49 protein-coding genes and 1 CRISPR repeat array (2 of these 50 cut by a window edge) are annotated in these 57,671 nt (G+C 73.1%); of the genes, 35 read left to right on the forward strand and 14 right to left on the reverse strand.

Translation table 11 applies throughout. The features are described 5' to 3' along the window. The 8 genes in view from IE95_RS0114040 to IE95_RS0114075 are tightly spaced (at most 46 nt apart) and all read left to right on the forward strand, a layout consistent with a single transcriptional unit that may run on beyond the window. On the forward strand, positions 1–2,188 hold the 3' portion of the coding sequence (locus IE95_RS0114040) for a nitrate reductase subunit alpha (RefSeq protein WP_030152250.1). The gene continues 1,580 nt to the left of window position 1, outside the view; only the last 2,188 of its 3,768 coding nucleotides appear in the window; its start codon lies off the left edge, out of view; the stop codon is at positions 2,186–2,188. Position 2,189: 1 nt separating this feature from the next. Then, entirely contained in the window at positions 2,190–3,716 is a 1,527-nt protein-coding gene (gene narH, locus IE95_RS0114045) for a nitrate reductase subunit beta (RefSeq protein WP_030152251.1), read from the forward strand. Positions 3,717–3,754: 38 nt separating this feature from the next. Then, the gene (gene narJ, locus IE95_RS0114050) at positions 3,755–4,480 is read left to right on the forward strand and encodes a nitrate reductase molybdenum cofactor assembly chaperone (protein ID WP_240666338.1); all 726 of its coding nucleotides are present in this window, start codon (positions 3,755–3,757) and stop codon (positions 4,478–4,480) included. A 3-nt stretch (positions 4,481–4,483) separates the two neighbouring features. Then, positions 4,484–5,191, forward strand: coding sequence for a respiratory nitrate reductase subunit gamma (gene narI / locus IE95_RS0114055; protein WP_030152253.1), 708 nt, complete (start codon positions 4,484–4,486; stop codon positions 5,189–5,191). Beyond that, positions 5,188–5,640 carry a molybdenum cofactor biosynthesis protein MoaE gene (locus tag IE95_RS0114060; protein WP_030152254.1) on the forward strand — a complete coding sequence of 151 codons (453 nt, stop codon included), beginning with the start codon at positions 5,188–5,190 and terminating at the stop codon, positions 5,638–5,640. Before narI ends, IE95_RS0114060 begins: the two co-directional genes overlap by 4 nt. After that, a complete protein-coding gene (moaA, locus tag IE95_RS0114065) occupies positions 5,637–6,788 on the forward strand; it encodes a GTP 3',8-cyclase MoaA (RefSeq protein WP_276319053.1) in 1,152 nt (383 codons plus the stop codon). The genes IE95_RS0114060 and moaA overlap by 4 nt, the downstream gene beginning before the upstream one ends. Before the next feature lie 46 nt (positions 6,789–6,834). Further along, complete coding sequence (locus IE95_RS0114070; RefSeq protein WP_030152256.1) at positions 6,835–7,089, forward strand: hypothetical protein; 255 nt, start codon at positions 6,835–6,837, stop codon at positions 7,087–7,089. Further along, positions 7,086–7,520, forward strand: a complete 435-nt coding sequence (locus tag IE95_RS0114075) for a hypothetical protein (protein WP_030152257.1) — start codon at positions 7,086–7,088, stop codon at positions 7,518–7,520. The genes IE95_RS0114070 and IE95_RS0114075 overlap by 4 nt, the downstream gene beginning before the upstream one ends. Before the next feature lie 180 nt (positions 7,521–7,700). Here IE95_RS0114075 and IE95_RS20480 read toward each other — a convergent pair whose 3' ends face one another. Then, positions 7,701–7,859, reverse strand: coding sequence for a hypothetical protein (locus tag IE95_RS20480; RefSeq protein WP_157283430.1), 159 nt, complete (start codon positions 7,857–7,859; stop codon positions 7,701–7,703). A gap of 130 nt (positions 7,860–7,989) precedes the next feature. Here IE95_RS20480 and IE95_RS0114085 point away from each other — a divergent pair, with 130 nt between their 5' ends. Next, complete coding sequence (locus IE95_RS0114085; protein WP_030152258.1) at positions 7,990–8,577, forward strand: hypothetical protein; 588 nt, start codon at positions 7,990–7,992, stop codon at positions 8,575–8,577. Positions 8,578–8,824: 247 nt separating this feature from the next. Further along, positions 8,825–13,863: a CRISPR direct-repeat array (repeat unit 28 nt; unit sequence GGATCACCCCCGCTCACGCGGGGAGCAC). A 747-nt stretch (positions 13,864–14,610) separates the two neighbouring features. Here IE95_RS0114085 and IE95_RS0114095 read toward each other — a convergent pair. Next, positions 14,611–16,230 (reverse strand): ABC-F family ATP-binding cassette domain-containing protein, encoded by a 1,620-nt coding sequence (locus IE95_RS0114095; RefSeq protein ID WP_030152259.1) that lies wholly within the window; start codon positions 16,228–16,230, stop codon positions 14,611–14,613. Between the two features lie 226 nt (positions 16,231–16,456). Here IE95_RS0114095 and IE95_RS0114105 point away from each other — a divergent pair, with 226 nt between their 5' ends. From IE95_RS0114105 to IE95_RS0114170, 14 genes are all read left to right on the forward strand, one after another. Further along, complete coding sequence (locus IE95_RS0114105; protein ID WP_030152261.1) at positions 16,457–18,742, forward strand: carbon starvation CstA family protein; 2,286 nt, start codon at positions 16,457–16,459, stop codon at positions 18,740–18,742. 10 nt (positions 18,743–18,752) lie between these two features. Continuing rightward, complete coding sequence (locus tag IE95_RS0114110) at positions 18,753–18,950, forward strand: YbdD/YjiX family protein (protein ID WP_420819389.1); 198 nt, start codon at positions 18,753–18,755, stop codon at positions 18,948–18,950. 203 nt (positions 18,951–19,153) lie between these two features. Then, positions 19,154–20,344, forward strand: a complete 1,191-nt coding sequence (locus IE95_RS0114115; protein ID WP_030152263.1) for a sensor histidine kinase — start codon at positions 19,154–19,156, stop codon at positions 20,342–20,344. A 17-nt stretch (positions 20,345–20,361) separates the two neighbouring features. Beyond that, the gene (locus tag IE95_RS0114120) at positions 20,362–21,231 is read left to right on the forward strand and encodes a LytR/AlgR family response regulator transcription factor (RefSeq protein WP_051703153.1); all 870 of its coding nucleotides are present in this window, start codon (positions 20,362–20,364) and stop codon (positions 21,229–21,231) included. Continuing rightward, positions 21,228–21,665, forward strand: coding sequence for a hypothetical protein (locus tag IE95_RS19720; RefSeq protein ID WP_051703131.1), 438 nt, complete (start codon positions 21,228–21,230; stop codon positions 21,663–21,665). The genes IE95_RS0114120 and IE95_RS19720 overlap by 4 nt, the downstream gene beginning before the upstream one ends. Further along, positions 21,662–23,131: a sodium/solute symporter gene (locus IE95_RS0114130; protein ID WP_030152266.1), complete on the forward strand. Its 1,470-nt coding sequence runs from the start codon at positions 21,662–21,664 to the stop codon at positions 23,129–23,131. The genes IE95_RS19720 and IE95_RS0114130 overlap by 4 nt, the downstream gene beginning before the upstream one ends. A 278-nt stretch (positions 23,132–23,409) precedes the next feature. Then, complete coding sequence (gene aspS, locus IE95_RS0114135; protein ID WP_051703132.1) at positions 23,410–24,723, forward strand: aspartate--tRNA(Asn) ligase; 1,314 nt, start codon at positions 23,410–23,412, stop codon at positions 24,721–24,723. A gap of 122 nt (positions 24,724–24,845) precedes the next feature. Then, a complete protein-coding gene (locus IE95_RS0114140) occupies positions 24,846–25,634 on the forward strand; it encodes an ABC transporter ATP-binding protein (protein WP_338068456.1) in 789 nt (262 codons plus the stop codon). Further along, a complete protein-coding gene (locus tag IE95_RS0114145; RefSeq protein WP_129429589.1) occupies positions 25,631–28,231 on the forward strand; it encodes an FtsX-like permease family protein in 2,601 nt (866 codons plus the stop codon). Before IE95_RS0114140 ends, IE95_RS0114145 begins: the two co-directional genes overlap by 4 nt. A 107-nt stretch (positions 28,232–28,338) precedes the next feature. Continuing rightward, entirely contained in the window at positions 28,339–29,208 is an 870-nt protein-coding gene (locus IE95_RS0114150; RefSeq protein ID WP_030152269.1) for a universal stress protein, read from the forward strand. A gap of 99 nt (positions 29,209–29,307) precedes the next feature. Then, positions 29,308–30,174, forward strand: a complete 867-nt coding sequence (locus IE95_RS0114155) for an ABC transporter ATP-binding protein (RefSeq protein WP_084690287.1) — start codon at positions 29,308–29,310, stop codon at positions 30,172–30,174. Between the two features lie 102 nt (positions 30,175–30,276). Then, positions 30,277–31,266 (forward strand): ABC transporter substrate-binding protein, encoded by a 990-nt coding sequence (locus IE95_RS0114160; RefSeq protein WP_030152271.1) that lies wholly within the window; start codon positions 30,277–30,279, stop codon positions 31,264–31,266. Continuing rightward, positions 31,263–33,425 carry an iron ABC transporter permease gene (locus IE95_RS0114165; protein ID WP_084690288.1) on the forward strand — a complete coding sequence of 721 codons (2,163 nt, stop codon included), beginning with the start codon at positions 31,263–31,265 and terminating at the stop codon, positions 33,423–33,425. The genes IE95_RS0114160 and IE95_RS0114165 overlap by 4 nt, the downstream gene beginning before the upstream one ends. A gap of 76 nt (positions 33,426–33,501) precedes the next feature. After that, positions 33,502–34,500, forward strand: coding sequence for a siderophore-interacting protein (locus IE95_RS0114170; protein ID WP_030152273.1), 999 nt, complete (start codon positions 33,502–33,504; stop codon positions 34,498–34,500). Positions 34,501–34,513: 13 nt separating this feature from the next. On the opposite strand, the gene IE95_RS0114175 is transcribed toward IE95_RS0114170, so the two are convergent. The 3 genes from IE95_RS0114175 to IE95_RS20485 all read right to left on the reverse strand — a co-directional run bounded on the left by IE95_RS0114175 (position 34,514) and on the right by IE95_RS20485 (position 36,256). Then, positions 34,514–35,107, reverse strand: a complete 594-nt coding sequence (locus IE95_RS0114175) for a YbaK/EbsC family protein (RefSeq protein WP_030152274.1) — start codon at positions 35,105–35,107, stop codon at positions 34,514–34,516. Then, positions 35,104–35,649 carry a YbhB/YbcL family Raf kinase inhibitor-like protein gene (locus IE95_RS0114180; protein ID WP_030152275.1) on the reverse strand — a complete coding sequence of 182 codons (546 nt, stop codon included), beginning with the start codon at positions 35,647–35,649 and terminating at the stop codon, positions 35,104–35,106. Before IE95_RS0114180 ends, IE95_RS0114175 begins: the two co-directional genes overlap by 4 nt. Before the next feature lie 73 nt (positions 35,650–35,722). Continuing rightward, a complete protein-coding gene (locus tag IE95_RS20485) occupies positions 35,723–36,256 on the reverse strand; it encodes a HipA domain-containing protein (protein WP_129429590.1) in 534 nt (177 codons plus the stop codon). Between the two features lie 35 nt (positions 36,257–36,291). Here IE95_RS20485 and IE95_RS0114190 point away from each other — a divergent pair, with 35 nt between their 5' ends. The 3 genes from IE95_RS0114190 to IE95_RS0114200 are packed head-to-tail and all read left to right on the forward strand — an operon-like array spanning position 36,292 to position 42,414. Next, entirely contained in the window at positions 36,292–37,062 is a 771-nt protein-coding gene (locus tag IE95_RS0114190; protein WP_129429591.1) for a hypothetical protein, read from the forward strand. Next, positions 37,059–38,732, forward strand: a complete 1,674-nt coding sequence (locus IE95_RS0114195) for a Y-family DNA polymerase (RefSeq protein WP_030152277.1) — start codon at positions 37,059–37,061, stop codon at positions 38,730–38,732. The genes IE95_RS0114190 and IE95_RS0114195 overlap by 4 nt, the downstream gene beginning before the upstream one ends. Further along, positions 38,725–42,414, forward strand: a complete 3,690-nt coding sequence (locus tag IE95_RS0114200) for an error-prone DNA polymerase (protein ID WP_030152278.1) — start codon at positions 38,725–38,727, stop codon at positions 42,412–42,414. The genes IE95_RS0114195 and IE95_RS0114200 overlap by 8 nt, the downstream gene beginning before the upstream one ends. Positions 42,415–42,525: 111 nt before the next feature. Here IE95_RS0114200 and IE95_RS0114205 read toward each other — a convergent pair whose 3' ends face one another. From IE95_RS0114205 to IE95_RS0114215, 3 genes are all read right to left on the reverse strand, one after another. Beyond that, positions 42,526–42,996 (reverse strand): hypothetical protein, encoded by a 471-nt coding sequence (locus IE95_RS0114205; protein ID WP_051703134.1) that lies wholly within the window; start codon positions 42,994–42,996, stop codon positions 42,526–42,528. 88 nt (positions 42,997–43,084) lie between these two features. Continuing rightward, positions 43,085–43,549 carry a GNAT family N-acetyltransferase gene (locus tag IE95_RS0114210; protein ID WP_030152280.1) on the reverse strand — a complete coding sequence of 155 codons (465 nt, stop codon included), beginning with the start codon at positions 43,547–43,549 and terminating at the stop codon, positions 43,085–43,087. Positions 43,550–43,639: 90 nt separating this feature from the next. Beyond that, the gene (locus IE95_RS0114215; protein ID WP_051703135.1) at positions 43,640–43,864 is read right to left on the reverse strand and encodes a hypothetical protein; all 225 of its coding nucleotides are present in this window, start codon (positions 43,862–43,864) and stop codon (positions 43,640–43,642) included. Positions 43,865–45,183: 1,319 nt separating this feature from the next. On the opposite strand from IE95_RS0114215, the gene IE95_RS20490 reads away from it, so the two are divergent. Further along, positions 45,184–45,639, forward strand: a complete 456-nt coding sequence (locus IE95_RS20490; RefSeq protein WP_129429592.1) for a hypothetical protein — start codon at positions 45,184–45,186, stop codon at positions 45,637–45,639. A 16-nt stretch (positions 45,640–45,655) separates the two neighbouring features. Next, complete coding sequence (locus IE95_RS0114235) at positions 45,656–46,123, forward strand: hypothetical protein (RefSeq protein WP_129429593.1); 468 nt, start codon at positions 45,656–45,658, stop codon at positions 46,121–46,123. Positions 46,124–46,470: 347 nt separating this feature from the next. Here the strand turns inward: IE95_RS0114235 and IE95_RS0114240 are convergent, their stop codons facing one another. Beyond that, complete coding sequence (locus IE95_RS0114240) at positions 46,471–47,115, reverse strand: TetR/AcrR family transcriptional regulator (protein ID WP_051703136.1); 645 nt, start codon at positions 47,113–47,115, stop codon at positions 46,471–46,473. Between the two features lie 50 nt (positions 47,116–47,165). Here IE95_RS0114240 and IE95_RS0114245 point away from each other — a divergent pair, with 50 nt between their 5' ends. After that, entirely contained in the window at positions 47,166–47,561 is a 396-nt protein-coding gene (locus IE95_RS0114245) for a DUF952 domain-containing protein (protein ID WP_030152286.1), read from the forward strand. 17 nt (positions 47,562–47,578) lie between these two features. Here IE95_RS0114245 and leuS read toward each other — a convergent pair whose 3' ends face one another. The 5 genes from leuS to IE95_RS0114270 form a co-directional block, all read right to left on the reverse strand. Then, on the reverse strand, positions 47,579–50,143 hold the full coding sequence (leuS, locus tag IE95_RS0114250) for a leucine--tRNA ligase (protein ID WP_084690289.1): 2,565 nt from the start codon (positions 50,141–50,143) through the stop codon (positions 47,579–47,581). Positions 50,144–50,293: 150 nt separating this feature from the next. Then, positions 50,294–50,710 carry a hypothetical protein gene (locus IE95_RS0114255; RefSeq protein WP_030152288.1) on the reverse strand — a complete coding sequence of 139 codons (417 nt, stop codon included), beginning with the start codon at positions 50,708–50,710 and terminating at the stop codon, positions 50,294–50,296. 9 nt (positions 50,711–50,719) lie between these two features. After that, positions 50,720–51,634 carry a Gfo/Idh/MocA family oxidoreductase gene (locus tag IE95_RS0114260; RefSeq protein ID WP_030152289.1) on the reverse strand — a complete coding sequence of 305 codons (915 nt, stop codon included), beginning with the start codon at positions 51,632–51,634 and terminating at the stop codon, positions 50,720–50,722. A gap of 27 nt (positions 51,635–51,661) precedes the next feature. Then, on the reverse strand, positions 51,662–52,573 hold the full coding sequence (locus IE95_RS0114265) for a serine protein kinase RIO (protein ID WP_240666337.1): 912 nt from the start codon (positions 52,571–52,573) through the stop codon (positions 51,662–51,664). 251 nt (positions 52,574–52,824) lie between these two features. Continuing rightward, positions 52,825–53,634, reverse strand: a complete 810-nt coding sequence (locus IE95_RS0114270) for a metal-dependent hydrolase (protein WP_030152291.1) — start codon at positions 53,632–53,634, stop codon at positions 52,825–52,827. Positions 53,635–53,817: 183 nt separating this feature from the next. On the opposite strand from IE95_RS0114270, the gene IE95_RS0114275 reads away from it, so the two are divergent. From IE95_RS0114275 to IE95_RS0114300, 6 genes are all read left to right on the forward strand, one after another. After that, on the forward strand, positions 53,818–54,321 hold the full coding sequence (locus IE95_RS0114275) for a methylated-DNA--[protein]-cysteine S-methyltransferase (protein WP_240666335.1): 504 nt from the start codon (positions 53,818–53,820) through the stop codon (positions 54,319–54,321). 64 nt (positions 54,322–54,385) lie between these two features. Beyond that, complete coding sequence (locus IE95_RS0114280) at positions 54,386–54,931, forward strand: RNA polymerase sigma factor (RefSeq protein WP_051703137.1); 546 nt, start codon at positions 54,386–54,388, stop codon at positions 54,929–54,931. Continuing rightward, on the forward strand, positions 54,928–55,554 hold the full coding sequence (locus IE95_RS0114285) for a methylated-DNA--[protein]-cysteine S-methyltransferase (RefSeq protein ID WP_030152294.1): 627 nt from the start codon (positions 54,928–54,930) through the stop codon (positions 55,552–55,554). The genes IE95_RS0114280 and IE95_RS0114285 overlap by 4 nt, the downstream gene beginning before the upstream one ends. Further along, the gene (locus IE95_RS0114290) at positions 55,551–56,489 is read left to right on the forward strand and encodes a DNA-3-methyladenine glycosylase family protein (protein WP_084690291.1); all 939 of its coding nucleotides are present in this window, start codon (positions 55,551–55,553) and stop codon (positions 56,487–56,489) included. The genes IE95_RS0114285 and IE95_RS0114290 overlap by 4 nt, the downstream gene beginning before the upstream one ends. Before the next feature lie 58 nt (positions 56,490–56,547). Next, positions 56,548–56,772, forward strand: coding sequence for a YciI family protein (locus IE95_RS0114295; protein WP_051703138.1), 225 nt, complete (start codon positions 56,548–56,550; stop codon positions 56,770–56,772). Positions 56,773–56,864: 92 nt separating this feature from the next. Then, positions 56,865–57,671, forward strand: partial view of an LssY C-terminal domain-containing protein gene (locus IE95_RS0114300; protein WP_240666333.1) — the 5' portion only. It continues 678 nt past the right edge of the window; 807 of the gene's 1,485 nt are visible here — the first part of the coding sequence; the start codon lies at positions 56,865–56,867; its stop codon lies off the right edge, out of view.

The raw sequence follows: 57,671 nt of genomic DNA on the forward strand, positions 1-57,671 counted from the left end.
CGCCTGGCAGGAGGCACTGACGGGCGTCCCGGCCGAGCAGTGCACCCGGATCGCGCGCGAGTTCACGCGCAACGCCGAGGTGAGCAACGGCAGGTCGATGATCATCATGGGCGCGGGCACCAACCACTGGTACCACGCGGACACCATCTACCGGACGTTCATCGCGCTCCTGACCCTCACCGGGTGCCAGGGCGTCAACGGTGGCGGCTGGGCCCACTACGTCGGGCAGGAGAAGGCTCGTCCCGTGACGGGGCAGCAGCACATGGGCTTCGCGCTCGACTGGCAGCGTCCCACGCGCCACATGGCCGGCACGGCGTTCTGGTACACCGCGACCGACCAGTGGCGCTACGAGGGTTTCGGGGCCGACGAGCTCGCGTCGCCCACCGGTCCGGGCACGCTCAAGGACCGCAGCATGATGGACTGCCTGACCCAGGCGGCCCGCATGGGCTGGACGCCGTCGCACCCCGGGTTCGACCGCAACCCCCTCGACCTGTGCGACGAGGCCGAGGCCGCGGGCGTGCCGGTCGCCGACCACGTGGTCTCCGAGCTGCGCAGCGGCGCTCTGAAGTTCGCGGTCGAGGACCCCGACGACCCGCAGAACTTCCCGCGTGTCCTGACCGTCTGGCGCGCGAACCTCATCGGCAACTCGGCCAAGGGCAACGAGTACTTCATCAAGCACCTGCTGGGCGCCGACTCGTCGCTGCGCGCGCACGAGACACCGCCCGAGCGCCGCCCCGAGGAGGTCGTCTGGCGGGACGAGGCCCCCGAGGGCAAGCTCGACCTGCTGACCAACATCGACTTCCGCATGACCTCGACCTCGCTGTTCGCCGACGTGGTCCTGCCCGCGGCGACCTGGTACGAGAAGCAGGACATCTCGACCACGGACATGCACCCGTTCGTGCACGCCCTCAACGCAGCCATCGCGCCGCCGTGGCAGGCCCGGACCGACTACGACGCGTTCCTGGGCCTCGCGGACAAGGTCTCCGAGCTCGCCAAGATCCACCTGGGCACCCGCACCGACGTCATCGCGGCGCCCCTCACGCACGACACCCCTGACGAGATGGCCCAGCCCGGAGGCGTCGTCCTCGACTGGCGCAAGGGCGAGTGCGAGCCGATCCCCGGCGTGACCATGCCGCGTCTGGTGACGATCGAGCGCGACTACACGCAGATCGCCGAGAAGATGCGCGCTGTGGGCCCGCTGATCTCCAAGGTCGGCACCACGACCAAGGGCGTCACGGTCGTCCCCGAGCAGGCCGTCGAGTTCCTCAAGAAGGCCAACGGCGTGCGCAAGGACGGCGTCGCGAAGGGACGGCCGTCGCTCGAGACCGCTGCGCACTTCTGCGAGGCGATCCTCGCGCTGTCCGGCACGACCAACGGCGCGGTCTCGGTCGCGGGCTTCACGGCCCTCGAGAAGCGCGTCGGCAAGCCGCTCGCGGACCTGGCCGAGGAGAACCACGACCGTCAGGTCACGTTCGCCCAGACCCTGACCGGGCCGCAGAACGTCTTCACGAGCTACGAGTGGTCGGGCTCCGAGCAGGGCGGGCGGCGCTACTCACCGTTCGTGGTCAACGTCGAACGGCTCAAGCCGTGGCACACGCTCACGGGGCGCCAGCACTTCTTCGTCGACCACGACTGGATGACCGAGCTCGGCGAACAGCTCCCCGTCTACCGGCCGCCGCTCGACATGGCGCGCCACTTCGGACACCAGGGCTTCAGCGAGCCCGGCTCGACCGAGGTCACCGTGCGCTACCTGACGCCGCACTCCAAGTGGTCCATGCACTCCCAGTTCCAGGACAACCCGTACATGCTCGCGCTCTCGCGCGGGGGCCCCACGATCTGGATCTCCGAGGAGGACGCGCAGACCGCGGGCATCGCGGACAACGACTGGATCGAGGCCGTCAACCGCAACGGCGTGGTCGTGGCCCGGGCCGTGGTCTCGCACCGCATGCCCACGGGCACGGTCTACATGTACCACTCGAAGGACCGCAACATCGACGTACCCAAGGCCGAGGCGTCGGGCAAGCGAGGGGGCATCCACAACGCGCTGACCATGATCATGATGAAGCCCACGCACCTCCTGGGCGGGTACGGCCAGCTCACCTACGCCTTCAACTACTACGGGCCGACCGGCAACCAGCGCGACGAGTACACGGTCATCCGTCGCCGCAACCAGGAAGTGGAGTACTGAGATGCGGGTCATGTCGCAGGTAGCGATGGTCATGAACCTCGACAAGTGCATCGGGTGCCACACGTGCTCGGTCACGTGCAAGCAGACGTGGACCAACCGCGACGGCGTCGAGTACGTGTGGTTCAACAACGTCGAGACCAAGCCCGGGACGGGGTACCCGCGCGGGTACGAGGACCAGGACCGGTGGCACGGCGGGTGGGAGCTCGACCGCAAGGGACGGCTCCGGCTCCGCTCGGGCGGGCGGCTGCGGCGCCTCGCGTCGATCTTCGCGAACCCCGACCTCCCGGGGCTCGACGACTACTACGAGCCCGCGACGTACGACTTCGACCAGCTGATCTCCGCGCCGGCGAACTCGCCGCAGATCCCCGTGGCCCGGCCCAAGAGCGCGATCACGGGCAAGGACATGAAGATCACGTGGGGACCCAACTGGGACGACGACCTGGGCGGCTCGCCGCACATCGCATCGAAGGACCCCAACCTCGCGTCGATGGTCGACAAGGTCCGGCTCTCGTTCGAGCAGACGTTCATGTTCCACCTGCCCCGGATCTGCGAGCACTGCCTCAACCCGGCATGCGTCTCGGCCTGCCCGTCGTCGGCCATGTACAAGCGCGTCGAGGACGGGATCGTGCTCGTCGATCAGGACGCGTGCCGCGGGTGGCGCATGTGCGTCTCGGCATGCCCCTACAAGAAGGTCTACGTCAACCACCAGACCGGCAAGGCCGAGAAGTGCACGTTCTGCTTCCCGCGCATCGAGGCGGGCCAGCCGACCGTGTGCGCCGAGACGTGCGTCGGGCGGCTGCGGTACATCGGCCTCGTGCTCTACGACGCCGACGCGGTCGAGGCCGCGGCGTCCGTCCAGGACCCGAAGGACCTGCTCGACGCCCAGCGCGACGTCTTCCTCGACCCCACGGACCCCGAGGTCATCGCCGCGGCACGGGCCGCGGGCATCGCCGAGGACTGGATCGACGCCGCCCAGCGCTCGCCCATCTGGAAGCTCGTCCAGAAGTTCAAGGTCGCCCTCCCGCTGCACCCCGAGTACCGCACCATGCCCATGGTCTGGTACGTGCCGCCGCTCTCTCCCGTCCTGGACGTCACGACCGAGCTCGGCAAGGACGACGCCGACGCCGACGACGTGTTCCACACCATCGCGTCGCTGCGCATCCCGCTCGAGTACCTCGCGAGCCTGTTCTCGGCCGGGGACGTCGACGTCGTCGCGGGCGTCCTCATGAAGCTCGCCGCGATGCGCAGCCACATGCGCCGCCGCACGCTCGACGGAGAGGTCGACCAGGCCCTGCTCGACCAGGTCGGGTACACGGCCGAGGACGTCGAGGAGCTCTACCGGCTCCTGGCCATCGCCAAGATGGAGGACCGCTACGTCATCCCCGCAGCCCACAAGGAGGACGCGGCCGAGATGGCCTCGTGGGCCTCGGGCTGCTCGCTCGACAACCCGGGCGGGCCCGGCATGAGCGCGGCCTCCACGCGCGGCGGACCCGTCTCGGTGCCCCTGCAGGTCCGGAGGCCGTCATGACGACCCAGGCTCCGCCGTCGGGCCGCAGGAGCAGGGGAGTGAGCATTCCGCTCCTGCGGCGCTCGCGGCGCAAGGACCTCGTCGAGGTGCCCGCCCGGGCCGACGTCCTGGCCCTGGCCAGCATCCTGCTGTCCTACCCCGACGACGCCTGGTACGCCGACGCCCACGAGATGGGCGCGGCCGTCGCGGCCCTGCCGGACTCGGCCCCGGCCGCGCACCTGCGCGCGTTCTGGGACCAGCACGCGCGGATGGAGCCGCGCGCCGCGCGCGCCCACTACGTCGAGACGTTCGACCTGCGCCGCAAGTCGTCGCTGTTCCTCAGCTACTACCTGCACGGCGACACGCGCCAGCGCGGCATGGCGCTCCTCGCGCTCAAGCAGCGCTACCGCGCGTGCGGGTTCGCCCCCGACGACGGCGAGCTGCCCGACTACCTGCCCATGGTCCTCGAGTTCGCCTCGCGTGCCGGGACCGGGGCGGGCGAGGCCCCGCTGCGGACCCACCGCGGCGGGATCGAGCTCGTCCGCCGCTCGCTCGCCGACCGCGGCTCGCACTACCGCGAGATCCTCGAGGCGATCGGCGACCTGCTCGGTCCCGTGACGGACCGCCAGCGCGGCGAGGTCGACCAGCTCGCACTTGCCGGTCCGCCCACGGACGACGCGGGGCTCGAGATCGCGTCGATGCCCTACGGGGGAGCGAGCTGGACCGACACGCCCGGCGCGCCCTTCGGCCCCCCGGAATTCACCTGCGCCCCGGAAGGACGCTGACTCATGTGGGACACCCTCCTCTTCGTGGTGCTGCCGTACGTCTGCCTCGCGATCTTCGTCGTCGGGCACGTGTGGAGGTACCGCAACGACCAGTTCGGCTGGACGACCCGCACGAGCCAGGTGCTCGAGAAGCGGTGGCTCGCGTGGGGCTCGCCCCTGTTCCACTTCGGGGCGCTGTTCGCGATCCTCGGCCACGCCGCGGGGCTCCTGATCCCGACGTCGTGGACCCGGGCCCTCGGGATCTCCGACCACACGTACCACGTGGTCGCGGTCGCGGCCGGGACCGTCGCGGGGGTCGTGCTGTGCGCGGGCCTCGCGATCCTGCTGCTGCGCAGGTTCTACGTCTCGGACCGCATCCGCGTCGTCACGACCCCCATGGACCGGGTCCTGTACCTCCTGCTCACCGTCGAGATCGCGGTCGGCATGTGGCAGACCGTCGCGATCAACGTGTTCGGCTCGGGCTACGAGTACCGCGGCACGGTCTCGGTGTGGTTCCGCCAGCTCTTCATGCTCCAGCCCGACCCGTCGCTCATCACCTCGGCACCTGCGGTCTACGGCTGGCACGCCGTCCTCGCGTGCCTCCTCCTCGCGATCTGGCCCTTCACACGGCTCGTGCACGTGTGGTCCGTGCCCGTCGCGTACCTCGCCCGGCCGTACGTGGTCTACCGGCAGCGCTCCGCCGCGCCGGGGCGGGGCAAGGTGCGGGCATGAGCGCGGACCGAGCCGACGTCGCCCTGGGTGCCCGCGTCGTCCTCACGGGTGTGGGGGAGTCCGTCCTCGACGTCGCCGCGCACGAGCGCGCGGTGGCCTGCGCGCACGCCGGTGCCGTCGTGACCTTCGCGGGCGTGGTGCGCGACCACGACGGCGGCCGGTCCGTCGCCGCGCTCACGTACGAGGCGCACCCCGACGCGGACCGCATCCTGGGCGAGATCGCGGCGCGCGTCGCAGCCCGCTCGGGCGCGGTCCGGGTCGCGGTGTCCCACCGCGTGGGCGACCTCACGATCGGCGACGTCGCGCTCGTCGCGGCCGTGTCCTCGGCCCACCGCGCCCAGGCCTTCGCGGCGTGCGGCGACCTGGTCGAGGAGGTCAAGGCGGAACTGCCCGTGTGGAAGCGCCAGGTCTTCGCCGACGGCACGCACGAGTGGGTCGGGGCGCTGTGAGCATCGCGCCCACGGTCGAGCGCACGGTCGGGGACCTCCTGCCCGACGGCGCCCCACCCGCCGAGCACGTCGCGCCCGGACGCGCGGACCCAGGGCGCGCGACGCCGTCGGGAGCTCTCCCGCCAAGGCGCGCGACGCCGTCGGACGCGGACCGGCGAGACGCTCCCGGGCTCGTCGACCGGTTCGGGCGGCGCCACCGCGACCTGCGGATCTCCCTGACCGACCGCTGCTCCCTGCGGTGCACCTACTGCATGCCCGCCGAGGGGATGCCGTGGCTGGCCTCCGACGAGCTCCTCACGGTCACCGAGATGACCCGTGTCGCGGCCGTCGCGGTCCGGCACGGGATCCAGGAGATCCGCCTCACGGGCGGCGAACCGCTCCTGCGCCCCGACATCGTCGAGATCGTGACAGGCCTGGCCGCGCTCCCCGGCGCCCCCGAGGTGTCGATGACCACCAACGGACTGCGGCTGCCGGCGCTCGCCGCCCCGCTGCGCGACGCCGGGCTGAGCCGGCTCAACACGTCGCTCGACACCCTGCGGCGCGACCGGTACGCGCAGCTGACACGCCGCGACCGCCTGGACCAGGCGCTCGCCGGGCTCGCCGCCGCCGACCGGGCGGGCTTCACGAGGACCAAGCTCAACGCCGTCCTCGTGCGGGGCGTCAACGACGACGAGACGGTCGACCTGCTGCGGTTCGCGCTCGAGCGCGGCTACGAGCTGCGGTTCATCGAGCAGATGCCGCTCGACGCGGGCCGCACCTGGACCCGTGAGGGCATGGTCACGGCCGACGAGGTGCTCGCCTCGCTCAGCAGGTCCTTCGACCTCGCCCCCGTGCCCACGCGCGGCGCGGCGCCCGCCGAACGGTGGACGGTCGACGGCACCGACGCCGTCGTCGGGATCGTGGCCTCCGTGACACGACCCTTCTGCGGGGCCTGCGACCGGATCCGCCTCACGTCCGACGGCCAGCTCCGCAGCTGCCTGTTCGCGCACGACGAGACCGACCTGCGGACGCTCCTGCGCGCAGGAGCCGACGACGAGCAGATCGCGGCAGCACTCGGCCTCGCAGTCCGCACCAAGGCCGCCGGGCACACCATCGGCAGCGCCGACTTCGAACAACCCGCCCGCGGCATGTCCGCGATCGGCGGATGACCCCCACCCGCAACCGCACCGAACCCGCACCACAAGGAGCGACGACATGCCCGCCATCACCCTGCGCTACTACGCCGCGGCCCGCGCCGCGGCGAACGGCCTCGACGAGGAGGTGATCGAGACCGAGAGCCCCGCCGCCGCGCTCCGCGTCAGCGCACGCCGGCACGGCGAGCCGATGCAGCGCGTGCAGGTCGTCTCCTCGTACCTCCAGGACGGCCGCGCGCTGCGCCCCGAGGCAGCAGCCACCCCCGTCACCGGACCCGTGACGATCGACGTCCTCCCACCCTTCGCCGGCGGATGAACGACAAGACGAGATCCCACGTCAGCGAGACCTACCCACCCCTCGACGCGCACGAGTCGACCCTCGTCCCGTCCGCGCGCCACCGGGCCGGTCTGCACGGGCCCCTGACCGGCGGGTGGCTCCTCACCGCGAGCGTGAGCCAGCTCAGCGCCGTCATCGCCGTCCTGTGGTGCGGCCTGCAGGCCCACCCGGACATGACGCCGCCCGGGACCGTGCTGCTCCTCGCAGCCATGCTCGCAGCCCACTGGCTGGTCTCGATCACCGTGTTCGCGCTCGGACGAGCACGATTCCGGGTCCTCGAACGGCGGTACCTCGCCTGGCTCGACGGGCTCACCACCGAGCAGCGCGCACAGCACTGCCGCCACGCCCAGCGCAGGCTCCTGGAGCACGAGCAGACACCCCGGCACTGGGTCGTGCCCGCCGACTGGTGACGGTGCTGCTGGTCCGGCGAGGACGAGGAGCGGGACCGAGGCCAGGAGAGCTCGGCGACGAGCCGGGCCGTGAGCGGCGCCGCGACCCCGTGGCGATCGACGGCCCGCACGACCGCGCCGCCGATCGCGTCGACCTCCGCGACCAGCGCCTCGAGCTCGCCCCGGTGGACCGTGCGCACCTCACCGATCGTCACGCGGTACCGCGTCGTGAACAGGGCCAGCGGCGCCAGGAAGGACGATCTCCACGAACGGGCTGCCGTGGTCGAGGGCTTCCGTCAGGCCGGTCGCCTTGACCGCGACGAGCAGCACGTCGACCGGCTCGGTGAGGCGCGCCGTCACCCGGACGGCAGGGGACGGCCGGCAGGTGCGCCGGTGGAACGAACAGGACAGGTGCCTCGTTGGTGACTCATGACAGCCCGTGAGCACGGCACCGGCATACCCGGCCGGTGGACGTCCGGGACGAACGAGCGTGCGCACGACGCACAGCAGGGACGACGCGATGCCGGTGCAGCAGACCGAGACCACCCGCCCATGGACGTTCGACGCACGCGCCGGCGCGGCATACGGGCTCATGACGGCTGCCTGGTACACCGTGCCCGACCTCGTCGAACGGCGCGGGACCCGGGCGCTCCTCAAGACGGCCTGCGGGGTCGCCGGCGCTGCGGTGCTGCTCCGGACCGGCGAGGGCCGTCAGGCGATCGACGGCGTCCGCAAGGTCCGCGACGCCCTGCGTGACACCGAGGGCTCCGAGGTCGCCGCAGGCACGACGACGCCCTGGGAGCAGACGTCCGACGAAGACGTCCCGGACAACACGCCGTACACCCTCACGCCGGTCGAGATCACCCCGGGCGGAAAGGTCGCGATCGCCGTCGGAACGGCTGTCGTCCTCGGGGCGACGACCGCGTTCGCCGTCGTCGGGGAGAAGGGCGCGTACCGCTGGGGCGAGCGCATGCGTGCCCGCGGGGTGCGCGCCCCGCACCTGCGCGTGGGACTCGTCCTGGGCGCCGCCGCAGCGGCCCTCGGAGGCCTGGTCCCGGCGTCCACCGAGGACGCCTGAAATCCAGGTGCGCTCGTGGGGCGGTGGCGGCCTGGGGGCGGCCGCGGGTGGCTAAGCGGTGAGAACTCGGGTCACCTGCGCTCATGAGGGGAGCGGAGAAGCGGTGCGCGACGACACCATCGGGCCCGGCTCCCCACGCCCATGCGGGGAGCACCGACCCCAGACCGCCACCACCGAACGGCCAGAGGGATCGCCCCGCTCACGCGGGGAGCGCCGGACTACCCCACCGCCGTCGACAAGGTCCGCCGGATCACCCCCGCTCACGCGGGGAGCACATGTCGGCCTGCAGGTGGTCCGTCTCGGGGTGGGGATCACCCCCGCTCACGCGGGGAGCACAGTTTGACCGTGTTGCAGCGCTTGACACCTACCGGATCACCCCCGCTCACGCGGGGAGCACAGTTTGACTGTGTTGCAGCGCTTGACACCTACCGGATCACCCCCGCTCACGCGGGGAGCACGGGTACGCCCGCGAGGTCGTGGAGGCGTCGCACGGATCACCCCCGTTCACGCGGGGAGCACCAGCCCCCTGAGGTCACGCTGCCGGGGTTGTGGGGATCACCCCCGCTCACGCGGGGAGCACATTCTTCCGGTCGTTATCGGCCTGGTCGGGCTGGGATCACCCCCGCTCACGCGGGGCGCACAAGTTCACGCCCAGTGGGAAGGCAGTCCTGAACGGATCACCCCCGCTCACGCGGGGAGCACCGCTGTTCCTTGCGGATCGCGGTCTTGAGGTCCGGATCACCCCCGCTCACGCGGGGAGCACGAGCTCACCCCGCCGGATGAGACCCGCGTGACGGGATCACCCCCCGCTCACGCGGGGAGCACGGCGATACCGTCAGCGCCGCGGTGCTCGCGTGCGGATCACCCCCGCTCACGCGGGGAGCACTCGCGCTGGGCGGCGATGCGCCCGACCGGCTCGGGATCACCCCCGCTCACGCGGGGAGCACGCCGCGCAGTTCGCGCAGCTGGGCGTCCTGGTCCGGATCACCCCCGCTCACGCGGGGAGCACTCCAGATCTTCTGAGGAGCCCAGAGCATGCGAGGGATCACCCCCGCTCACGCGGGGAGCACTCCGGGTCCAGAACCGCGCCGAGCTCTCCCGCGGGATCACCCCCGCTCACGCGGGGAGCACGAGTACGGGACGGTCGCCGTGCCGACCCGGTTCGGATCACCCCCGCTCACGCGGGGAGCACGGAACAGCATCGGTGGCGGAATCGCTAAGGGGATCACCCCCGCTCACGCGGGGAGCACACAGTCTTCGGCGGCGCAGGTCGCGCCGACGAGGGGATCACCCCCGCTCACGCGGGGAGCACGGTATCTTCCCGACGTTGACCGGGTGGCGCCTGGGATCACCCCCGCTCACGCGGGGAGCACGGCCGCGGCCGTCGAGGAGGTCATGCCCCGTGACGGATCACCCCCGCTCACGCGGGGAGCACATGCGGTTCGCGTCCGACGAGTTCCGCGACTACGGATCACCCCCGCTCACGCGGGGAGCACGTCGGCGAGGAACGACTCGGGCAGGTCGCGGCACGGATCACCCCCGCTCACGCGGGGAGCACGGACACCGGGGCGGTCAGCGCTTCGAGCCGGGCGGATCACCCCCGCTCACGCGGGGAGCACGGACACCGGGGCGGTCAGCGCTTCGAGCCGGGCGGATCACCCCCGCTCACGCGGGGAGCACCCAGGGGTCCAAGGGATTCACGTCCGCGGCGGGGGATCACCCCCGCTCACGCGGGGAGCACGGACAGGGGCTGCGCCAGGTGCCAGACCCGGCGGGATCACCCCCGCTCACGCGGGGAGCACCTTCGACGGCTCGACGGCTGACCCCTACCCGGCGGATCACCCCCGCTCACGCGGGGAGCACACCTCGTCCGCAGCGGCCCATGCCGCGTCGTACGGATCACCCCCGCTCACGCGGGGAGCACAGGAGTGGGAAGGGCGCATTCCTCGTGAAGAGGGGATCACCCCCGCTCACGCGGGGAGCACCCGACTCGTTCCGAACGTGACAAGGTGGCGCCCCGGATCACCCCCGCTCACGCGGGGAACACTCCCGCGCCATCGCCGAGGTGCAGGCCGCCGTCGGGATCACCCCCGCTCACGCGGGGAGCACTTAAGGAGGTTGTAGACCCGGTAACGCTGATGGGGATCACCCCCGCTCACGCGGGGAGCACCCCGCATCCCTGGTCTCGGTCACCCCCGACGAGGGATCACCCCCGCTCACGCGGGGAGCACGCACACGGCGGGCAAGGCACCAAACGCGTGGGTCGGATCACCCCCGCTCACGCGGGGAGCACGACTGGCGCAAAGGCGTACAGCTTGTAGCCGCGGGATCACCCCCGCTCACGCGGGGAGCACGCGGAGCGCTTGTGGTGGCCGTTGCTCTTCCAGGGATCACCCCCGCTCACGCGGGGAGCACGACGCTCCCGCCACTGCTCCCGCCGACGCGCCGGGATCACCCCCGCTCACGCGGGGAGCACATGTAGGACGAGGGGTCCATGGAGACCCGGACGGGATCACCCCCGCTCACGCGGGGAGCACCTCATACAGGCCAACGGCGCGGTCGTGGACTACGGATCACCCCCGCTCACGCGGGGAGCACATGCACGTGGACAACAGTTGGACGAACGTCCAGGGATCACCCCCGCTCACGCGGGGAGCACCTACGCCCTGGTGCCCGAGCCCCAGCGCGAGTGGGGATCACCCCCGCTCACGCGGGGAGCACTGTGAGGTCTCGCGGGCGACGTCGTAGCCGACCGGATCACCCCCGCTCACGCGGGGAGCACGACGGCGTGAGCGACGCCCTTCTGCCCGATGGGGGATCACCCCCGCTCACGCGGGGAGCACGCAGCGCCGGCGGGTTCCGCATCATCCCCTCGGGGATCACCCCCGCTCACGCGGGGAGCACGCCAGGAATCGGAGGCCGGCGCTGTGCACGTTGGGATCACCCCCGCTCACGCGGGGAGCACTCGCCGAGCGTGCGGGCGTCGTCGCCGGTGGTCGGATCACCCCCGCTCACGCGGGGAGCACGTCGGCACCGAAGACGTCGTCGGCAGTGAGGGCGGGATCACCCCCGCTCACGCGGGGAGCACATCGTCGAGACCTCGCGCGGCCTCGAGGCGACGGGATCACCCCCGCTCACGCGGGGAGCACTCGGAGGCCGAGCGTCCGTCGGCGATCCACGTCGGATCACCCCCGCTCACGCGGGGAGCACGACGACGTCCCGGCATGGCTCTACAGCACGAGCTGGATCACCCCCGCTCACGCGGGGAGCACCCCGCGCTCAGGCGCAGCTGCTCCGGGACGACCGGATCACCCCCGCTCACGCGGGGAGCACGTCGAGCTCATCATCGGCACCGCCGGCGACGACGGATCACCCCCGCTCACGCGGGGAGCACGTGTCGGTCTCGTCCGCGGCGTCGAAGCCGCGCGGATCACCCCCGCTCACGCGGGGAGCACCCGCTCGTGGTGTCGATCCACAGCGTGGAGACCGGATCACCCCCGCTCACGCGGGGAGCACTTGTGGTCGATGAACACCTGCTTGACGCCGGACGGATCACCCCCGCTCACGCGGGGAGCACGAGTAGGAGTCGATGCCGAGCGACATGGCTTCCGGATCACCCCCGCTCACGCGGGGAGCACAGGCCCGAGAGCGCGCCGGCGGCCTGCGAGCCTGGATCACCCCCGCTCACGCGGGGAGTACGCGAGGGGAGAGACCTGCGCGCCGGCCGGGAGCGGATCACCCCCGCTCACGCGGGGAGCACGCGTGCCCGAACGGTCCCGGCCACGACGAGCGGGGATCACCCCCGCTCACGCGGGGAGCACGTCGGCACGAGCAGGTTAGACCCGAGGTAGGGGGGATCACCCCCGCTCACGCGGGGAGCACTGGCTCAACCTCACGGTTGCTGACGGTTTCCCGGGATCACCCCCGCTCACGCGGGGAGCACCACCAGAACGCGCCGGGCTGCGAATCCGGCCGAGGATCACCCCCGCTCACGCGGGGAGCACGTCGTGGCCACGGTCGCCGCGCTGTGCTCGGCCGGATCACCCCCGCTCACGCGGGGAGCACCGCCCCTACGGCAACTCCCTTGAAATCAAGCCAGGATCACCCCCGCTCACGCGGGGAGCACCCCAACCCACACCAGGCCCCCCGTGACAGCCGGGGATCACCCCCGCTCACGCGGGGAGCACATCCGGGTGCTGCGTCGCGCTCGTGACCGGGTGGGATCACCCCCGCTCACGCGGGGAGCACACGTACCAGGCCCGCACGGGCCACCGGTCCTCCGGATCACCCCCGCTCACGCGGGGAGCACCGATGGTCAGATGCGGGTGCCGGCGGGGATCTCGGATCACCCCCGCTCACGCGGGGAGCACGTGTTCGCACGGCGTCGAGGGGGCAGGGACAGCGGATCACCCCCGCTCACGCGGGGAGCACACGCCCCGGCAGGCAGGGGGAGCAGCCGGGGCGGGATCACCCCCGCTCACGCGGGGAGCACGCAGGCGGTGGCCTTGGTGTCGCGGTGGCCACCGGGATCACCCCCGCTCACGCGGGGAGCACCGCGTTCGGTCTGCGCCCGTCCACGACCCGTCGGGATCACCCCCGCTCACGCGGGGAGCACGAGGTCGTCGCCACCGGGACGTGCGTCCTGAAGGGATCACCCCCGCTCACGCGGGGAGCACTCTGTCGACCTCGGGAGTCGAGTCCCGGGCGACGGATCACCCCCGCTCACGCGGGGAGCACCCCGGCCCCGACGAGCGCCCCGCGCTCACCCACGGATCACCCCCGCTCACGCGGGGAGCACTGTGGCCGAACAGTCGAATTCCTCGGTCTGAGGGGATCACCCCCGCTCACGCGGGGAGCACCTGCTCGGTGCTGGGTGTGTACTCAGCCACGGGGGATCACCCCCGCTCACGCGGGGAGCACCAGGACCTGGCTCTCGCCGCTACGCGCTGGGTCGGATCACCCCCGCTCACGCGGGGAGCACGCCTTGCCGGTGTCCTTGGCCTGGGTCTTGACGGGATCACCCCCGCTCACGCGGGGAGCACGCGCTCGAGGCATCCGAGGCCGACCCGTGGGAGGGATCACCCCCGCTCACGCGGGGAGCACTTCGAGGAGCCGTTGGACTTTCGGGTCTTGACCGGATCACCCCCGCTCACGCGGGGAGCACGAGTGCTTGTAATGCGCGGGCGACTTCAGCATGGGATCACCCCCGCTCACGCGGGGAGCACGTACTCGTAGTCGATCTCCTCGACCAGGTGCAGGGATCACCCCCGCTCACGCGGGGAGCACTCTTCTTGACCTGCGACTTTACCGCCGTTGTCAGCGTATTGCCTTCACTTCTCCGGCGGCGACCATGCACGGGCCTCCGCTCACATTTCCTGAACTGACGAACGAGGCGCCCTCGTTGATGTATGGCACATGCGTCGCGGGTCTCCCGCTCGGCGGCAGTCCCGCACGAGCATCGTCGTCCAGGTCTTCAAAGGGAGAAGAGCGCCTTGAGCCGGGGGAGTCGGCGGCGGTTCTCGTCCTCGTCGTCGAAGTCCCCGCTCTCACCAGCCGATAGTGTCGAGGCGCCGACCGGCGTCGGGCTGCTGTCGCTGTCCGGTTCCGCGGCTGATGGGCCTCCCGCGCCTCGTGGTAGTCCTGGTCGTGGAGCCCCGTGAACTGGGTCCAGGCGTCGCCCACGAGCGAGTCGAGCGACTTGTACCCGAACCAACCCTCGTCGCCCGTCATGTTCACCACCACGGGAACCGCCCTCGATCAGGTAGCTGGCGCCCCCGCTGGCCACGCGTAGGCCGCCGCGCTCACCTCGTCGGCCACAGCCGCGAACGCGAGGATCTCGTCTGGCGACAACCGTTCGACGAGCACGGCGGTCACCGTGTCAGGGAGGGGGCATCCTGCGCGCTGCGGTCGTCCGCCCCTGCTCCAGAGAGGGCCCCGGCGTCGTCGATGAACTGCCAGAAGGTGTTCGTGGTCCATGTCCGCGAACGTAGGGATCGTCACTGACCTGGGTTGGGCGCTGCGGCCGGGGGGAGGTCAGAGCGCGCCGCTCGCGGCCGTCTCGACGACGCCGCCCGCGCCGTCGAACGTCAGCAGACGGTCGGCGACCTTGTCGATGAAGTAGCGGTCGTGGCTCACGACCACCACGGCACCCGGGAAGTGCGCGAGCGCGCGCTCCATGACCTGCGCGCTCGTGAGGTCGAGGTGGTTCGTCGGCTCGTCGAGCACGATCACCGAGGCGCCCGACAGCAGGCACTGCGCGATCGCGACGCGGGCACGCTGCCCGCCCGACAACGTCCCGATCTTCTGCTTGAGCTCCATCTCGGAGAACTGCAGCATCGTCAAGAAGCGGTTGACGTTCTTCTTGGTCGCCGAGTACGCGAGGGTCCCAGGGGCAGCGCTGACCGCGTGCGCGACCGTGTCGTCCAGGTCGAGGTCGGCCACGACCTGGTTGTACGAGACGAACGTCGAGTTCTTCTTCCAGGTGATCTGCCCGGCGTCGGGCGGCGTGACCTCCGTGAGCACGTCGAGGAGCGTCGACTTGCCCGACCCGTTCGCGCCGACGACGGCCACGCGGTCACCCCGGTGCAGAGAGAACGTGAGGTCGCTGAACAGCGGGACGCCGCCGAAGCCCTTGGTGAGCCCCTCGACCTCGACCAGTCGATCGCTGACGTGCAGGTCCGCGTAGATCGTCGTGATGATCTGGTCGACCGGTCGCGGCGCCTGACGCTTCTTGATGTCGGCGAGCTTGCGCTTGAGCCCGCGGCTCTTGTCCTTCGCGGCCTGCTTGCGGGCGTCGCTGGCCTCGACCTCGTACGCGAGCAGCTCCTCCTCGTGCGCGAACTGGCGCTCGATCGTCTTGAGGCGCGACTGCTTGGCGTGCACGTAGTCGGAGTACCCGCCCTCGTACTCGTGCAGGCGGCGGTTCTCGATCTCCACGATCCGGTTGACCGCGCCGTCGAGGAACTGACGGTCGTGCGAGACCACGAGCACCGCGCCCGGGTAGGACTGGAGCCAGTTCTCGACCCAGCGCACGCCGTCGAGGTCGAGGAAGTTCGTGGGCTCGTCGAGCAGCAGCACGTCGGGGCGCTGCACCAGGATCCGTGCGAGCGCCGCACGGTTGCGCCAGCCGCCCGAGAGCTGGTCGACCGGGAGGGTGCGGCGAGCGGCGTCGAACCCGAGGCGTGTGAGGACCGTGTCGATCGTGTTCTCGTACGACCACCCGTCGAGCGCGTCCATGCGCTCGAACAGGTCGGCCTGCTCGGTGAGAAGCCTGGTCATCTCGTCATCGCCGTCGACAGCACCGCCGTCGTCCATGAGGTCCGGCTCGGCGAGGCGCTCGCCGATCGCGTCGAGGCGCGCCTGCGTCGAGTGGACGTCGGCGAACAGCTCGCTGAGCTCCTCGGCCGCGCTGCGGTGCCCCGCGAGCTCGGAGAACTGCGAGAAGTACCCGATGCTCACGCCGAGGTTGACGTCGACGGTCCCGGCCGTGGGCTCCTTGCGCCCCAGGACGAGCTCGAGGAACGTCGTCTTGCCCGTGCCGTTGCGGCCCACGAGCCCGACGCGCTCGCCCTCGCGGAGCTTGAGGAAGACGTCGCGCAGCACGACCTTGTCGTCGAACTGCATGCTCACGGCGTTCAGGCGGATCAGGCTCACAGGGGTCCTCTCGGGCTCCATGCCGGACGTCGGCACGACGGGAGAACACTACGCGGAGCACCCGTCCGGACCGTCGCCGACCGCCGTTCGACGACCGTTCGTCGCACGTCGCCTACCGCTCGTCGCACACCTCGACCGTCCGTCGACGTGACCTGGATCACGGCCCGTCGCCGTCCCTAGCCTTTCCCGGTCGGACGCAACGACGCGACCTTGGGAGAGAGCACTGATGACGACAGACATCCGATCGACGGCGGAGACCGCCTCGGACGACGGGCTCTCGCCCGATCCGACGCTCCCGCCCACCGCGGTCCCGGAGGCCGCCCTCGCACCACGCTGGACCTGGCAGAAGATCGCGCTCTGGACGGGCATCGCGCTGCTCGGCGGCGTCGCATGGGTCATGCTCGCGCTGGTGCGCGGCGAGACCGTCAACGCGATCTGGTTCGTGTTCGCCGCGGTCTGCAGCTACCTCATCGGGTACCGCTTCTACTCCAAGGTCATCGAGCGGTACATCACGCGCCCCGACGACCGCCGCGCGACCCCCGCCGAGGTGCGCTCGGACGGCAAGGACTACGTCCCGACCGACCGCCGCGTGCTGTTCGGGCACCACTTCGCCGCGATCGCCGGCGCCGGCCCGCTCGTCGGACCGGTCCTGGCCGCGCAGATGGGCTACCTGCCCGGCACGGTCTGGATCATCGTCGGCGTCATCTTCGCGGGCGCCGTGCAGGACTACGTCGTCCTGTTCTTCTCGATGCGTCGCGGCGGCCGCACGATCGGCCAGATGGCCCGCCAGGAGCTCGGCCGCATCGGCGGCACGGCCGCGATCGTCGCGTCCCTGCTCATCATGCTGATCATCGTCGCGATCCTCGCGCTCGTCGTCGTGAACTCCCTGGGCGAGAGCCCCTGGGGCGTCTTCAGCGTCGCGATGACCGTCCCGATCGCCGTCTTCATGGGCGTGTACCTGCGCTACCTGCGCCCCGGGCGCATCACCGAGGTCTCGATCATCGGCTTCGTGCTGCTCATGGCCGCGATCGTCGGGGGCGGCTGGGTCGCGAACACCCCGTGGGGCGCAGACCTGTTCCACCTCGACCGCACGACCATCGCGATCGGCATCATCATCTACGGCTTCGTCGCGGCCGTCCTGCCCGTGTGGCTGCTCCTGGCCCCGCGCGACTACCTGTCGACGTTCATGAAGGTCGGCGTGATCGTGATGCTCGCCGGCGCGATCGTGATCGTGCGCCCCGAGATCTCGGTGCCCGCGGTCAGCGAGTTCGCGAGCGGCGAGACCGGGCCAGTGTTCTCCGGCTCGCTCTTCCCGTTCCTGTTCGTCACGATCGCGTGCGGCGCGCTGTCCGGCTTCCACGCCCTCATCGCGTCGGGCACCACACCCAAGCTGCTCGAGAAGGAGCGCCAGACGCGTTTCATCGGGTACGGCGGCATGCTCATGGAGTCGTTCGTCGCGATCATGGCGCTCGTCGCCGCGATCTCGCTCGACCGCGGCATCTACTTCGCGATGAACGCCTCGGCCGCCGCGACCGGCGGGACCATCGAGGGGGCGGTCGCGTTCGTCAACTCGCTCGGCCTGGCCGGCGTGAACCTCACGCCCGACATGCTGTCCTCGACCGCAGCGGCTGTCGGCGAGGAGTCGATCGTCTCGCGCACCGGCGGGGCGCCCACCCTCGCGCTGGGCCTCGCGCACATCATGCAGCAGCTCTTCGGCGGCGCTGCGATGATGGGCTTCTGGTACCACTTCGCGATCATGTTCGAGGCGCTGTTCATCCTCACGGCCGTCGACGCCGGGACCCGCGTCGCGCGCTTCATGCTCCAGGACTCGCTCGGCAACGTCGCGCCCAAGTTCCGGGACGTCACCTGGCGGCCCGGGGTGTGGTTCTGCACCCTGGTCATGGTCGCCGGGTGGGGGAGCATCCTCTATCTCGGCGTCACCGACCCCCTCGGCGGGATCAACACGTTCTTCCCGCTGTTCGGCATCGCCAACCAGCTCCTCGCGGCCATCGCGCTCGCGGTCGTGCTCGCGATCGTCGCCAAGCGTGGACGCTCCTTCTTCCGCTGGCTGTGGATCGTGGCGCTGCCGCTGGCCTTCACGGCGGTCGTGACCATCACGGCGTCGTTCGAGAAGATCTTCTCGCCCGTCCCCGCCGTCGGCTACTGGGCCAACCACAACGCGTTCAAGGCTGCTCTGGCCGCTGGGGAGACCTCGTTCGGTACCGCGACGTCGGTCGAGGCCATGGAGGCGGTCGTGCGCAACACGTTCGTCCAGGGCACGCTGTCGATCAGCTTCGTGGTCCTCGCGATCGTCGTGATGGTCGCGGCCCTCGTGACGACCGTGAAGGCGTTGCGTGCGGGGGGCGGCGAGAACCACGAGGACGAGCCCGTCGCCTCGCGCCGGTTCGCCCCGGCCGGGCTCCTGACGACCGCAGCCGAGAAGGAGATCGAGGCCGAGTGGGCCCAGCTCCCGCCCGAGAAGCAGCCTGTGTCCTCGGGCGCGGGGCACTGACGTGGGGCCCGTGCGCGACGCGCTCGCCCGTGCGGCGAGGGGTGCGGCCTGGTACGTCCGCCAGCTCATGGGCGACGACGCCTACCGGGTGTACGTGGAGCACCGCCGCGGCGCGCACGGGCCCGACGTCCCCGTCCTGACCGAGCGCCAGTTCTGGCGCCAGCGCATGGACGAGCAGGACCGCAACCCGGGCGCCCGCTGCTGCTGACCCGCCCAGGGGGACGCCCCCGCCCGCCGAGGGTGACGCCCCCGCCCGCCGAGGGTGACGCCCCGGCGGGTCGACGGTGACACCGTCGGCGCCCGGCGGTGACACCGTCGGCGGCATCCCGTCACCCTCGGCACGCCGGGACGTCACCCTCGGCGGTCTGGTTCGTCACCCTCGGCGTCGTCTCTGCGGAATAGGATCGCGACATGTCCGGACCCGTGTTCACCGGGGCCGTCGTCGGCCTGGTCGTCGGCGTCCTGCTCACCGCCGCGCTGGTCCTCGCGTGGCGGCTGGCACGCGGCACCCGCGAGCTCGGCAGCGACTCCGAGCGGGCGACGTTCAGCACGCTCCACCTCGCCTCGCGCGCCGCCAAGCACCTGCGGGACGGCCTCGAGGGCGACGACGTCGGGCGCGCGGCCCGCCACCTGCGCACCCTGCTCGGCTGCGAGGCGCTCGCGGTCGTGACCACCGACGGCGTCGTCGCTCTCGACGGCCCGGCCGCCCTCCGGGCCGAGGCGCAGCGCGTCGGCGCCCGGACGATCGAGACCGGGAGGCGACAGGTCTACGCGGGCGCCGAGCCGTCGTCGGGCACCCCGGAGGCCGTGGGGGCACCCGTGCTCGCGGGCGGTGTCGTGGCCGGGGCCGTCGTCGCGTTCGCGACGCGGGTGCGCCCGCCGCTCGTGCGGGCCACGGGTGAGGTCGCGCAGTGGTGCTCGGCGCAGCTCGAGCTGGGCGAGCTCGAGGCCTCGCGCACCGCGCTCGCGCAGGCCGAGCTGCGCGCCCTGCGCGCCCAGATCAGCCCGCACTTCATCTACAACTCGCTCGGCGCGATCGCGTCCTTCATCAGCACCGACCCCGAGCGGGCGCGCGACCTCGTGCTCGACTTCGCGGACTTCACGCGCTACTCCTTCCGGGGCCGTGGCGACTTCACGACGCTCGCCGACGAGCTGGGCAGCATCCACTCGTACGTCGAGCTCGAACGCGCGCGGTTCGGCGACCGGCTGACCGTGACGCTCCAGATCGCGCCCGAGTCCCTGTCGACCGTCATCCCGTTCCTCAGCGTCCAGCCGCTCGTCGAGAACGCCGTCCGGCACGGCCTCGAGCCGCGCGAGCGAGGCGGGCGGATCGTCATCAGCGCGCGCGACGAGGGCACCCAGACCGAGATCACGGTCGAGGACGACGGCGTCGGCATGTCTCCCGAGACGCTGCGGACCCTGCTCGCGACGGGGTCGCGCGCGACGAACGTCGGGCTGCGCAACGTCGACACGCGCGTGCGCCAGCTCTACGGCGACCAGCACGCGCTCGAGATCGAGACGAACGTGGGCGCGGGTACCCTCGTGCGGATGCGCGTCCCGAAGTCCCAGCCCCAGCACGAGACCGAGGTGAGCAGGCCGTGACCGAGCACGTCCCCCGCATCGCACCGCCCGTCGGTCCCGCCGACGGGGCCGCGAAGGTCGTCGCCCCTCGTCCCGGTGTCGACGTCCTCGTGGCCGACGACGAGCGCCCGGCCCTCGACGAGCTGACCGCGCTCCTGCGCCGCGACCCGCACGTGCGCTCGGTCCACGGTGTCGCGTCGGGCGCCGAGGCCCTGCGCTGGCTGTCCGAGCACCCCGTCCACGTCGCGTTCCTCGACATCCACATGCCGGGGCTCACGGGGCTCGACCTCGCCCGCGCGCTGTCACGGTTCTCGGTCCGGCCCGCGGTGGTGTTCGTGACGGCCGACGAGGCCCGGGCCACCGAGGCGTTCGACGTCGAGGCCGTCGACTACGTGCTCAAGCCCGTGCGGCGCGAGCGGCTGGCCCGTGCGGTCGAGCGGGCCGTCGCGGTCCAGGCGGCCGCGTCCCGCGCGGCGGAGGGCGCGCCGTCCCGTGACATGGCCGGCACAGGAGGCGCTGTCGGTCACGACGCGGCGGGGTCCGGCCCGACGACGCAGGTCCCTCCGGCCGACGAGACCATCGCCGTCACGGTCGGCACGACGACGCGCGTCGTGCTGCGCTCGGCCGTGCGGTGGGTCCAGGCGCAGGGCGACTACTCACGCCTGGTCACGGACACCGACGGCTACCTGGTGCGCGAGCCCATCTCCGACCTCGAGGAACGCTGGGCCGCCGCGGGCTTCCTGCGCGTGCACCGCTCGTACCTCGTCGACCGGGCAGCCGTGACCGCGGCCCGCCTCGGCGGTGCGCACCCGGTCGTGGTCGTCGCCGGGCGCGAGGTCCCGGTGAGCCGGCGCATGGTCCCGGCCGTGCGCGACGCGCTCCTGGGCCGTCCCGGAGGGCGTTCGTGACCTCGCAGGAGCCGCCGCCGCGGGTCGTCGTCCGCTCGACCGACGTCCCGTCGCCCGCCCCGGCCGCCGCACGGGGCGCCGCGCCGGACGCGGGGGAGGAGGCGCCGTCGGGCGTGGTGCGTGAGGGACCCGGGGACGCGCCCGGGCCCGACGGCGGGAGCGAACCCGCGGCCGTCTACGCCCGCAGCCTCGCGCGGACCCAGCTGCGGCTCGCGCTCGCGTGCGTCGTGTCGTTCCTGGCCGTGGTCACGCTCCTCACGGTCACGATGAGCGCGGTGCCGACGCTGGGCGACGTGCACGTGCTCGGCGTGCCGCTGCCGTGGCTCCTGCACGCGTACGGCTTCTACCCCGTCATCGGGGCGTTCGCGCTCGTGTTCGCCCTGGCCGCCGCCCGCAACGAACGGCGTTTCCGCGCGCTGGTGGAGGACGAGTGACCTCGGCCCTGCCGCTCGTCGCGGTCGGCCTGCTGCTGCTCGCGACCGGGCTCATCGGCTTCTACGGGCTGCGGATCTCGCGGACCACGAGCGACTTCTTCGTCGCGTCCCGGACGGTGCAGCCCGTGTGGAACGCGTCGGCGATCAGCGGCGAGTACCTGTCGGCCGGGACGTTCCTGGGGCTGTCCGGGCTCGTGCTGCTCTCGGGGGCCGAGGCGTTCTGGTTCCCCGTCGGGTACGCCGCGGGCTACCTGCTCGTGCTGCTGTTCGTCGCCGGGCCCCTGCGACGCAGCGGGGCCTACACGATCCCCGACTTCGTCCAGGCACGGCTCGACTCGCTCGCCGCCCGGCGCGTCACGAGCGTCCTGGTGCTCGTCATCGGCTGGTTGTACGTCGTGCCACAGCTCCACGGCGCCGCGCTCGTCATGACGACCGTGGCCCCCGTGCCGCCGTGGGTCGGGTCGGTCGGGGTGGCCGCGGTCGTGAGCGCCGTGGTCGCCGCGGGCGGCATGCGCTCGGTGACGTTCGTCCAGGCGTTCCAGTTCTGGGTCAATCTCACGGCGCTCGCGGTGCCCGTGGTCTTCCTGCTGATCGTGCTCGGCGGGCAGGACCTGACGCTCGACCCGGCGCAGGTCTTCCCGCCCGAGGCCGGGCCGCGCTCGTACGACACCTACACGACGGCCTCGCTGCTGCTCGCGCTGCTGCTCGGCACGATCGGCCTGCCGCACGTCCTCGTGCGCTTCTACACGAGTCCCGACGGCGTCTCGGCCCGGTGGACGACCGTGGTCGTGATCGGCATGATCAGCGTCTTCTACATGGTCTCGAGCACCATGGGACTGATCGCCCGTGTGGTCGCCCCCGACCTCGCCGAGCCCGGCGTCGCGGACACGGTGGCGCTCGTGCTGCCGTCGCGGCTCGTGCCCGGCGTGGGCGGCGAGCTGCTGTCGGCGCTCGTGATCGCCGGGGCGTTCGCGGCGTTCCTCGGGACGTCCTCGGGGCTCGTGGTCTCGCTCGCGGGCGTCGTGAGCCAGGACCTGTTCGGCGGCACGGTCCGCTCGTTCCGCTGGTCCGCGGTCGCGTGCACGGTCGTGCCCCTCGCGTTCGCGCTCGTGACCATCCCGCAGGGGCTCGTGACGAGCGTCGGGACCGTGTTCGTGTTCGCCGCCTCGGCGCTGTCCCCGACGATCCTGCTGGGCGTGTGGTGGCGGCGCCTCACCGCGCGCGGGGCGGTCGCGGGCATGGTCGTCGGCAGCGCGCTGTGCGCCGCGGCGCTGCTCGTGACCTCGGTGCTCGGACCCGGCGACGGGCTCGCGCGCAGCCTCCTGGCCCAGCCCGCGGCCTGGACGATCCCGCTCGCGACCGCCACGACCGTCGTGGTGTCCCTGCGCGACCGGCGCGGGCCGCACCCCCGCACGGACCGTTTCCTGCGGCGGTTGCACGTGCCGGAGCGCGCTCCCGAGCGCTGAGTGCGTGATTGCGCTGGGACACGCCCGGCGAGTCGCTGCCGAACCCCGCACTCGGTGAACTGCCCCGGAAATCCCCGCGACGCCCGGTCGGTCGGTGGGTATCGTCGGAGCCGGTGGACGTGAGGCGTGACGACCCTCGGCCCGGACCTCGCGCCGGGCGCACGGTCCCCGCGCGTCCGGCGGACCGACGAGAGGCCGGGACCTCCCGGCGAAGGAGTGGTGGCACCGCGACCTAGCCCCCGCCCGCTCCTCCAGGGCCTTCGCCTGCTGGAGGAACCATGAGACCACCGACCCCGCCCACCGCCTCGACCTCGCCCCGGACCCTCGCGGCCGACCTGCCTGACCTCCCACCCGGCACGCCTGTCGCGCTCCGCGGCTGGGTGCACCGGCGTCGCGCCCTCGCGACCGTCACCTTCCTCGTGCTGCGCGACCGGTCGGGCCTGGCCCAGGTCGTCGTGCGTGCGGGCGACGGGCAGGTCGTGCCGCCCGAGGAGACCGTGGTCGAGGTCACGGGGGTCGTGACCTCGAACCCCCAGGCTCCCGGCGGGGTCGAGGTGACCTCGCCGACCGTCGTGCTCCTCACCGACCCGGCCGTGACCCCGCCCGTCGAGCTGTGGCGCCCGTCGCTCGGCGTGGGGCTGGCCACGATGCTCGACCACGCCGCGGTCGCCTGGCGGCACCCGGCCCAGCGCGCACGCTGGGAGGTGGCGGCCGCGTCCCTGCGCGGGTTCCGTGCGGCCCTCGACGCGCAGGGTTTCACCGAGGTGCAGTCGCCCAAGATCGTCGGGTCGGCGACCGAGTCAGGGGCCGACGTGTTCACGCTCGACTACTTCGGCCGGCCTGCCTTCCTGGCGCAGAGCCCGCAGTTCTTCAAGCAGCAGCTCGTCGGGGTCTTCGAGCGCGTGTACGAGGTGGGACCGGTGTTCCGGGCCGAGCCGCACGACACCGTGCGTCACCTCGCCGAGTACGTCTCGCTCGACGTCGAGCTCGGCTTCGTCCGCGACCACCGCGACGTGCTGACCGTCCTGCGCGACGTCCTGGCCGGCATGGTCGCCGCGGTCCACGAGCACGCCGGGTCCGCGGTCGCGGCGCACGGCTTCGCGGTGCCGCTCGTGCCCGACGAGATCCCCGTGATCCACTTCGCCGAGGCACTGGCCCTCGTCGGGGCTCCAGCGGACGAGCCCGACCTGGCCCCCGAGCACGAGCGAGCGCTGGGCCGGTGGGCGCTCGCCGAGCACGGCAGCGACCTCCTCGCGGTCGAGGGCTACCCGATGGCGAAGCGTCCCTTCTACACGCACCCGCAGCCGGGCGACGCTCGGTGGAGCAACAGCTTCGACCTGCTCTTCCGTGGCGTCGAGCTCGTCACGGGCGGTCAGCGCCTGCACCGGTACGCGGACTACCTCGCGGCGATCACGGCCCGTGGTGAGGACCCGGCCGCGTACGCGACGTACCTGGAGGCGTTCGAGCACGGGATGCCGCCGCACGGCGGGTTCGCGATCGGCCTCGAACGGTGGACCGCGCGCCTGACGGGCGCAGCGAACGTCCGTGAGGTCGCGCTCTTCCCGCGCGACCTGCACCGCCTCGCGCCCTAGCACCGGGGTGCCTGGCCGCCCGGCACGGGGGACAACCCCACCCCGCCAGGGGGACGTCCCGGATGGTCCGGTTCGTCCCCCGCTCGCTACGTTCGAGACTCACGCCACGACGGGGGTTTCGAGTGAGGACGACCACGACCAGGCGGACCGCCGGGGCATCCACCAAGGATGCCCCGGGGGGCTCGCCGTATTCCCTGCAGGTCGCAGGGGTCACCAAGACGTACACGGCGGGCAAGCGGTCGGTGCACGCCCTGCGGGGCGTGTCCCTGGCGCTGCCGAGGGGGAGCTTCACGGCCGTGATGGGCCCCTCGGGCTCGGGCAAGAGCACGTTGCTGCACTGTGCCGCGGGCCTCGACCGGCCGACGGGCGGCTCGGTCCACCTGGGCGGCGTCGACCTGTCCGCGCTGACCGAGGACGAGCTCACGGCCCTGCGCCGGGGGCGTATCGGGTTCGTGTTCCAGGCATACAACCTCATGGGGTCGTTGACGGTCGCGGAGAACGTCGCGCTGCCGCTGCGTCTCGCGGGCGAGCGGGCGGACCCCGCCTGGCTGCGCGAGATCGCGGCCTGGGTCGGGATCGAGGACCGTCTCGACCACCGACCGAGCGAGCTCTCAGGTGGTCAGCAGCAGCGCGTGGCGATCGCGCGGGCGCTCGTGGCACGCCCCGACGTGGTCGTCGCGGACGAGCCGACCGGAGCCCTCGACACGCGCACGAGCAAGCACGTGCTCGACCTGCTGCGCTTCCTGGTCGACACGCTCGGCCAGAGCGTCTTCATGGTCACGCACGACCCGGTCGCGGCCTCGTTCGCGGACCGCGTCGTGTTCCTGGCCGACGGGCAGGTCGCGGGCGAGCTCGTCCGCCCGACCCCCGAGCAGGTCGCCGACCGCATGACCCGTCTCGGGGAGTGGTGAGAGTGCTGGGCCTCGCGCTGAGCACGCTACGCGCGCGCCGCAAGAGCTTCGTCGGTCCGTTCGTCGCACTGTTCCTGAGCGCGATGCTCGTCGCGGCGTGCGGGCTGCTCATGGAGTCGGGCATCCGTCAGGGCATCGGCCCCGAGCGCTACGCGGGCGCCGACCTGGTCGTGACCGCGAGGCAGTCGCTCGCGGTCGACGTGGACGACGACGAGCCCTTCGGTGGCCGCGTCCGCCTGCCTGTGTCGGTGGTCGACGAGCTGGCCGCGATCCCCGGGGTCGAGCATGCGGTGGGCGACGTCGAGGTGCGGCTGGGCGCCGTCGGGCCGTCGGGCGACCTGGTCGGGGCGATCGACGGGCGCCCGCCGGTGGGTCACGGGTGGTCCTCGGCGACGCTCGGGCCGTTCGTCCTCGTGCAGGGCGACGGCCCGACGGCGCCTGGCCAGGTCGTGCTCGACGGCGCACTGGCCGCGCGGCTCGCCGTGGAGGTGGGCGACGACGTCACCCTGGTCGTGGGGTCGACGCCGGGGGAGTACCGGGTGACCGGGACCGTGTCCCCGCCCGCGGGGGCCGGGGCCCTGCGGCAGGGCGTGGCGTTCTTCACCGACGAGCAGGTCGCGGACCTCGCAGCGGGGAGCACGAGCGGCCGGCCCGGCGTGGCAGACGCCCGAGGCGAGATCGACGCCGTCGGGATCCTGGCCACGGACGGGACGGACGTCCGGGCCCTCGCTGCGGACGTGCGCGAGCGGACCGGCCTGACCGTGCGCACGGGCGACGCCCGCGGCTCGGTCGAGTTCGCCGACGCCTCGGGCTCGGCGACCACGCTGCTCGCGATCGCCGGCAGCTTCGGCGGGATCATGCTCATGGTCGTCGTGCTCGTCGTCGCGAGCGCCCTGGGGCTCGTGGTGCAGCAGCGGCGCCGCGAGCTCGCGCTGCTCCGCGCGGTCGGGGCGACCCCGCGCCAGGTCCGCCGGATGATCTCTGCCGAGATGCTCGTGCTGTCCACGGCCGCCGCGGTCCCGGGGGCGCTCCTGGGTATTCCCGCGGTGGGCGTGCTGCACGGCTTGTTCGTCCGGGCGGGGGTCGTCTCGGCGGACTACCCGGTCGCTGTGGGGCCGCTGCCGGTCGTGGTCGCCGTGGCGCTCACGGTGGGCGTCGCGTGGCTCGCCGGGAGGACGTCGGCCCGGCGGGCGATCACGGTGAAGCCCGTCGAGGCGCTGGGCGAGGCGGCGGTGGAGACCCCGCGGCTGGGCGTCACGCGCACGGTGATCGGCGTGGTGCTGGTCGTCGGCGGGGTGCTCCTGTCGATGCTGCCCGCGTTCGTCGCGGGCGAGGACGCGCTCGCGGGGGCTGCCCTCTCCGGCGTGGTCCTCGTGATCGCCGTCGCGCTCCTGGGCCCGCGGATCGTGCACGCGCTCGTGCTGCTGGTCGAGCCGTTCCTGCGGCGCAGCCCGCACGCGAGCACCTACCTCGCGGGCCGCAACACCCGAGCGAGCTCGCGGCGACTCGCGGGGGCGGTCGTGCCGCTCGTGCTCGCGATCACCCTGACGGTCGTGCAGGTCTCGCTCGGGGCCGCGCAGGTGGCCGAGACCGAGCGTCAGGTGGCCGACGGGTTGCGCGCGGACCTCGTGCTCGCGAGCAGCGGTACGGGTCTCTCGCCCGACCTCGCGGGGCAGGTCGCGGGCGTCCCGGGCGTCACCTCGGTGACCCCGATCGTGCGGAGCCAGGCCCTCGTGCGCTTCGCCGAGCCGGACGGCACGCTCACGGCCGAGGCCCTGAGCGTCCAGGGCGTCGACCCGGCGGACCTCGGTGCCGCGATCGACCTGGACGTGCGCGAGGGTTCGACCGACGACCTGCACGGCGAGTCGGTCGCCCTCAGCGTCACGGGAGCGAGCAAGGCGCGGGCCGGGCTCGGGGACACGGTCGAGCTCCATCTCGCGGACGGTACGCGGGTCGACGCCGCCGTCGTCGCGATCTACGGACGCGGCTTGGGCTTCGGTGACGCCCTGCTCCCGCGTGACGTGGTCCTTCCCGCGTCGGCGGACGGGGTGGACGGCTCGCTGCTCGTGGTCGCCGGGAAGGGGGCCGACGTCGTGGCGCTCGCGGAGGACCTCGACCGGACGATCGCGCCGTACCCGGGCGTCGTGCTCGCCGACCGGGCCTCCCTGGTCGCCGCGGAGAAGGCGGCGCTCGAGGCGAACACGTGGACCTCGATGATCCTGCTCGTGGTGCTGTTCGGGTACGTCGCGCTGAACGTGGCGAACGCCCTGGTCATGTCGACGGTCGACCGGCGGCGCGAGATCGCGCTGCTGCGCCTGGTCGGGACGCGGGACCGTCAGGTCCTGCGGATGATGCGGGTCGAGGCGGGCGTGGTGGTCGGCATCGCCGTGCTGGTCGCGACGGTGATCCTGCTGCCACCGCTGGCCGGCGTGAGCCTCGGGCTGAGCGAGGGACGGCGGGCGGTGCCGGCACTCTCCCCGGTCGCGTACCTCGCGACGGTCGCGGGCGCGGGCGCCGTCGGGTACCTCGCGATGCTGCTGCCGACCCGTGCCGCGCTGCGGACCCGACCGGTCGAGAGCATCGGGCTGCGGGAGTGACGTGGGTGCGTGGTGCGGCCGCGACACACCCGGCGCGTCGCCGCCGCACCACGCACCGGGGGCACCCCGCCCTCGCGCCGGGCCGCCGACGGGGTGACCATGGACGTATGTCCACCGTCGGACCGGTCGTCGTCGGCTATGACGGGTCGCCCTCCGCGACCTCGGCCGTGCGCTGGGGTGCGCGCGAGGCCCGACGGCGTGGCGCCCGCCTGGAGGTCGTCTTCGCCCGCGACGCGCACGACAGCCATCTGGACCCCTCGCTTCCCGGTGGTGGTGAGAACGCGCAGGCCGGAGCACGAGCGCTCGCCGAGCGTGGCCGGGTGCAGGCTCTCGAGGTCGAGCCCGACGTCGAGGTCGAGGCGACCGTGGAGCACACGACCCCGGCGGCGACCCTCGTCGGCACGTCGCTCGACGCGTCGATCGTGGTCGTCGGGTCGGGGGACCACGGGCGGGTGCGCGGGGAGCTCGGCGGGTCGGTGGCGCTCGCGGTCGCCGCGCACGCGCACTGCCCGGTCGTCGTGGTCCACGGGGACGTCGAGGCGCTGCGGGACGTGAACCTGCCCGTGGTCGTGGGGGTCGACGGCTCGACGCACGCGGCCGGGGCGCTCAGCCATGCGGCCGAGGTCGCTGTCTCGCGCGGTGCGTCGCTGCGGGTCGTGGTCGCGTGGTGGACGCGCGCGTCGGCGCACCTCGAGAGCTACATGGCCGCGGAGTTCCCGCGCGAGCGTGCCGAGAACGGGGCCGAGCGACTGCTCGCGGGTGCGCTCGCACAGGTGCACGAGGAGTTCCCGGACCTGGAGGTGGAGGGCTCGACCGTGGAGGCGCAGCCGGCTCCTGCGCTGGTCAGGGCTTCGGAGGGGGCCGAGCGGCTGGTCGTCGGGTCGCGTGGGCGGGGCGGGTTCGCGGCGCTCGTCCTGGGGTCGGTGAGCCACTCGCTCGTGCGCGAGGCGCACTGTCCTGTGACGATCGTGCGCTGAGCCTCTTCCTGGTTCTCGGCGTGATCCCGACCACATCTTGGGTCCTGCTGCGGTTCCGGGGCTTTCACCCGGTAGGAATGTTTGGTTAGGCTCACCTCTGTGAGCCACACCTTATCCGGCGACGACGACGCTCCCACCGCCCAGGACTCCTCCCGCCCGGCCCTCGCCGGGACCGGGCTGAGCCTCGGGTACGACGGGACCGCCGTCGTGCACGACGCCTCCTTGCGCCTGCTCCCCGGACAGGTCACCGCGCTCATCGGGCCCAACGGGAGCGGCAAGTCGACGCTCCTGCGCTCGCTCGCCCGGCTCCACAAGCCCGTCCAGGGGACCGTGAGCCTGCCGGACGTCCCCGACGCGCTCGCGCTGCACCCCAAGGACTTCGCACGCCGCGTCACGCTGCTCTCGCAGAGCCGGCCCACGCCGGGCGGCGTGAGCGTGCGCGACGTCGTCGGGTACGGGCGCCACCCGCACCGGGCGCGCTTCCGCTCCACGGACCCCGACGGCGCCCGCGCCGTCGCCTGGGCCATGGACGTCACCGGTGTCGCGGCGATGGCGGGCCGTGGCGTCGACGAGCTGTCCGGCGGCGAGCTCCAGCGAGTGTGGCTCGCGACCTGCCTCGCGCAGGACACGGGCGTGCTGCTGCTCGACGAGCCCACGACCTACCTGGACCTGCGCTACCAGGTCGAGATCCTCGACCTGATGCGCGACCTCGCCGACGACCACGGCGTGGCCGTGGGCGTCGTGCTGCACGACCTCAACCAGGCGGCCGCGGTCGCGGACCACGTGGTCCTGCTCCAGCGCGGCGTCGTCGGTGCCGCGGGCGAGGCCGCCGACGTCCTGACCGCCGACGCGCTCAGCGAGACCTACGGCATCCGCATCGAGGTCACGCACGACCCGCTGACGGGCACGGTGCAGACCGCGCCCGTCGGGCGGCACACGACCCGCAGGCTCGTCGCCGTCCCCTGACGACCCGAGCCTCCCCACCGTGCTGCCGCGCACCCCCGCGCGGCGGCCCACCGAGCCCCGCCCACCCGGCGCGGGCAGCACCCTCAAGGACACAGGACCCCCATGCGAAAGACCCTCCGGACCGGCCTGCCCGCCGTCCTGCTCGTGACAGCGCTCACCCTCACCGCGTGCGGCACCACGGAGGAGGCCGACGCCGGCGGTGCGTCGAAGGCTCCCGCCGCCGACGCGGGCCCCGTCACCTTCACCGACGAGCGCGGCGAGCAGACCCTCGACGCCCCGGCGACCGAGGTCGTCTCGCTCGAGTGGGGCCTGACCGAGAACCTGCTGGCGCTCGGCGTGGACGTCGTGGGCCAGGCCGACGTCGAGGGCTACAACACGTGGGACACCTCGGTCGCGCTAGACGCGTCGACGCCCGACGTCGGGATGCGCGGCGAGCCCAGCCTCGACGCCATCTCCGCGCTCGAGCCCCAGCTCATCGCCGTCACCACGGACACGCCCGACAACGTGATCGACCAGCTCGAGGACATCGCGCCCGTCGTGACACTGCGCGGCTCCGACGGCACCGACCCGATCGCCTACATGCGTCAGACCGTCGAGACCCTCGCGACGGCCACGGGTACCGAGGACAAGGGCGCCGAGCTGCTCGAGGGCTTCGACGCCAAGGTCGCCGAGGGCAAGAAGGCCCTCGAGGGGGCCGGCGTCGCGGGCGCCTCGTTCGTCATGGCCGACGGCTGGGTCAACAACGGCACCGTCTCGGTGCGCATGTACACGCCCGGCTCGTTCTTCGGCGCGATCGGCGCCGAGCTGGGCCTGGCGAACGCGTGGACCGGCGAGGGCGACCCCGACTACGGGCTCGCGCAGACCGACGTCGAGGGCCTGACCGCGCTGAGCGACGTCCAGTTCGTCTACGCCGCGAGCGACTCCGAGGCCGACCCGTTCGCCGAGGGCCTGGCAGGCAACGCGATCTGGGAGCAGCTCCCGTTCGTCGCGGCCGGTGACGTGCACCGCATCCCCGACGGCATCTGGATGTTCGGCGGGCCCGCGTCCGCGAACGCCTACGTCGACGCGCTCGTCGCGGCCCTGACCCAGTGAGCACGAGCGCCCCGGGGGGACTCTCGACGGCCCGGCACGAGGTCCCGGACGACGCCTCCGGACTCCTCGCCCCGCCGGTCGTGGCGGTCCCCCCGGGGCGCTCGCGCCTCCGGTTCCGTCTGACGGTCGCCTCGGCGTTCGTCGTCGGGATCCTCGCCGTCCTGGTGCTGGCCGCGGTCCACCTCACGCAGGGGACGGCCGACGTCGGGCTCGGCGACCTGCTGCGCCTCGCGACCGGCGGCGACGCCGACGCCGACCGGACCGCCGCGGCAGTCCTGGTCGCCTCTCGCGTGCCGCGCCTGCTCGCGGGCCTCCTCGTGGGGGTCTCGCTCGGCGCTGCGGGCGCCGCGCTGCAGTCCGTGGCGCGCAACCCGCTCGCCTCGCCCGACACGCTCGCGGTCAACGCGGGCGCCTACGTCGCGGTCGTGGGCGCGGCCGTGATCGGCGTGACCCTGCCGTTCTACCTCTCCGGGACGCTCGCGCTCGTCGGTGGGCTCGCGGCCTCGGGCCTCGTGCTCGTCCTGGCCCGCGGCGGCGCAGCCGGGCCGACCCGGCTCATCCTCGCAGGCTCGGCCATCACGCTCGCGCTGCACTCCCTGACGACCGTGCTGCTCGTGCTGTTCCAGCAGGAGACCATGGGGCTGTTCGCGTGGGGGAGCGGCTCGATCGTCCAGTCCGGCACGTCCCAGGTCGCACTCGCGGCCCCGCTCGTGGTCGTGGGCCTCGGTGGCCTGATCCTCGTCGCCCACCGCCTTGACCTCCTGGCGCTGGGCGACGACACCGCCACGGTCCTCGGGGTCGACGTGCGCGCGACGCGCGTCGTGACCATCCTGCTCGCGGTGCTGCTCTCGGCCACGGCCGTCACGGTCGCGGGCCCGGTCGGCTTCGTCGGCCTGTGCGCCCCCGTGGTCGTGCGCCTCGTGGCCCGCAAGGTCCCCGGGCTCAACCGGCACCGCGTGCTCATCCCGCTCGCGGGGATCGCGGGCGTGATCGTGGTGCTCGGCGCCGACGTCCTGCTGCGCCTCGTCCTGCCCGGCACGTACGGCGTGGCCGTCCCGACGGGCGTCGTCACGACCGTGTTCGGCGCCGTGGTGCTCGTGTGGCTCGCGCGCCGGCTCAAGGACTCCGGTCCCGCCGCCGGGACCCGCGCCGCGCACGTCCGGCCGCGCGGCTCCCGCCGTGCCCTGGTCGTGGTGACCGTCCTCGTCGCGCTCCTGGTCGCGGTCACGGTCGCCGCGCTCCTGCTGGGCGACCGGTTGCTGCTCACGGGCGACGTCCTCAACTGGGCCGCCGACCGGGCGGGCAAGCAGGTGAGCTTCGTGCTCGACCAGCGCGTCCCGCGCGTGCTCGCCGCGATCCTCGCGGGGGCCGCGCTGGGCCTGGCCGGGACGGTCGTGCAGGCCGTGTGCCGCAACCCGTTGGCCGAGCCCGGCCTGCTCGGTGTGACGGCGGGCGCGGGGCTGGGGGCCGTCGGGGTCGTGCTGCTGGTTCCTGGCGTCGGCATCATGGGCATGTCCCTCGCCGCCGTCGTCGGTGCGCTCGGCACGTTCGCGGTCGTGTACCGCCTCGCGTACCGGGGCGGTCTGAGCTCGGACCGGCTCGTGCTCATCGGCATCGGCATGAGCACGGGCGCCACGGCCCTGACGACGCTCGTGATCGTGGTCGTCGCTCCGTGGAACTTCAACGTCGCGCTCACCTGGCTGTCGGGGTCCACGTACGGGCGGACGTTCGACCACCTGGTCCCTGTCGTCCTGGCGCTGCTCGTGGTCGTGCCCGTCGCGGTGCTCCACCGGCGCGAGATGGACGTCCTGGCGCTCGACGAGGACACTCCGCGCGTCCTGGGCCTGCGCCTGGACCGCACGCGCCTGCTGCTCCTGGGGGCCAGCGCGTGCCTGACGGCCGCGGCGGTGTGCGCGGTCGGGGTCGTGGGCTTCGTGGGACTCGTCGCCCCGCACGCGGCCCGCGCCCTCGTCGGTTCGCGCAACGGCCGGGTGATCCCTGTCGCGATGCTGCTCGGTGCCGTCCTCGTGAGCGTCGCCGACACCGTGGGGCGGACGGTCATCGCGCCCGCCCAGATCCCCGCTGGCCTGACGACCGCGCTCATCGGTGCCCCCTACTTCGTGTGGCTCCTGTGGCGCAGCCGCGGCAGCGAGGCGTGATCCGTCGAAGTGATCCCGACCACACGTTCGGCTTCAGGGGTTCACCCGACCCCGATGTTTGGTTAGGCTCGCCTACGTGACTCAGACCAGTGTCGTGACCGCGCAGGAGATCTCCCCGTTCCGCATGTTCGACGTGCAGGTGCGACGGGTCGAGAAGCTCTCGCCGAGCTTCCTGCGCGTGACCTTCACGGGCCACGACCTCCACGAGTTCGCCGACAACGGCCTCGACCAGCGCATCAAGCTCGTCTTCCCCGCGCCCGACGGCGGCTACGAGCACCTCGTCCGCACGGGCGAGTGGTACTCCGCGTGGCGTGCACAGCCAGAGGAGCGCCGCAACCCGCTGCGCACCTACACCGTGCGGGCCGTGCGCCCCGAGGCCTCCGAGGTCGACATCGACCTCGTCCTGCACGGCGACGCGGGTCCTGCGTCCCGCTGGGCGCTCGCCGCACGCCCCGGCAGCGAGATCGTGCTGCTCGGCCCCAACGGCCTGTGGACGGGCGCGCACGGCGGCGTCGAGTTCTCCCGTCCCGTCCGCAGCCACGCGCTGCTCCTCGCGGGCGACGAGACCGCGGTCCCCGCGATCGCCTCGATCCTGGGCTCCCTGCCCGCCGGCGAGGTCGGCGAGGTCTTCCTCGAGGTCCCGTACGAGGACGACGTCCTGCCCGTCACGGCTCCCGCGGGCGTCAACGTCACGTGGCTCGCCCGCGAGGGCCGCGCGCACGGCGACCTGCTGGTCCCCGCGGTCCGCGAGGCCGCCGACCGCCTGCTCGAGCGCAACGTCTGCGGCGCGACGCACTCGCTCACGTGCGCGGCCCGCGGGCTCGTCCGGCGCCAGGGCGGGGTCGCCGAGGCGGCCGAGCTCGAGGACGTCGACATCGACACGGACATCCTCTGGGAGGTCCCCGTGGACGACGACGGCACGCCCCTCGTCGCGTGCGCCGAGCTCTACGCGTGGCTCGCGGGCGAGGCCTCGGTCATCAAGACCCTGCGCCGCCACCTCGTGTCCGAGCGTGGTGTCGACCGTCGCTCCGTCGCGTTCATGGGCTACTGGCGCGAGGGCCGCGCGGAGGGCTGACGGCCTCTCGCGCTCAACCCACCGGCACGCCCAGCCTCTCGACCAGCTCGACCCCGGGCAACCGCGCGAGCAGAGCGCCCGGCAGCAGCAGCTTGGACCGGCGCAGCCCGCTCCCGATGAGCGCAGGCTCCCCGTCGGTCGCCACGCGCGCGTCGAGCAGCACGCGCCACCCGTCCGGGAGCCCGACCGGGGTGATCCCGCCGTGCTCCATGCCGGACTCGGCCACCGCCCGGTCCGTGGGCAGGAACGAGGCCTTGCGCACGTCGAGCAGCGACCGCACGCGCGAGTTCACGTCGGCTCGGGTCGTGGCGCGCACGACCGCCGCCGCGATGCGTTCGTCGCCCCCGCGCCGTCCGGCGACCAGGACGCAGTTCGCCGAGGCGACCGGCGGCAGGTCGTGCGCCGCGTTGAGCGTCGCGGTGTCCGCGAGGTCGGGGTCGATCTCGACGACGGCGACCTGCTCGGCCACCTGCGGGTCGTGCGCGGCCCAGCGGGCGAGGGCCTGCGTGACGGGCGGTGCGAGTAGGTCGAGCCTGTCCGTGGCCGGGACCCAGGCGAGGTCGCCGAGGGTCGGGAGCGTCGCCGGCCCGTTCGTGCCCTGACTCATGCGGTGACCAGGACCTGGTAGGTCGGCGTGATGGTCGCGCGCGCGATCGTGTGGAACAGTGCGGCGATCGCGACGGCCGTCGGTGGCGTCGAGGGGGTCACGTCCAGCCTCTCGACGTCGAGCGCGTGCACCGCGAAGACGTACCGGTGCGGCCGGTCCCCGGGCGGAGGTGCGGCGCCCAGGTAGCCGGGGCCTCCGCCGTCGTGCCGGGTCTGGAACGCGCCCTGCGGGAGGTACCCGCCGCCGGGGGAGCCCGCGCCCTGCGCGAGGGTCACCGTGGCGACCGGGAGGTTGACCACGGTCCAGTGCCAGTACCCGGCCGGGGTCGGCGCGTCGGGGTCGAAGCAGTTGACCAGGAACGAGCGCGTGGCCGCGGGGAAGTGGTTCCAGGCGAGCTCGGGCGAGCGGTTGTCGCCCTCGGCCGCGTGGGTGCGCGCCATGGGTTCGCCCTGCACGACGTCGTCGCTCGTCACCGTGAAGAGCGGCACCGGGGGGAGCAGGGAGTAGGGGTCGGGGGCGATCGGACGGTCGGCGAGGTTCATCGGTCCATCGTGCCCGGTGGGTGGTTCGGGTGCCAGAGGGCGAAGCGGTGACCGGGTGGCGTCGGACGACCTGCTAGCAGCCGTCGAGTCCTGCCGACGACGCAGCCTGTGCGATGAGGGACACCCGGGCGGCTACGCGCTCCCGGATACCGTCGATCACCGGAGGTTCAGGAGCCTCGGCGCGTGCGACGGCGGTGGCCAGCTCGGCGACGGTCTGCCGGGCCCCGTCCTCCGAGATCCCCCACGAGACGACGGCTCTCACGAGGTGCGCCGCGCCGATGTGTCGGAGGTTCGTCCGGCCCGCCAAGGCATGGCCGCTGTGCTTGAGGGAAGGAGCGAGGAGGAAGACGGGAGCTGCGTCGTACAGAGGGGCCATGGAGACGGTTCCGTCCTCGTGCAGCAGTATCGAGTAGTTCCCAGATCGTTGAGATTCTGGGGTGTTCGCCCCAAGGGTGAAGGTCGACCCGAGGGTTCCGGGATATCTCAAGTTGAGGTTGAGGGTTGCCCTCCTGGGGCAAGTCTCGACCTTGACTTGAGGCTTGTGGGGGCCGGGCAGGGCGAGTTGACACCCCCTCGGGGAGCGCGTGTACTTGAAGTGTTCGAACACCTGTTCGAATGTCTTTCGAGCGTGCAGGAGGTGTCATGACCCTGGTCGACGACACCCTCCGGGAGGCTCTGGCCGCCTCCGCCTCCGCCTCCGCCCCCGCGCCCGCCGAGCCCACGCACGCCCAGCGGGCGCTCCTGGCCCGGTCGGTGCTGCGCCGCGCGGAGCTCTCGGCCCGGCGAGCACCGGGGAGCACGGGGGAGGAGAAGCTCCTCCCCGTCCCTGACGAGCTGGCCGACCTGCTCCCGTTCGGCGGGCTCCAGCGCGGCACCGCCGTGGTGGTCGACGGCTCGACCTCGCTCCTGCTCGCGCTGCTGTCCGAGGCCTCGCGCACGGGGGCCTGGACCGCGATGGTCGGCTTCCCGCGCCTCGGCGTCCTCGCCGCCGCCGAGGCCGGGATCGACCTCGCCCGTGTCGCCCTCGTCCCGTCCCCGGGCCCCGACGCCGCCGCAGCCGTCGCGGCCCTGCTCGACGGCATCGACGTCGTCGTGGTCGGGCCGCAGGCCGCGCTGACCGACGCCGACCGCCGACGCCTGACCTCCCGGGCCCGCGAGCGCGGGAACCTGCTCGTCGCGGCGCAGCCCTGGGCCGGGGCGCACGTGGTCCTCACGGTCCGCGAGGGCACGTGGTCGGGCACGGACCACGGCGCCGGGTACCTGCGCAGGCGCCGGCTCACGGTGCAGCGCAGCGGGCGGGCCGGCGCCTCGCGAGGCATCGAGCGCCAGGTCGAGCTGCCGCTGCGCGGGGGCGTCGTGAAGAACCCGCAGCAGGTCGAGAAGACCCCGCCCGACCTCCGGCTCGTCGGATGAGCGCCGAGACCACGGCCACCCGCACCGCGGTCCTGTGGGTGCCGGACTGGCCGGTCGTCGCCGCGATGGGCGCGGCCCAGGTCCCCACGCACGTGCCCGCGGCCACGCACGACGGTCGCCGCGTCCTCGCGGTCTCTGCCACCGCGCGGGCGCAGGGCGTGCGCCGGGGGATGCGACGCCGTCGGGCGCAGGAGTGCTGCCCCGAGCTCGCGCTGCTCGACGCCGACGACGCGCGCGACGCGCGCGAGTTCGAGCCCGTCGCGCTCGCCGCCGAGACCGTGGTCGCGGGCATCGAGGTCGCGCGCCCGGGCCTGCTGCTCCTGCCCTCGGGCGGCCCCGCGCGCTACCACGGCACCGAGGAGCGCCTTGCGCAGGTGCTCGTCGAACGGGTCGCGGCGGACACGGGCCACGAGAGCCAGGTCGGCGTCGCCGACGGCATCCTGGCCGCGGTGCTCGCGGCGCGGGGCTCGTCCGTCGTGCCCTCAGGGACCTCCCGGGCCTACCTGGCCCCGCGCCCGCTGGGCGAGCTCGCGCACGTCGTCGTGGGCGACGCCCAGCCCGTCGCGCAGCTCGTCGACCTCCTGGGCCGCCTCGGCGTGCGGACCTTCGCGGACCTCGCGGCGCTGCCCGCAGCGAGCGTCCTGTCCCGCTTCGGCGACCTGGGTGCCTGGGCGCAGCGCCTCGCCCACGGCGAGGACCTGCGTCCGCCCGCGAGGCGCCGCATCGAGGCCGACGTGGCCGTCGAGTGCGAGCTCGACCCGCCTGCCGAGCGTGTCGACGTCGCGACCTTCGCCGCCCGCCGCCTCGCCGAGGACCTGCACGCCCAGCTCGTCGAGCGGTCGTCGTCGTGCGGGCGGCTGCGCATCACGGCCCGCACCGAGGACGGGCGCGAGCTCGAACGGACCTGGCGCTGCGACGACGGCGCCATGGGCGGGCTCACCGCGGCCCGCATCACCGACCGCGTGCGCTGGCAGCTCGAGGGGTGGCTCACGGCGTCGCGTGTCGCGCTGGGGCAGCGGCAGCGGGGAGTGCGCCGGGACGACCACGCACAGACCAGCCGCGACGACCGGCCGGACCTCCCCGAGGACCGGCCCTCGCCGCTCGTGCGGCTCGCGCTCACCGCGGAGGAGGTCGTGGCCGCAGGCGCCGAGCAGCCGCGGCTGTGGGGCGCGTCGAGCGGCGAGGACGCCCGCGCCCAGCGCGCCCTGGGGCGAGTCCAGGGCCTCCTGGGCGGAGACGGTGTCCTGAGCGTCGTCACGCAGGGCGGGCGCGACGTCCACGACCAGGTCCACCTCGCGCCCTGGGGGGACGCGGCCCCCGCGCCGCGGCGCGCAGACCTGCCGTGGCCGGGGCGCCTGCCCGAGCCCGCGCCCGCCCTCGTCCTGGACGTCCCGGAGGACGTCACCGTCCTGGACGACGCCGGAGCGCCCGTCCGCGTCGACGCGCGCCTCGCGATGAGCGCACCGCCCGCGACCGTGCGGTGGCTCGCGCCGCGGGCCGGGGCGAGCAGGCGCGTGCTGGGCTGGGCCGGGCCGTGGCCGCTCGCCGAACGCTGGTGGAGCGAGACGCCGCGCCGTCGGGCATACCTCCAGGTGCTGCTCGACGACGGGCGCGGCGTGCTGCTCGCGAGCGCCCAGGGACGGTGGACCGTGGAGGCCGTCTATGACTAGGGCCGCACCGCCGGGCACCGGGGCGCGCCGGACGCCCCGCTACGCCGAGCTGCACGCGCACTCGGCCTTCAGCTTCCTCGACGGCGCGAGCCACCCCGAGGAGCTCGCGGCCGAGGCCGCGCACCTGGGGCTGTCCGCGCTCGCCGTGACGGACCACGACGGCCTGTACGGGGTCGTGCGCTTCGCGACCGCCGCGCGCGCGGTGTCCCTGCCGACCGTGTTCGGCGCCGAGCTGCACCTGCCCGTCGCGCCCGCCCCCGGCGCCGCCCCCGTCCTGGACGCGCCCACGGGCGTGCCCGACCCGCGCGCGTCCCACCTGCTCGTCCTGGCCCGCGGCCCGGACGGGTACCGCAACCTGTCGAGCGCGATCGCGACCGCGCACCTCGCGACGGGCACCAAGGGCGCGGCCGACTACCGGCTCGAACGGCTCGGCGAGCAGTCGGACGGTCAGTGGCTCGTCCTCACGGGCTGCCGCAAGGGGGCCGTGCGCTCCGCGCTGCTCACCGAGGGGCCGCGGGCCGCCCGGCGCGAGCTCGACCGGCTCGTGCAGGTCTTCGGCGTCGACAACGTGGCCGTGGAGATCACCGACGCGGGCGACCCCCGCGACAGCGACCTGTGCGACGCGCTCGCCGAGCTCGCCGCGGACGCGCACCTGCCGCTCGTCGCGACCGGCAACGTGCACTACGCGCGCCCCCGCGACGCCGCCCTCGCGGGGGCGCTCGCGGCCGTGCGCGCCCGGTCGTCGCTCGACGACATGGACGGTTGGCTGCCCGGCGCCCCCACCGCGCACCTGCGCTCGGCCGCCGAGATGCTCGACCGGCACCGCCGTCACCCGCAGGCCGTGGCGACCGCGGCGGAGCTGGGCGCCGAGTGCCAGTTCGACCTGCGCCTCGTGGCCCCCGAGCTGCCGCCGTACCCGGTGCCCGCGGGGCACGACGAGAGGTCGTGGCTGCGCGTGCTCGTGGAGCGCGGGGGCACCGACCGCTACGGTCCCCGAGGGGCCGAGCACGAGCCCGGGGCGTGGCGGCAGATCGACCACGAGCTCGCGATCATCGAGCAGCTCGGCTTCCCGGGGTACTTCCTCATCGTGTACGACCTCGTCGAGTTCTGCCGCGCCCGCGGCATCCTCGCGCAGGGGCGCGGCTCGGCCGCGAACTCGGCCGTCTGCTACGCGCTGGGCATCACGGCCGTGGACGCCGTCAAGCACGGCCTGCTGTTCGAGCGCTTCCTCGCGCCCGAGCGCGACGGCCCCCCGGACATCGACGTCGACATCGAGTCGGTGCGCCGCGAGGAGGTCATCCAGTACGTGTACGAGCGGTTCGGGCGCACGCACGCGGCACAGGTCGCCAACGTCATCTCCTACCGGCCGAAGTCCGCGGTGCGCGACGCCGCACGGGCCCTCGGGCACGACGTCGGGCAGCAGGACGCGTGGAGCAAGTCGATCGAGCGCTGGGGGTCGCTGCGCGGGCCCGACCCGTCGTCGCCCGCCGCGGACCGCGCGGCCCGCGACCGGGCGATCGCCGCGCGCGGGGCGCACGGGGCAGCCCCTGGGATCGCCAGCGCGCCCGCGGTCATGACCCGCACCGCGGCCAAGGACGCTCGCACGGCCGAGGTCTGGGGGACCGGCGAACCTCGGCAGCGCGCACCGCGCCGACGCCCCGGCCGCCCGCACGCGGGGCACGCCGACTGGACCCCGGACCTGGCGGGTCGTGTCGTCGACCCGCTGGCCGAGGACCAGGGCGACAGGCGCGGCAGGGGCCAGGGCGCTGACCCCACGCTGCGCTCCGACGACCCGCACGACGTCGTGCCCGCCCACCGGCCGCCGTCGGCCGCCGAGGAGGGGGAGATCCCGGGCCCGGTGCTGAGCCTCGCGGAGCGCCTCCTGAGGCTCCCGAGGCACCTCGGCATCCACTCGGGCGGCATGGTCATGTGCGACCGCCCCGTGATCGAGGTGTGCCCGGTCGAGTGGGCGCGCATGGAGGGGCGCACGGTCCTGCAGTGGGACAAGGAGGACTGCGCGGACGCGGGGCTCGTGAAGTTCGACCTGCTGGGCCTGGGGATGCTCACGGCGATCCGGGTCGCGTTCGAGCTGATCGCCGAGCACGAGGGCCTCGCCCTCGAGCTGCACGCGCTGCCCGACGACGACCCTGCGGTGTACGACCTGCTGTGCGCGGCGGACACGGTCGGGGTGTTCCAGGTCGAGTCGCGTGCCCAGATGGCGACGCTGCCGCGCCTGCGGCCGCGCACGTTCTACGACATCGTGATCGAGGTCGCGCTCATCCGTCCCGGTCCCATCCAGGGCGGCTCGGTCCACCCGTACATCAACCGCGCGCGCGGCCGGGAACCGGTCACGTTCCTGCACCCGCTGCTCGAGAAGTCGCTCGCGAAGACGCTGGGCGTGCCGCTCTTCCAGGAGCAGCTCATGCAGATGGCGATCGACGTCGCGGGCTTCAGCGCGGCCGAGGCGGACCAGCTGCGCCGCGCGATGGGGTCCAAGCGGTCGGTCGAGCGCATGGAGGCGCTGCACGGGCGGCTCCTGGACGGCATGGCGAGGAACGGGGTCGCCCCGGACGTCGCCGAGCAGATCTTCGACAAGCTCAAGGCGTTCGCGGACTTCGGGTTCCCCGAGTCGCACGCCTACTCGTTCGCGTACCTCGTGTACGCGAGCGCGTGGCTCAAGGTGCACCACCCGGCCGCGTTCTACGCGGGCCTGCTCGCGGCGCAGCCCATGGGCTTCTACTCGCCGCAGTCGCTCGTCGCGGACGCCCGTCGTCACGGGGTCACGGCGTTGCGCCCGGACATCAACGCGTCGGGCGTCAAGGCCGGGGTCGAGCGGCTGCCCCGCGTGCCGGCGAGCCGGGCGGTGAAGGAGGGGGCGCCGTCGGGCAGGGACGTGCGGCCGGGCGCCGCCGCGCACCGCCGCGGTCCCGTCACCCCGCGTGCCCCCGCCCGGCCCGACGGCGCCCCGCGCCCCGACCTGTCCCTCGCGGTGCGCATGGGGCTGGGCAGCGTGCGCGGGGTGGGCGACCCGGTCGCGGAGGCCGTCGTCGCGGCGCGCGCGGCCGGTCCGTTCACGGACCTGCGCGACCTGGTGCGGCGCGTCGACCTGACCACGGTCCAGCTCGAGGCGCTCGCGACCGGTGGCGCGCTCGAGTCCTTGGGCGTGGCCCGGCGCGAGGCGCTGTGGGCCGCAGGGGCGCTCGCCCAGGAAGGCCCGGGCACGCTGCCGGGGGTCTCGGTCGGGGTCGAGGCACCCACGCTCCCGGGCATGAGCGAGGTCGAGACCGCGGTCGCGGACGTGTGGGCCACGGGCGTCTCGACCGACTCGTACCCGACCCGGTACGTGCGCCCCGGGCTGCGACGGGCGGGGGTCATCACGGTCGCGGAGGCCACCCGGCACGAGGCCGGTCGGCGGGTCGCGGTCGGGGGAGTCGTGACCCACCGCCAGCGCCCCGGGACGGCGGGCGGCGTGACGTTCCTGTCGATCGAGGACGAGACGGGGCTGCTCAACGTCATCTGCACGCCCGGCCTGTGGCAACGGTTCCGGCGGGTCGCGCGGTCGTCGCCCGCGCTCGTGGTGCGGGGCCGTCTCGAACGCGCCGACGGCGCCACCAACCTGCTCGCGGAGCACCTCGCGCCGCTGTCGCTGCAGGTCGCGTCACGGTCGCGGGACTTCCAGTAGAGGCGCGGACTTTTCTCGGCACCTGGTGTGCGTCAGGCCCGTCGAGATGCGGCCAACCGGGGTCGTCTCGCCCGAGGAACCCCAGATAGCCGCATCTCGACCGGCCGCCGTCTACCCCCGCTTGGCCCCGATCTCCAGGGCCCGGCCGTGGACGCCGCCCAGGACGTCTGCCCCGGCGAACCCCTCCCAGGTCGAGGCGGACACCTCGAGCGAGACCGCGAGCCCGAGCACGTAGTCCACACCCCAGCTCTCGTCGACCACCTCGAAGCGCCACGGGCGCGGGCGAGGGCCCGGCCACGGCGGAAGCTTGGGGCGGCGCGGGGGAGTGGGGCACCAGTCGTCGATGTCGATGTCGAACCCGACGTGCAGGTGGTGCGCCGTGAACGCGAGCTGGACGAGCGCGGCGCCCGCGTGGAACCCGGTGCGCATCCCGTCCGGAGGTCCGGGCGGCAGCGGCTGCGGGTTGAGGAAGACCTCGGCCCCTCGGGAGCCGGTGAAGGGGCCGTACGGGTTGCCCAGCAGGTCGAAGATCGCTGGGTGCCGTCGGCCGATGAGTGTCAGCGCGCTGGTCGTGAGTGCCATGGTGCCCCCTCCTTCGGTGGGCGGGCGCGGATGCACCCGCTACCTGGAAGGAGACCGCCCGGACCGACGGTGATGCACCGCGTGGCGGTCAGGCGAGCGGCTTGCGCATGCTGAAGTTCGTCAGCGAGACCCCTCGGAGCACGGGCTGGCGTTCCTCGACCACGACGAACCCGTGCCTCTCGAAGAAGGGACGTGCGGTGAGGCTCGCGTACGTCGTGAGCTCGACGGCTCCGTGCTCGCGGGCCGTGCGTGTCACGTGGGCGAGCAGTGCCGAGGCGACGCCGCGTCGGGTCACCGCGGGATCGACGAACATCATGTCGACGTAGCCGCGCTCGTCGACATCGCTGAAGCCCAGGACCTCGTCGCCCTCGACCGCGACGACCGTGCCGGTCTGCAGGCGCTTGACCGCCCAGACGTCGAGCGGGATGTCGTCCGAACCCCAGGCGGCGATCTGCTCGGGCGAGTAGTCCTTGCTCGCCGTGACCCGCACCGCTCGGAGGAACACGCGGAGCGTGGCTTCCGCGTCGGACTCGTCGTAGGCACGCAGGGTCATGGCGTCGAGCCTAGTCGGGGGCGGACTGGGGCGTGGGCGAGGCGGGACCGGTCTGCTGGTGAGGGGAGTCCGGGCCGTGGCCCCGACGCGTCATCCGTCCTGCGGGTCCGCCGTGTCGTCAGGGGCGCGGTCCGCACCTGCCGACAGCGACCACACCATGCTCACGGTGAGTGCGGTGAGGACGGAGTAGATGATCAGCGCGATCCAGGCGGCGGCGGCCGGCTCGCCGCGGCTCGGCACCCAGACGTCGGCGTCGGGGCCGCGTGCGAGGAGCACGACGAGGGCGTAGACGGCTGCGCCGCCCGAGGCGAGCACGAAGGGGGCTCATGGCAGCCAGCCAGAGGAGTCGTCGGCGGGTCATGGGCATCCTGCATCTCGCTCGGTGGGGTGGTGCGGCGACCTCGCTCTGGGCGGGGCGGTCGCCGGTGGGGTGCCGGTCGACCCTATCGCCGACGGGCCCGTGCTGACCGCCTGCCCGCTGAGCTCGGGTAGCTACGCGCCGTAGTGAGGTTGCCCGACGGGTAGGTGGGAACGCCCTGTCGGATGACCTTCAGGATCTCGCCATGAGTAGCGCGGGCCTCGCCGAAGCCGGCGAGTGCCTTGAGGATCAGTGGGTAGTTGTCGTACTGCCGCACCGTCTGCTTCACGGCGAGGGCCAACTCGAAAGCCGCCTTGACCTGCGGTGCCCGCATCCGACCGTAGGCGTCCTTTGCCTGCTGCAGAGCCTCCGGGGTTGCGACGACACGCTCAGGCGCGGGGGCGGTGACCCCGAGTTCGCAGCAACTTCTCCGTGAACCGGTCCGCGTCCACGACCAGCCAGGCGTCCTTGCCCAGGCCCAGGACGTTGCCCTGGACGAGTCCTTTGCCGGCCCCGGGAGGACCGGCCAGGACGATCGCCTGGCCCTCCTGGCGGGCCCTGGGCGTCTCTACCCAGGCGCCGCCACAGGGCGCGTCGACGCGCGGTGGGCTTCTCGACCTTGCCGTCGATGAACCACGCCCACCAGCTGAACCCTCTGAGCGCGCGCCACCAGTCTCGACCACGCGGCGGATTGAGACGATGCGCCAGCCATCTGGCAGACCGGAGCGCAGGCGTCTCCATGCGGCGTCGAAGTCCTCGAGAGGAGCCAAGTCAGACGGCCTCGCGGCCGCGCACGCTCAAGGACGAGTCGGCGGCCGTCCGACGGTCATGACGCCCGACCGGGTACCGGCCGCGCACGTCGCCCTCGCCGACGGACAGTCGTGCGCCGTCGTTGCACGCGCTTCGGGAGTATCGCGCGACACGCTTTGCCGGCACCTAGCGATGCTCGAGTGACCCCAGCCCTCACCGCTCAACAAGGACGTACGCATGGGTAGAGAAGAGGACGCGCTCGAGGCGGTCAGGAGGACGCTGCTGCTGCACGAGAGCCTTCGCCCCGCGAGCGGCACGTTGCGGATCTCAGCCGTGGCCCGCGCATTTGGTAGGGCTGATGAGCACTACGAAGTCCCGCCGGTCGAGAGCCGTCACCGTGATCGCCGCCGTCGTCCGGGTCGCGGGCGCCGTCGCATTGCGCCTCGTCGAATTGGTCGCCAGGCATTGACAGGAGCAACACGCCCGGGCATGCTCGGGGTGGAATCGCGTATCACATCATCAACGCATGGGGGTTTCAATGAGGAAATTTGCGTCGACCGCGTTGCTCGCCATCGCCCTTGTTATGGGGGGGACGACGACATCAAGTGCAGTGAGTGGACCAACCACACAGGCTGAAGACCCCGTCGTCACACCGCTGCACGACGTCGTCTGCTCAATCTCAATCGACCCACCCTCGATGATCACCGGGTCGGCAGTCGGCGCGTACGGTCGAGTGCGCTGCAACGCCTCGCCGGACGTCGCGATCACCTCCATCCAGCTCCAGATCTACCGCAACGGTAAGTGGTCAAACTTCGGTACGGGAGTGGATCAGGCGACGACGCAGCCAAACTTCGGCTTCTCCGACACCGCGGGTGCGGCTGCGGGCTGCTTCTACTACCGTGCACAGATGGTCCGTGAGGCGTTCCACGGCACCTGGGACACCAGCTCAGCAACCTCTGGTGAGCAAAGGCTCTGCAGCTAAGAACATGGGGGCCCACGTGCAGGAGATCGACTGGGATGCGATCGACACCGAGCGTGCCCAAGAGGCGATTCGGAGACACCTAAGAGGCGATGTTCACGGGAACGCAATCCTTGCCCACGCTCAAGACGGCGATGCGCACCTGGTACTTGCAAGCACGTCGTCGAGCACGTGGGCCCTCCTGGCAGTCATCCTTGATGACGGCACGAGCACTCAAGAACTGAGTCGGCGGCTTATTGACCTAACAGAAGAGCGCCAACTCTTGCGTGGGAGCACCGCTAAGGTCAAGGGCGTCGGACTCATCGTTCACTATGCCGTGGTTCGATCCCCGACGAAGGAGGTCGCCCGCGTGCGCCTACCTGAACAAGAATGGCAGTCCTTGCGATGGGACAACGACTGGCAACTCGACGTGCGCGTGACCGAGCAACCAGACGTCGCCCCGCAATACGAATTGAGGCAGAAGCTCTTCGGGTGGTCGCCTTTCTAGAGCGCTACGGACGCGGTCAGGCATCGGCTTGTCCTCGCCCTGGTAGCGCATCGCGACTTCCTTCAGAACCGGGACGGCGAGAATCGCGATCACCTCGCCGGGCGCAAGAAGGAACTCTGTGCACAGGTGGACTCCTTCGTAGTAGACATATTCCCGTCGCACGGCCCGGACCCAGACCCTCGAACTCAACCGCGGCGGCCGTGAAGCCAACGCCCAACCGCGCCCCAAAGTCACCCTCCTCGACACCTCAAGTGCGGCCGGACGCCTCATGGTCCATGTCCTGGCGGCCGTTGCTCGAACGGCATCTTGATCCTTGACGGGCCGGTTCACCTCGCACGCCGGGCGGATCAGGGCGCAGGGGACCGAGGACCCAGCACGACCCGGATCGCGCCCCGGGCGTGCTCGCGCGCCTGAGCCACGGTCGGAGCGGGAGCCAGGCCGAGCAGGCGTCGCCGGTGCGCCTCGCCGAGGAGGAGCGTGTACAGCGCCTCGGCGAGCGAGCGGGTCGGAGCGTCGACCGGGTCGCCCGGGGCGGCGCCGAGGTGCACGGCGAGGTGGTGGGCGAGCGCCTCGGTCGAGCTCACGGGCCCGTGGGTGTAGAACGCTGCAGCCAGGTCGGGGAACTGCAGCGCCTCCGCGATGACGAGCCGGTGCAGGGTGACCGCCTGGTCGCCGTGCAGGGTGTGGACGATCCGGGTGGCGAGCGACTCGAGGTCCTCCCCGGCGATCGTGTGCTCGTGTGCGTGCTGGCTCTCGACCGCGGCGACGAAGAGCCCGGCTTTGTCCGTGAAGTGCTGGTAGATCGTGCGCTTGGTCACGCCCGCCTCGCTCGCGACGGCCTCGATCGTGGTCGCGCCGTACCCGCGCGCGCCGAAGATCCGGATCGCGCCGTCGAGCAGCCCGGCCCGACGAGCCGCCCGCTCTGCCGTGCGCGGCCGCCCAGGGCGTCGCGCCGGCGTCGGGCCTGTCAATCCGTCCGCTGTCGTCGTCATGCGTTAATGATACGGTCGCGTTTCATTTCCTGCGAACGAGGAGATCACCGATGGGTGGACACAGAGTGCTGCACGTGGCCTTCAGCGACGACTGGGAGGCCTGCGAGCGCTTCGGCGAGTACAACGTCGCCACGCGCAACACGTTGTACGAGGTCGAGGGGTTCGTCCACGCGACGACCCTGGCGGGGTTGCCGTCGGTGCTCGACGGCCGCTACGCCGACGCCTCGATCCCGCTCGTCCTCGCCGTGATCGACGAGGACTCCCTCGCGGACGAGGGCATCGAGGTCGTGTGGGAGCCGCAGGACGGAGCCCCCGGTGGCCTGGTCCCACGGATCCTGGGCGCGTTCCCCATGGACGGGCGGACGGTCGCGGCGGTCGTCGAGCTCGACCGCGTCGCCGGCCGGTGGGTGGTCCCGGACCTGTCGGGGCTCTCGGTCCGCCCCTGACCGTACCCCCGACCGTCTCACGCCCGGGTGACGACGTTGACCACCCGCGGGGCTCGCACGACGACTCGGACCACCGTGCGCCCGGCCACAGCGCGCCGGACGGCCTCGCGCGCCAGCGCGGTCTCGCGGAGGTCGTCCTCGCCGACCGACGCGTCCACCGTGACCCGGTCCCGCACGCGGCCGTCGACCTGCACCACGGATTCGACCGTCGACTCGGCCAGCAGGGCGGGGTCGACCTGCGGCCATCCGGCCACTGCGACCGAGGGGTCGTGCCCGAGCGCCGCCCACATCTCCTCGGCCGTGTACGGGGCGAACATGCTCAGCAGGATCGCGAGGGACTCGGCGGCCTCCCGCACGGCGGGGTCGGCGGGCCCCGGTCCGGCGTCGATCGCCCGCCGTGCCGCGTTCGTGAGCTCCATGAGGCGCGCCACCGCCACGTTGAACCGGGACGTGTCCAGCAACCCCGTGACGTCCTGGACGGTCCGGTGCGTCACCCGGCGCAGGGCGGCGTCACCGTCTGCCGCTGCGGGGCAGGACGTCGACCAGGAGCCGGCGGCGGCCGGGCTCCTCACGTCCTGGGCCACGCGCAGCACCCGACCCAGGAACCGCTGCATGCTCCCGGGGGACAGGTCCGCCCAGTCGACGTCGTCCTCGGGCGGTCCGGCGAAGACCATCGTGAGCCGCACCGCGTCGACCCCGTACGCGTCGAGCTGGGCCCCGAGGTCCACACCGTTGCCGAGCGACTTGCTCATGGCCCGGCCCTGGTTGATCACCTGCCCCTGGTTGAGCAGGGTCGCGAACGGTTCGACGACGTCGACCAGGCCCATGTCGTGCAGCACCTTGGTCACGAAGCGGCTGTAGAGCAGGTGCAGGACGGCGTGCTCGACGCCCCCGACGTACTGCGCCACGGGCATCCATCGACGCACCGCCTCGGGGTCGAACGGCCCGTCGGTGTGTCCCGGGGAGCAGTAGCGCAGGAAGTACCAGGACGAGTCGACGAACGTGTCGAGCGTGTCCGTGTCCCGTCGGGCCTCGCGCCCACAGCGCGGGCAAGCGGTGCGTACCCAGTCCTCGGCACCGGCCAGGGGCGAGACCCCGCGAGGGGCGAGGGCCTCGCCCCTCAGGTCGGGCAGGCGGACGGGCAGGTCGTCGTCGGGCACGGGGACCTCCCCGCACGCGGTGCAGTGCACGATCGGGACGGGGGCTCCCCAGAAGCGCTGGCGCGAGACCAGCCAGTCGCGCAGGCGGTGCACGACCTGCGGCCCGCCGCGCCCCCGGGTCCCCAGCCACGTCGTGGTGCGCGCGGCGGCCTCGGCGGGGGACAGCCCGTCGAGCGTCAGCCCCCCTCCGTCCGAGTGCACGACGACGTCGCGCGCCTGCGAGGTCTCCTCGCCCGGCGCGGTGGTCAGGACCGGGCGCACGGCCAGCCCGTGGCGTGCGGCGAAGGCCCGGTCGCGCTCGTCGTGCGCGGGGACTCCCATGACGATCCCCGACGCGTACCCGGGCAGCACGTGGTCGGCGGCCCACACGGGCAGTCGTTCGCCCGTCGCCGGGTGCTCCACCCAGGCCCCCAGGAAGACGCCGGTCTTCTCTCGTGAGGTGGCCTGGCGGTCGATGTCGCTCAGGGTCAGGCTCGCGGCGCGGTACGCCTCGAGCGCCTCGGCGCGCTCGGGTGCGCAGAGCGCGCGGGCGACGTCGGCGTCGGGGGCCACGGCCAGGAACGTCACGCCGAACAGGGTCTCGGGCCGGGTGGTGAACGCCGACACGGTGCGCGGGCCCGCGTGCGGCGTCCGGGCACCGCGTGCGTCGGCCACGTCGACGACCGCGAAGTCGACCCGCGCCCCCGCGCTGCGCCCGATCCAGTGGCGTTGCATGGCCAGGACCTTCTCGGGCCAGTGCCCGACGAGCGCGTCCATTTCGTCGACGAGCCGGTCGGCGTAGTCGGTGATGCGCAGGAACCACTGGGTCAGGTCGCGACGGACGACCGGCGTGCCGCACCGTTCGCAGGCTCCGTCCACGACCTGCTCGTGCGCGAGCACGGTCCCGTCCTGCGGGCACCAGTTGACGGGCGCCGTGGCACGGTATGCCAGCCCACGCTCGACCAGGCGCACGAACAGCCACTGCGTCCACCGCAGGAACGCGGGGTCGGAGGTCTGCAGGCGGCGGGACCAGTCGAACGAGACCCCGTAGCGCCGGATCGAGCGGGCCTGGGTCGCGATGTTGGTCTCGGTGAAGACCTCGGGGTGCTCGCCCCGGCGGATCGCGGCGTTCTCGGCGGGCAGGCCGAACGAGTCCCACCCGATGGGGTTCAGCACGTCGTACCCGAGCTGGCGCCAGTAGCGCGCGACGACGTCCTCGAGCGCCAACACCTCGGCGTGGCCCATGTGCAGGTCACCGGACGGGTACGGGAACATGGTCAGCAGGTAGCGGCGCTCGCGGGCCCCGTCGTCGCGGGCGCGGAAGACCCCGAGCGTCTCCCAGACCTCCTGCCAGTGGTCCTCGACCTCGGCGTGCCGGGCCCGGCCCGTGGTGGTCGGCGGGATGGGCGCTGTCGTCCCCGTGGTGTCCTGGTCCTGCGTCATGGCGTCTCCTCCGCGGTGCTCCGTCCTGTGCGTGGGCACAAAAATGCCCCTCGGGGTACGAGGGGCTGCCGCGCTGATCGTGCCTTGTCAGCGCGGCGGTGTAAGGAGGAGCGAGGAACGCATGGCGGGGAGCCTAGCAGCCGGCCCGTCTCACGCCAACGGGTCGACGGGCACGACGACGCAGATGTGGAACGTGTCGCGCCCGCGCCGCAGCAGGTAGCGGAAGCTCTCGGTGTCGGCCTCGGCCGCGTACTCGTCGCGGTAGCTCCAGCGCACGTCGGCCCACACGAGGCCCGCGCTCGTGGTCCCGAGCGACCGGATCTGCGCGACGGCACCGACGAGCCCGCGTTCACGGTAGCTCTCGGCCGCGCTCCGGAAGGACTCGCGCACGGTGTCGGGTTCGCTGATGAGCACCGAGGCCTCGTCGGTCACGACGAGCGCGGGGAACGCGTACGTCTCGGCGATCGTGTCGAGGTCACCGGCCGCGAGCGCCACGCCGTACGAGTTGAGGAAGGCCTGGACGTCGTCGTGGTCGTAGGCGGTCGCGTCGGACGTGGGGGTCGTCATCCGTTCACGCTAGGCCGGGTGCGCCGAGCCTGCACGAGATGGCGCCCGGACCGACGCCTGCATCGCGGCGAGGAGCGCGACCGGGCCCACGAGCTGGGTGCGCGTGTCGGGTACGGTCGTCCCGGCGACCTGGGCGAGGAAGTGCGCGAGGACGGGCGCGAGGTAGTCCGGCCCGACGTCCAGGTCGCCCTCGACGGTCCCGCCCGTGGTGGTCACGGTCGCGTGGAACGGCTGGGTGGGGTGCGCGGCGGGGTCCACGCACCGCAAACGCACGACGACGTCGCGTCCGCCCGTCGTCGCGGTCACGGTCGCGGTCACGGCGTCGTCCTCGTGCCCGACGGCGGGCTCCCCCCACGTGAGGTCGGCGTCGCTCCCGAGGAGCGAGCGGGCGGCCTCGACGAGGTGGATGCCGAGGAAGTGCAGGCCGTCGTGGGGCGAGACCGGGTCGGCGGGGCCGGACACGGTCAGCGTCGTGATCGCGCCCTGCGCGAGGGCGGCGGCCCGCAGCCGTGCGACGTCGGGCACGAAGCGCAGCGCCGAGCACGAGGACAGGACGGACCCGTTCACGCGGGCCGCGGTCACGAGGTCCTCGGCGTCGGCGACCGATGCGGTGAACGGCTTGTCGACCAGCACCGGCAGCCCGGCCCGGACGAAGGGCAGGGCCGCCGCGTGGTGGAGCCGGCCCGCGCGGTGGGCGACGACGACCGCGTCGACGGACGCGACGTCGTCGGGCCCACCTGCCCGGACCGCGACGCCCGCCGCCGCGCTCCGGGCGGCGAGCTCCGCGACGCGCCCCGGGTCGCCGTCCGCGAGGACCGTGATCCGTACGCCGGGGAAGCGCTGCTCGACGTTCAGCAGGCGCACGTGCTGGTCGGCGTGCGAGGAGTCGAGCCCGACGAGCGCGAGGCGGACGGTCTGGGTCATCCGGTCATTCTTCCTGACCGGACCAGCTCACCACGCCTGCGCGATGAGCTCGGCGAACAGCTCGCCCTCGTCGACGTCGAGCCCACGGGAGCGGAACCACGTGCACATGGTCCGGCAGTCGCGCATCAGGAGGTCGGTGCCGTGCGGGTTCGCGACGAGGTCGAGGACCTGCGGCAGGTCGATGATCACGATGCGCTCGCCCTGGGCCAGCACGTTGTAGGGCGACAGGTCGCCGTGCGCGTACCCGAGCGCGGCGAGGACGCCCATGGCGTGCCGGAGCTGGTCCCAGTACGCCTCGACGGTGCCGGCGTCGGGCCGGACGCGGGCCAGGCGCGGGGCTGCGACGCGGCTGGCAGCAGACCCGTCGGCCTCGCCGCTGCTCGCGTGCTCCCCGACGAACTCCATGAGGATCTCGGTCCCGTCGATCTGGACCGGGTACGGGACGGGGGCCCCGGCGGACCACAGCATGGTCAGCGCCGCGAACTCGGCGCCCGCCCACTGCGCGGCCGCGGCCTCGCGCCCGTACGACGACTTGCGCTCGATCGCGCGCCGGTCGCGCGAGCGCCGGACCTGGCGGCCCTCGACGTACGCGGAGTCGCGGTGGAAGGCGCGGTGCTCGGAGCTGCGGTATCGCTTGGCGGCGAGCAGCGAGAACTGGTCGGGGTCGTCGGGCACGGCACGCTCGAGCAGGAAGACGTCGGCCTCCTTGCCCGTCTTGAGGACGCCGAGGTCGGTGTCGATCGCGGCGTCGGCCGTCACGACCCAGCCGGGCCGGGGCTCGGGGCCGCGCATTCCCTTCTCGACGCTGGACCAGGTGGACCAGCGCTGGTCGGGGTGGAGGCCCGGGTCGAGGTCGTACGGGTCGACGCCGGAGGCGTCGAGAGCGTCGGGGGCGCCGGTGTAGCGGGGGAGTGCGGGAAGGTCGATGTGCTCGTGCACGGGTGGGGCTCCTCGGGTGAGGTGAGGAGCCGGCGTCAGCGGCCGGGGCTCCTCGGGAAGGTGGAGGCGTGGGGAACGACGACGACGGTCATCACGACACCTCTCCTTCTCGCAGCCCCTGGCTGCGCGCTCGCGCCGGACCTTCTCCGGCGGACGTGCCCACCCTCGCACCCGGCGGCGGGGGTGGGCAACGGAATTGTCCGCCGGTCCCGGGGATCCGTCCTTGGCGGACCGCCCCGAGTGAGCGGAGGTCAGCCTCCGAACGAGGACACGAGCAGCGTGTACGTCCCGCTCGTGTCGAGGCCCATCTGGGTCAGCAGCGACCACACGACGCCCGCGACGGCGTACGCGGTGACGGGGATCAGGAACAGCCACTCACGCACGGACCCGGCGTTGCCCAGGACGGGCAGCGCGAAGTTGCCGCCCGGGCGCCAGATGTCGTTGAGCACGTTGGTCCTGCGGACCCAGCGCGGCGCCTTGAACGTGATCGGCCACAGCAGCGGGCACCCGCCCGTGGTCATGACGTCGCCGATGATGTGGACCGTGACGCCGATCCCGACCGCGACGGGGAGCCAGTTCCACTCCTCGGGGGCCAGGAGCGCGACGAGCACCGCGATCGTGATCGACCCGATCCATGGTCCGAGCTTGCCGCCGCGCGTGAGCTTGAGGGCCTTGAGCGCGAACGCGACGAGCAGGATCGCGACGACGCCCGCGCCGACCGCGACGGTCCCGAACGTGTCCGACTCGTACGTCACGAGCCCCGCGAGCCACGCGAGCGCGGTGAAGACCGCGATCCCGAGGATCGAGTGCGTCCCGCGGCGGTGCCCGCCGGAGATGGTCTCGACGAGGTTCGCTACGCCCTCGGAGACGGGCGGCAGCGAGTGCGCGATGGTGCCCGAGTGGTGGTCGGCGTCGGGCAGCAGGGCCGCACCGGCGCACACGATCGCGCCCGTGATGACGCCCACGTCCGAGACGGGGTAGATGCCGAGCGTGTACGGGGCGGTCGAGGTGACCGCCACCCATGCGGCCGCGCCGCAGGCGGCGTGGTGGCCACCCATCATGATGCGTTCGTCCTGTCGGTCGTGTTCGTCCAGCAAGCGTGGTTCGCGCGGTCTGTCCCGACGCGACAGCACACCCTACCCGCCAGGGACCGACACCCGACCTCACGTCTTGTCGGACCCCGGCGTCTACAGTGCATGGGACACCACGACGAGCAGGCGACGACCAGGACGGGAGGCACGGCCGTGTCGGATCTGCATCACGCGGTCTTCGACTCGCCCGTGGGCGAGCTCACCGCGGTCGGCACGTCCGACGGGCTGCGCGCGCTGTACTTCGACGCGCACAAGCGCCGCCCCACGGGCGAGACCTTCGGCGAGCGCGACGACGACGCGTTCGAGGAGGTCCGCGTCCAGATCGGCGAGTACTTCGCAGGGACGCGGCGCGACTTCGACCTGGACCTGACCCCGGTCGGGGACGGCTTCCAGAAGAAGGTCTGGGCGTTGCTCGCCCGGATCCCGTACGGCGAGACGCGGTCCTACGGCGACCTCGCGGTCGCGCTCGGTGACCGGAACCTGGCCCGCGCGGTCGGTGCGGCCAACGGCCAGAACCCGCTGAGCATCGTCGTGCCCTGCCACCGCGTCGTCGGGGCCGACGGCTCCCTGACGGGGTACGCGGGCGGGCTCGAGCGCAAGCGGTTCCTCCTGGCCCTCGAGGAGTCCGACGAGACGCGCGCGAGCAGGCTCTTCTGATGGTCACCGTCGTGCGGCGCCGTCGGGCACCTCACGTCCCGCGCGCCCGGGCCGTCTACCCGACGTGAGGCCCTTCGAACGCGTCGTCGCCGAGCACGGCGCCACGGTCCTGCGCGTGTGCCGCGCGGTCCTCGGCCCCGTGGACGCCGAGGACGCGTGGTCCGAGACCTTCCTGTCGGCCCTCAAGGCGTACCCGAGACTCGAGGAGGGGGCCAACGTCGAGGCCTGGCTCGTGACGATCGCGCACCGCAAGGCGATCGACGTCACCCGCGTCCGTGCCCGCGCCCCGATCGCGGTGCCCGACGTCGCCGAGCTCACCCACGAGCCCAGCCGCGACGGCCTCCCCGAACGGGGCGTCGAGCAGCGCGACGACGACCTGTGGCGGGCGCTCGCGGCCCTGCCGCCCAAGCAGCGCCAGGCCGTGGCCTACCACCACGTCGCGGGCCTGCCCTACCAGGAGGTCGCCGCGATCCTCGGCGGCAGCACCGAGGCCGCACGCCGCGCCGCCTCGGACGGCATGGCGACGCTGCGGCGCACCTACCCGCCCGCCGGCCCCTCGGCCGCGGGCGCCCCCTCCTCCGTTCGCGCCTCGACAGGAAGTGCCTCATGAGCGACACCTCGTTCGACGACGTCGCCTTCCTCGCGACCCTCGGCACCACCCCCGACTCCCAGGCCACGCTCTCGCGGCTGCACGACCGCCTCGCCGCGGGCGCTGCGACGTCGGGCCTGCTCGACGTCGCCTACCGCACCCTGGACACCCCCGTGGGCGCGCTGCTGCTCGCCGCGACCGACCAGGGCGTCGTGCGCATCGCGTTCGACGTCGAGGGGCACGACGCCGTGCTCGACCGCATCGCCCGCACCGTGAGCCCGCGCGTCCTGCGCGCCCCCGGACGCCTCGACCGGCTCGCGACCGAGATCGACGAGTACTTCGCCGGCGAGCGTCGCACGTTCGACCTGCCGCTCGACCTGGCCATGGCCTCGGGGCCCTTCCGGCGCGAGGTCCTGACCCACCTGCGCGACATCGGCTACGGCCGCACCGAGTCCTACGCCCAGGTCGCGGCGGCCGCGGGCAGCCCGCGTGCCGTGCGGGCCGTGGGGACCGCGTGCGCCAAGAACCCGCTGCCGCTCGTCGTGCCGTGCCACCGGGTCGTGCGCTCGGACGGCACGTCGGGCAGCTACGCGGGCGGTGCGGAGGCCAAGCGCCTGCTGCTCGCCCTGGAGCGAGCCGCATGACCGCCCTGCCCGACGGCGTCGCGACCGCCCCGCAGGTCTGGTTGCCCGAGGCGGGGGCCTGGACGCGGCACGTGCCCGTGGTGCAGCCCTTCGACGCGGCCTCGGCCCTCGCGACGCTCGTCGCGCACGCCGTGCCCGGCGTCGACCGGGTCGACCGCCCCGACGTCGGGCGCGGAGAGGTGACGCGGCTCGTCGAGACGCGCTCGGGCACCGCGGCCGTGACCGTGCGGCTGAGCCCCGAGGGGATCGAGGTGCGGGGGAGCGGCGCCGACCCGGATCAGGTGTGCGCCCTGGTCGCCCGCTGGTTCGACACCGACGCCGACCTCGCGACCGTGCACACGGTCCTGGGCGCCGACCCGGTGCTCGCACCCCTGCTCGCCCGGCGACCCGGGCTGCGCGTCGTCGGGCACCCCTCCGGGTTCGAGGCCGCGGTCACGACGGTCCTGGGCCAGCAGGTCTCGCTCGCGGCGTGCCGGACGTTCGCGGGGCGGCTCGCGGCGGCGTACGGGCGCGACGCAGACGTCGTGGGTTCCGAAGGCTTGCGACTCTTCCCCGACCCGGACACGCTCGCGGGCGCGCACGCCACGGAGCTGCAGTCCGCCGTCGGGATCACGTGCGCCCGGACCCGGACCCTGCTCGCGCTCGCCGCGGCCTGCGCGGACGGGCTGACGCTCGGACCGGGCACGGCGGGGGACCCGGCGGCGCTCGCGGACACGCGTGCCCGGCTGCTGGCCCTGCCGGGCATCGGGCCCTGGACCGTGGACTACCTGTCGGTCAAGGTGCTCGGCGACCGCGACGGGTTCGTGCCCGGGGACCTGGTGCTGCGCAAGGCCCTCGGCGGGATCGACGCGCGCGCCGCGGCCGCGACCGCGCAGGCGTGGTCTCCCGTGCGGGCGTACGCGCTGTTCCACCTCTGGACGCACACGGCCTACTGACGTGCCGTGCGGACGGCGCGATACTGGGACAAGGACCACCGACGGGAAGGCAGGACCCATGAGCACCGTGACGGCAGGGACGGGCAGCCCGGCGAGCACGAGAAGCACGAGCAGTCCCGACCCCGACGACGTGCGCGACCAGATCGAGGCGGGCGTGCTGTTCGCCAACGGGCGCCTCGCGGGGCGCCGCTTCGCCTCGCTCGCCGAGGCCCAGGCATGGGCGCACCCCGAGCTCGGCGACCAGGTCGTCGAGTTCAACCCGGTGTGCGACTGCTCGGTCTGAGGCCAGCCGCCCCGGGTGCGCTCCCGCCCGAACGGCGGCCCGACGCGCCCCTTCGCCCAGCCCGAACGGGCGGCGCGACCTAGGGTGGGAGCGTGACCCGCGAGAGCGCGCCCGACGCCGCCCGCAGCACCGCTGCGCGCACCGACGTGCCCGCGAGCCGTCCCGCCGCGTCCGCGGTCGAGGCCCCCGACGCACCACCCGGTGAGCCCGGTCCGCCCGGGCAGCACGGTGGGCGCGGCTTGCGCCGCCGGCTCGTCGAGCTGGGCGACGGGTTCTTCTTCGTCTTCGCGGGCCTCGCGGCGGTGTGGCTCGCGTGGCTCGTGCTGAGCGAGTCGATCCACCTCGGCTGGTTCGCGATCCTCTACGTCGTCGCGGTATGGCTCGTCATCGCCTACCTGGCCCTGCCGCGACTGCACCGCATCCTCACGACGCTCTACGTCCCCGAGTACTTCATCGGCCGCACGCGCACGGCCAACGGGCTGCTGGGCGACCCCGTCAACCTCGCGCTGCTGGGCGAGGAGTCCCAGGTGCGCGCGGCGATGGAGGCAGCGGGCTGGACGCTCGCCGACGACGTCACGCTCGCCTCGAGCGGACGCATCGTCGCGGCCACGCTCAGCCGCCGCAGCTACGACCAGGCGCCCGTGAGCCCGCTGTTCCTCTTCGGGCGCCAGCAGGACTTCGCGTTCCAGCAGGAGGTCGAGGGGAACCCGTCACGACGCCACCACATCCGGTTCTGGCGCTGCCCGCCGGGCTGGCCGCTGCCGGGCGGGCGCCGCGTCGACTGGCTCGCGGCGGGCACGTACGACCGCTCGGTGGGCTTCTCCCTGTTCACGCTCCAGGTCACGCACAAGATCGAGGCCGACACCGACCAGGAGCGCGACCACGTCGTGGCGACGCTG

This window comes from Oerskovia turbata (assembly GCF_000718325.1).
GTDB classification, from domain to species: domain Bacteria; phylum Actinomycetota; class Actinomycetes; order Actinomycetales; family Cellulomonadaceae; genus Oerskovia; species Oerskovia turbata.

Coding starts and splice junctions, on each gene's coding strand:
- IE95_RS20490 (WP_129429592.1), top strand. CDS start 45,184: ATGGGGGTTTCAATGAGGAAATTTGCGTCGACCGCGTTGCTCGCCATC.
- leuS (WP_084690289.1), bottom strand. CDS start 50,143: ATGACGCAGGACCAGGACACCACGGGGACGACAGCGCCCATCCCGCCG.
- IE95_RS0114105 (WP_030152261.1), top strand. CDS start 16,457: ATGACGACAGACATCCGATCGACGGCGGAGACCGCCTCGGACGACGGG.
- IE95_RS0114060 (WP_030152254.1), top strand. CDS start 5,188: ATGAGCGCGGACCGAGCCGACGTCGCCCTGGGTGCCCGCGTCGTCCTC.
- IE95_RS0114285 (WP_030152294.1), top strand. CDS start 54,928: ATGAGCGACACCTCGTTCGACGACGTCGCCTTCCTCGCGACCCTCGGC.
- IE95_RS0114245 (WP_030152286.1), top strand. CDS start 47,166: ATGGGTGGACACAGAGTGCTGCACGTGGCCTTCAGCGACGACTGGGAG.
- IE95_RS0114175 (WP_030152274.1), bottom strand. CDS start 35,107: ATGAGTCAGGGCACGAACGGGCCGGCGACGCTCCCGACCCTCGGCGAC.
- IE95_RS0114115 (WP_030152263.1), top strand. CDS start 19,154: ATGTCCGGACCCGTGTTCACCGGGGCCGTCGTCGGCCTGGTCGTCGGC.
- IE95_RS0114195 (WP_030152277.1), top strand. CDS start 37,059: ATGAGCGCCGAGACCACGGCCACCCGCACCGCGGTCCTGTGGGTGCCG.
- IE95_RS0114200 (WP_030152278.1), top strand. CDS start 38,725: ATGACTAGGGCCGCACCGCCGGGCACCGGGGCGCGCCGGACGCCCCGC.
- IE95_RS0114150 (WP_030152269.1), top strand. CDS start 28,339: ATGTCCACCGTCGGACCGGTCGTCGTCGGCTATGACGGGTCGCCCTCC.
- IE95_RS0114205 (WP_051703134.1), bottom strand. CDS start 42,996: ATGGCACTCACGACCAGCGCGCTGACACTCATCGGCCGACGGCACCCA.
- narH (WP_030152251.1), top strand. CDS start 2,190: ATGCGGGTCATGTCGCAGGTAGCGATGGTCATGAACCTCGACAAGTGC.
- IE95_RS0114290 (WP_084690291.1), top strand. CDS start 55,551: ATGACCGCCCTGCCCGACGGCGTCGCGACCGCCCCGCAGGTCTGGTTG.
- aspS (WP_051703132.1), top strand. CDS start 23,410: ATGAGACCACCGACCCCGCCCACCGCCTCGACCTCGCCCCGGACCCTC.
- IE95_RS0114295 (WP_051703138.1), top strand. CDS start 56,548: ATGAGCACCGTGACGGCAGGGACGGGCAGCCCGGCGAGCACGAGAAGC.
- IE95_RS0114070 (WP_030152256.1), top strand. CDS start 6,835: ATGCCCGCCATCACCCTGCGCTACTACGCCGCGGCCCGCGCCGCGGCG.
- IE95_RS0114075 (WP_030152257.1), top strand. CDS start 7,086: ATGAACGACAAGACGAGATCCCACGTCAGCGAGACCTACCCACCCCTC.
- IE95_RS0114255 (WP_030152288.1), bottom strand. CDS start 50,710: ATGACGACCCCCACGTCCGACGCGACCGCCTACGACCACGACGACGTC.
- IE95_RS0114160 (WP_030152271.1), top strand. CDS start 30,277: ATGCGAAAGACCCTCCGGACCGGCCTGCCCGCCGTCCTGCTCGTGACA.
- IE95_RS0114260 (WP_030152289.1), bottom strand. CDS start 51,634: ATGACCCAGACCGTCCGCCTCGCGCTCGTCGGGCTCGACTCCTCGCAC.
- IE95_RS0114210 (WP_030152280.1), bottom strand. CDS start 43,549: ATGACCCTGCGTGCCTACGACGAGTCCGACGCGGAAGCCACGCTCCGC.
- IE95_RS0114190 (WP_129429591.1), top strand. CDS start 36,292: ATGACCCTGGTCGACGACACCCTCCGGGAGGCTCTGGCCGCCTCCGCC.
- IE95_RS0114240 (WP_051703136.1), bottom strand. CDS start 47,115: ATGACGACGACAGCGGACGGATTGACAGGCCCGACGCCGGCGCGACGC.
- IE95_RS0114270 (WP_030152291.1), bottom strand. CDS start 53,634: ATGATGGGTGGCCACCACGCCGCCTGCGGCGCGGCCGCATGGGTGGCG.
- IE95_RS0114180 (WP_030152275.1), bottom strand. CDS start 35,649: ATGAACCTCGCCGACCGTCCGATCGCCCCCGACCCCTACTCCCTGCTC.
- narI (WP_030152253.1), top strand. CDS start 4,484: ATGTGGGACACCCTCCTCTTCGTGGTGCTGCCGTACGTCTGCCTCGCG.